This window comes from Pseudomonas sp. GL_103 (assembly GCF_057835175.1).
This window is the reverse complement of the sequence record NZ_CM174420.1, coordinates 6043921-6099076: the sequence shown is the minus strand read 5'-3', so window position 1 is coordinate 6099076 and position 55156 is coordinate 6043921. Positions and strand designations below refer to the sequence as shown.

Here is a 55156-nt window from a genome sequence, read left to right as displayed (position 1 = left end):
TGTACTGGGCGCGAATGCCGCAGTTCTGGATCAGGTGCGCGATTTTGCGCGTGATCACGCTGGTCTTGCCGGAGCCTGCACCGGCGAGCACCAATAGAGGGCCGCCGACGTAGTTCACGGCTTCTTGCTGCCGGGGATTGAGTCGGGACATAGGTAAATTCAGGAGTCAGTCACGAAATGGGCCGGCATTTTAACAGGCTCAGCGAATTGTGCTGCTCTGTCCGACTTGTGACGCAGCACGCTATCTGTAATTGCCGGTTTTGTTACTTTCACGCAGGATGCGCAACGAATTTGCGGCTAATGTTCGTAATTCCAGTTACAAAGGGCTCGTTTTGCCAACTGATGTCATTGTCATTGGTCATCGGAACGGCATAATGCCCGTCGCCTACATCTTTGCAGAGTCTAGGGAGCTAGCTTGTCTACGCCTGTCGAACCCTTGCGTTTGCTGCTACTGGCCGAAGAGCCAGCGTGGGCAGCGTTGTTGCGCGAGTGTCTGGCTCCTATGGGGAGCTCGGCCGTGCTCATCAGCGCGCCGAGTTGGGAGTCGGTCAGCAGCCTGTTCGATGACAACCGCAGCGCGGTGTTATTGACCATCCCGCAACTTCAACCGGCGCCGGGCCGTTGCAGCCTGCCGACGGTGTTGTTGCTCGACCACGAGCCGCTGACCCCGCCCGACGGCGTGAGTGACTGGCTGGTGCGCGATCTGCTCGATCCCGGCATGTTGCGCCGTTGCCTGCGCCATGTGCGCGAACGTGGCGTCCTGGAAAACACCCTGCAACGCCTGGCCGAGCAAGATCCGCTGACCGGCATCGCCAACCGCCAGGGTTTCCAGACCCTGTTGACGGCGCGCCTGGCGGAAAACGACGGTCGCGGCCTGGCCCTCGGTCATCTCGACCTCGACAACTTTCGTTATGCCAATGACGCCCTCGGCCATCAGGCCGGTGATCGCCTGATCCTGCAAGTGGTGGCGCGGCTCAAGAGTCAGCTTGAGGCCGGCGATCAACTGGCGCGCCTGGGCAGTGATGAATTCGCGCTGCTGATCGATACCCGTCGCGCTCCCCAGCGTGCCGAGTGGATGGCCGAGCGCATCAGCGAAGCGCTGGCCGAACCTTATTGGGTCGATGGCGAAAGCCTGCTGATCGGCTCCAGCCTGGGCATCGCCTACGCCCGGGCCCAGACCGGTGCGGATCCGCTGATGTGGCACGCGCACATCGCCATGCAGCAGGCCAAAAGCACCCAGGGCTGCACCTTTCACATTTTCAACGAACGCATCAATCGCAATGCCCGCAGCATCGCTGACCTCGAAACCGAGCTGCGCCGGGCACTGCGTCGCGATGAGCTGGAGCTGCATTACCAGCCACGCCTGAACCTCGAAGACGGGCAAATCGTCGGCCTCGAAGCGTTGGTGCGCTGGCGGCATGCCGAGCGCGGCTTGCTGCCACCTAGCGAATTCGTGCCGCTGGCCGAGCAAAGCGGTCTGATTGTGCCGCTGGGCTACTGGGTGATTTCCCGGGCCTTGCGCGACATGCAGGCGTTGCTTGAACTCGGATTGCCGCCGTTGCACATGGCGATCAACCTGTCGTTCCGGCAGTTCCAGGACAGCCAGTTGCTGTCGACCCTCAGTCGCCTGATTGCCGAGCGCGGTGTCGAGGCGCAGTGGCTGGAGTTCGAGCTGACCGAGACCGCCGTGATGCGCCGCAGCGATCTGGTCAAGCAGACCATGGATGCCCTCGGGCGCCTCGGTGTGCGCTTCTCCCTCGACGACTTCGGCACCGGGTTTTCATCGTTCGTACACCTCAACAGCCTGCCGATCACCTTGCTGAAGATCGACAAGAGCTTTGTCGGCGGCATGGAACAACGCGAGGAAAACCGCAAACTGGTCCACGCGATGATCAACCTGGCGCACAACCTCAACCTCGAGGTGGTTGCAGAAGGCGTGGAAACGCCGGAGCAACTGGATCTGCTGCGCGGGTTTGAATGCGATCAGGTGCAGGGGTATTTGATCAGCAAGCCATTGCCGCTGGCCGAGTTGGTGGAATATCTGACGTTTGATTCCGGCGGGCAGAGCATCGTCGAGGCCATTTAAAAGATCGCAGCCTGCGGCAGCTCCTACAGGGGAGTGTGTTAACCCTGTAGGAGCTGCCGCAGGCTGCGATCTTTTGATCCTAATCCGGCTGAACCACCTGAAAACTGCCTTGTGCCGAAGGCTCGCGCCGAATCATCCGCTTCATCTTCCACTCAAACCCCAGCGTCAGGCTCACCGCCGCACACGCCAGCCCCAGCGCCAGGCCCCACCAGACACCCGTTGGCCCCCAGTCCAGGTGGAACGCCATCCACCACGCCGCCGGTGCGCCAATCAGCCAATAGCAACCCAGGCCGACGAGGAAAGTGGTCTTGGCATCCTTGAGTCCGCGAATGCAGCCCATGGCAATGGTTTGCACGCCGTCGAACAGCTCGAACCATGCCGCCACCGCCAACAGGCTCACGGCCAGGTTGATGACATCGCGAAACGCCGGGTCGTTGTGATCGAGAAACAAACCGACCAGCTGGTTTGGCAGTAGCCAGAAGACCATGGCGAAACACAGCATCGCCGCCGCCCCGAACGCGATGCCGACCCGCCCGGCCAGTCGCGCATCCAGCAGTTGCCCGGCGCCGTAGTGCTGGCCGATGCGCATGGTGATCGCATAAGAAATCCCCGCCGGGACCATGAACGCCACCGAGACGATTTGCAGGGCGATCTGATGCGCCCCCAGCTGTGTGCTGCCCATGGTGCCCATGCACAGCGCGGCGAAGGCAAACAGCCCGACTTCCACCGCGTAGGTGCCGCCAATCGGCAGGCCCAGGCGCCACAGTTCCTTCAGGTACTGGCGGTTCAGCCGCGACAGGCCCTGGCGCAGCGGATAGGCCTCATAAGCCGGATGCCGACGAATGTGCCACGCCAGCGCAAGTGCCATCAGGTTGGCGACAATCGCCGTGACCAGCCCTATGCCCGTCAGCCCCAGTTTCGGCAGGCCGAACATACCGGTGATCAACGCATAGTTGAGCAAGAAGTTGGCGACCGTGCCGCCCACACTGATGACCATTACCGGTGTTGCGCGGCCGATGGCACTGGTGAACCCCCGCAGGGCCATGAAGCTCAGGTAACCGGGCAGGGCGAACGGCAGGAAGATCAAAAACTGCCCGGCTGCGTTGACGTTGGTTTCGGTCTGGCCGAACAGCAGCAGCACCGGTTTGAGGTTCCATAGCAGCAAGCCGGCGACCAGCGCCATCAGCCACGCCAGCCACAACCCGGCCTGGGTCAGTCGAGTGGCCCCGACAATATCGCCGGCTCCCTGACGGATCGCCACCAGAGTGCCTACCGCCGCAATCACGCCGATGCAGAAAATCGACACGAACGAATAGGTCGCTGCGCCGAGCCCGCCACCGGCCAGCGCCTCGGGACTCAGGCGCGCCATCATCAGGGTGTCGGTGAGGACCATCAGCATGTGCGCCAACTGCGAGGCAATCAGCGGCCCCGCCAGCCGCAGGATGGCCCAGAGTTCAGTACGTGCTGGATGCTGCATGGTCATCACGCTCGATTATTAAGGGAATCAGGAAAGCACCGATTCTCGGCGCTCTGCGCGGTTTGCACAAAGGGATAAAAAGGATGGATGGCATGATTCAAACTCATGCTGGAGAGTTTCTGCTAGGGTAGGCGAACCCCGCACCAGGAGCTTTCCCAATGTCCCGTCGTCTTCCTCCCTTGTATGCCCTGCGCGCATTCGAAGCGGCGGCGCGGCACAGCTCGTTTACCCGTGCGGCCGAAGAACTGTCGATTACCCAAAGTGCGGTCAGCCGACATATTCGTACGCTCGAAGAGCATTTTGCCTGCCGCTTGTTTCACCGCAGTGGCCGCAACCTGCAACTGACCGAGTCGGCCCGTTTGCTGTTGCCGGGCATTCGCGAAGGCTTCACCGCCCTGGAGCGGGCCTGCAATACCTTGCGCGCCGAAGACGACATCCTGCGCATGAAAGCCCCGTCGACCCTGACCATGCGCTGGTTGCTGGCGCGCCTCAGTCGCTTCCGTCATCTGCAACCGGGTAACGAAGTGCAATTGACCAGTGCGTGGATGGACATCGATTCGGTGGACTTCAACGACGAGCCGTTCGACTGTGCGGTGCTGCTGGGTAACGGACATTTCCCCCCGGACTGGGAGGCGAGTTACCTGTTCCCCGAGGAATTGATCCCGGTGGGCGCCCCCAACCTGCTGAACGATCAGCCTTGGGATGTCGAGCGCCTGACCCACACCGAATTGCTGCACCCCACGCCCGACCGCCGCGACTGGCGCAACTGGCTGGAGCGCATGGGGCTGGCCGATCAGGTGTCGCTCAAGGGCGGACAGGTGTTCGATACCCTGGAGCTGGGCATGATCGCCGCCGCGCGGGGCTATGGCGTGTCCATGGGCGATCTGCTGATGGTGGCGGAAGATGTCGCCCAGGGACGTTTGAGTTTGCCTTGGCCAACCGCCGTCGCCAGTGGCGAGTGTTATTACCTGGTATGGCCGAAAACCCGGCCCGGCGGCGAACGCATGCGCCGGCTCAGCGACTTTCTGCAAAACGAAGTCCGGGCCATGGAGTTGCCGGATGTGGTGCATCTGAGCTGAAACGATGAAACCGCCGCAATGGCGGCTTCAGGCAATCTCCCGGTATTCCACCGCGGACTTGCGGCATGAGGTTGACCGGTTTCGTTGAGTCGCTGCCGAAGTCGCCATCGCGAGCAGACTCGTGATGGCATCGACTCAATTTCCGTTTGTCCCACATCTGCGGATCAATTGTCGTTCCTGGCATTTGCCACCGATGTCTCGACTTTTATGCTTGCTGAAACGTTTCATCAGGTCTATAAAAATGGCACAACTCCAAGAAAGGCTATTGCCATGACCCCACTCAAACTCTTCGTTGCCCTCAGCGCACTGTCCGCTGCCTCCCAAGCCCTGGCATGGGATTACGTCCTGCTCGACACCGACAAAGCCGCCCAGAACTGGCAAATCACCAGCCAGCAACTCGGCGTAAAAATCGACAAACCTTTCAGCGTGGCCCTGCGCACCTTGCACGGCGGTCGGCAGGAAGGCGTCAGCATCGTCGACATCGATAACGGCACGATGAAACTTTCGGTAGTTCCAACTCGCGGCATGAACGTCCTGCAGGCCTCGGTCGGTAACGTGCGCATGGGTTGGGATTCGCCAGTCAAGGAAGTGGTCAATCCGTCCTTCATCGAGCTCAACGGCCGTGGTGGCCTGGGCTGGCTGGAAGGCTTCAATGAACTGGTCACCCGCTGCGGCTACGAATGGGTCGGCCATCCCGGCATCGACAACGGCGAGCTGCTGACCCTGCACGGTCGCGCTGCCAATATCCCGGCCAACAAAGTCACCCTGCACATCGATGAAAAACCGCCGTATGCCATCAGCCTGCGCGGCGAGCTGAAAGAGCAGGCTTTCAAGAAAGTCGACTTCTCGGTCGCGACCGAACTGGTCACCGAGCCCGGCAGCGTAGCGTTCGCCCTCAACGACACCCTGACCAACAACGGCGACTATCCGAAGGAATACCAGGCGCTGTATCACAGCAACTTCAGCACCCCATTCCTGGAGCAGGGCGCCCGCTTCGCCGCGCCGGTGAAACAGGTGTCGCCGTTCAACGATAAAGCCAAAAGCGATTTGCCGGACTGGCAAACCTATCGCGGACCGACCAAGGACTACGACGAAACGGTTTACAACGTAGTGCCGTACGCCGATGCCAAGGGCGATACATTGACCGTCCTGCATAACAAGGCCGGCAGCCTGGGCGTCTCGGTCGGTTTCAACACTCAAACACTGCCCGTGTTCTCCCTGTGGAAAAACACCGATACCCAAGGCCAGGGCTACGTCACGGGGCTGGAGCCGGGAACGAGTTTTTCCTACAACCGACGGTATCAGCGGCCACTGAAGCTGGTGCCGACGATTGGGCCGAAGGAACACAAGCAGTTCCGCATCAGCTACAGCTTGCTGGCGGATAAGGCGGCTGTGGATAAGGCGTTGAAGCAGGTGAACGAGATTCAGGGTGGGCGGGAGACTGAGGTGCGGCAGACACCGTTGGTTGATCTGACCAAGGGGTGATGCCGACTAAAGCGTTGTCGGTCGGTATTGCAGCGCCTCGGCCAAATGATCACGGGTGATGCCATCGGCTCGCTCAAGGTCCGCCAAGGTGCGAGCCACCTTGAGCAGTCGATGGGCTGCACGTAGCGACAAGGTCAGTCGCTCACAGGCCGTTTCCAGCCAGGTTTCGTCAACTGTGGATAACTTGCAGTGCCTGCGCAGGCCCGGTAAATCGAGGAATGCATTGGCACAGCCCTGGCGTTTTTGTTGGCGTTCTCTTGCATTGGCAACCAGCTCGGCGGCGGTGGCTGTATCGTCGCCGGGTTTTAACGCGGGATTCAACGCCGTGGCTTCCCGAGCAACCGTCAGGTGCAGGTCGATGCGATCCAGCAGCGGCCCAGACAGTTTGTTGCGATAGCGCTGCACCATGTCCGGCGTACAGGAGCAACGACCGCTAGGTTCGCCAAGATATCCACAGGGGCAGGGATTCATCGCGGCGACCAGTTGAAAGCGCGCCGGGAAGCGTACGCGGTCCTTGGCGCGGGAAATCACGATGTGGCCGGATTCCAGTGGCTCTCTCAACACCTCCAATACCTTGCGATCAAATTCTGGCAGCTCATCGAGGAACAGCACGCCATGGTGGGCCAGGGTGATTTCGCCGGGTTGCGGTTTCGAGCCGCCACCGACCAGTGCAGGACCCGACGCCGAGTGATGGGGCTGGCGAAACGGTCGCTGTGGCCAGTGGCTCAGCGGCACACAGCTGGCGACGGACTGAATCGCCGCGACCTCCAGTGCTTCGCTTTCGGCCAGGGGTGGTAGCAGCCCTGGTAATCGGCTAGCCAGCAGTGTCTTGCCCGTACCCGGTGGCCCGCTGAACAGCAGGTTATGCGCACCCGCTGCCGCAATCAGCAGCGCGCGTTTGGCCGCCATTTGCCCCTGAACTTCATTCAAGTCGGGATAGGGTTTGCTGGCGTAGAGCAAACCGTTGGAAACGTAAGGCTCGATGGGGGTGTGTCCATTGAAATGTGCCACTGCCTGCAGCAAATGGTCCACTGCGATGACCTTCAGCCCTGACGCCAGACAGGCCTCTTCGGCATTCGCCTGCGGCACCATCAACCAGCGCCCGGCCTTGCGCGCCGCCAATGCCGCCGGCAGCACCCCACGGACGGGCCGCACTGCACCGGAAAGCGCCAGCTCCCCCAGGCACTCCACGTCATCCAGTGTCAGCGTCGGCACCTGCACGCTGGCCGAGAGAATCCCCAAGGCAATCGCCAGATCGAATCGCCCGCCATCCTTGGGCAAATCCGCCGGCGCCAGATTCAGCGTGATCCGTCGCGCCGGAAATTGCAGCCCCGAATTGATGATCGCACTGCGCACCCGGTCCTTGCTTTCCTTCACCGCCGCCTCTGGCAGCCCGACCATGGTCAGCGATGGCAAACCATTGGCCAAGTGGACTTCGACGGTGACGGCCGGCGCCTCCACGCCAACCTGGGCGCGGCTGTGGACGATGGAGAGGGACATGGTCGTTCCTTGAGCTGACGTTGGACCGCTTCCTGCGGTTGTGTGAAGGGTAGTCGGGCAGCGAAGTATTGGCGGTGCAGAGTGGGTAAGGAATGTTCGCAGGATGTTGCGAGAGTGCGACGGGCAACGTATTTGCCTCTGTGGTGAGGGAGCAAGCTCCCTAGCCAAAGCTATTGCAATGCACGAGTGGATTAAAAAATTGTCGATTAGTTGGAACGATTTATTTGGAAGATGTCGTGTTTTCAAATAAGCTGCTGCCCGTCAGCACATTACTTACGAAACTTTCGATATCAAGCTTGTTTTTGCCTTCTGCAGTATGCGTGAAATAGTTGAAATCCAAATCAATCCACCCCTGCAGTTTTGTTTCGTAGTTGTCGGGATACTGTGCTTGCTCCACTAAGGGAAGTCCCTTGTAATGATCAAGGATGCTTTGGAAGGCGTTCACTAGCTTTCCAGTGGTGTTGTATTCATATTCTGCTTCGGCAACGACTTTTTGTTGCCATGCAAATTCTTGTTTGGCCGATTCTTCCAGTGCAGCTCGTCTTTCGTTGACGGTAAAGGTGCCGCTTTCATCGTAAGTAATCAGAGCCAGCTGATCCAAGGGCATCCCGGAAAACGGATTATTGCCTGCCCCTCTCGTATATTGGGTTGCACTTTTGGCTCGTGCTAATAACTCGGGGTTGTCTGTGTCAGGGACTTCAGTATCGTGTTTTGATTTATTCGTGGTGTAGTGAGGGCTTGCCAGTTCGTTGAATGTATTTCTGGCCATCGAGGCCAGTTCTGTTCTGGTCAGCCATATATCGCGAGCCTGGGCGCGTATAGAGGCCTCGCTTAATTGGCTCGCTAACATGGACACCGTATTGCTGCCAATTGCGCCAGCGGAATCTCGGAAGGTGCTTTGGCTGATGCCTCTGTCGTCATTGAAAATAGATATCACTTTTCTTGTTCCAGTCAGGGCTTGACCGGTATTACTTACAGGGCTGCTTATTGAATTGATCATAATTTTAGCTCCTGATGTTTTATGAGTAGGAAATGATATTTTTCTTTACTGTTGGTAAGGTCTGCCGAGCGTCCTTGTGTCTCGAGGCATGCTTTACCTCATGGTGATTTCTACTGACCAAGCATAGGTGGACGGATTTGTTCTAGTTGTTCTGATGGTACAGGTAGCACCGCCGTCAGGAGTGGCCGTGTTATTCCATTTGGGGATTTTGGTTGCGCCCGGGCCGGGAGTAGTCACAAATGTTGATAAATAAACACATTTTTTACTGCCGATCTGGTAGCGCAAGTTGGCATGCGTGTAACCAGGACTTGCATTATTTTGTATAAGGTATGTATTTGAGCTGTTTGAAATAACGGAGGCTTGAGGAGTAGGGGAGGCGTTTGTTTTAGTAATGAACTCGTTATTGGTTATTGGCATGTACGTAGCAGTCTGGCTTCCAAGATTTTTAAATGTGACCGTTACAGGTGGTCCCGCGACAACTGGGCCTGTATAAAGTGCAGTAAATGTGAAAGCGGCAATCAGAGTCTTATAGGTTTTCATGGGTATTGCTCCTTGTGTTGTTATGAACATTCCTTTGGGTGTATCGCACGCGTCATAATCCATTATTCAAGCTGGACTGAATTTTTTCCGAGCGAGTGGAACGCTCGCGCTTTGAGAAGTGAGCTTAGAAAGGGTGGCTTTGAGGCGCAATCAGACCGCGGACGAGAACGTTGTAGGGCATTGCCGGGATTACTGCGGGCGGAAAGATCGCAGGCTCGGCAATTCCTACAGGTAAATCTGAAGGTCGTTCCGACTTTATCGCGAGCAGGCTCGCTCCCACTTAGATCTTCGATCTCCACCGGGTAATCGCCTGGAAGCGTTGGAGGGCGGTCGAAAAGGGCAGTGCAGCATCCGTATCAACGCTCAATGGCGAATTTGCTTCATTTGGGGTCCTAACGGACCAGAGAATGTCGAAATCGTCGATTATCACTGAGGTGAGTAATGACTAAGAATGGTTTGCGCCCGGTTCATTCTGGCGAGATCCTCAAAGAGGAATACCTGGAGCCTCTGAGCCTTACGGCTGCAGCGTTGGCCAGAGAGTTGAACGTGTCGACACCTACGGTGAACGATATTGTGCTCCGGCGTCGGGGTGTCAGCGCTGATATGGCTCTTAGGTTATCTATCTGTCTGGACACGCCCCCGGAATTCTGGCTGAACCTGCAATCGACTTACGATTTGCGTAAAGCCGAGATTGAACGAGGGGCTGCGATTCGGGATCAGGTCGAGCGGCTTGGGCACCGCGCCTGATTGTTGTCTTGGATTTATTGAACCCCACGCCGAAAGCGTGGGGTTTTCTATTCAGAATGCGTGAAGCATCTTCGCGGCTCTTTTCCACCAAGGCGCATTGATAGCAGGCCTGGGGGTAACCTGATCAGGCAATAGCTGCGGCACATCCTGCAACCGAATCCACGGCTGGTTGTTCCAGTGCAGCAGGCTCAACGATATTTCCGGCCAGTTGAGCAGGCTCAGTTGCGGGCTTGAGATCGAGCCTTGGGGCAGGTCCTACAGATGAAGCGCAAGGTCGTTCCGACCTTCAATCGCGAGCAGGCTCGCACACAGGGGGCTGCATTTCACATCAGAATTTATTCGGTCGGCGGATTCAGCTTCGCTTCCAGCTCCGCCACCTTCGCCTCAAGGCTCTCCAGCCGCGCCCGGGTGCGCGCCAACACAACCATCTGGCTATCGAATTCTTCCCGGCTCACCAGATCCAGTTTGCTGAAGCCGCTCTGCAGCAACATTTTGAACTGGCTTTCGATTTCAGCTTTCGGCAGAGGCGTGTCGCCGCTGAAGAGGCGAGAGGCGGTGCCGGTGAGGGCGTCGAGGAAGTCTTTTGGCGCGAGCATGGGCAATGTCCTGGAAACAATGACGGGCAGTGTATCACGCAGTGTCTATAGTCATTTGCGCGGGCAAGGGATGCACGCTTTTCGCGCATGGGGACGGGCGGTGTCGCACCGTTGTTGTGCGTATCGCGTCGGGTGTTGTTGCGAAGTAGCAGTCATCTGCGGGTAAAGGCTTGAAAACAGTAGTTTTTGTGGAGATGGCAAGCTTTCTGCTTAGACCCTGATGACCCATGCACTGATGCAGTCCCTTTGACGAACGCAGTGCGCCAAGCGAAGCGGGGGAGTGTTTCGTGAGGGGCGTCGGACGGGCAGGTCAGGGCCGACGATGCGTTACAAAGCCAGGCACTGCGCTTAGACTTGAGACGGGTTTGTTTTCCTGGGGCAAGTCCACCAATTCGGGAGAGAGTTTTCATGAAGCTAGTCACTGCCATCATCAAGCCGTTCAAGCTGGACGACGTACGCGAGTCGCTGTCCGAGATCGGCGTGCAGGGCATTACCGTCACTGAAGTCAAAGGCTTTGGTCGGCAGAAGGGTCACACCGAGCTGTATCGCGGCGCGGAATACGTGGTCGATTTCCTGCCCAAGGTGAAGATCGACGTCGCCATCGACGACAAGGATCTGGACCGGGTAATCGAGGCCATCACCAAGGCTGCCAACACCGGCAAGATCGGTGACGGCAAGATCTTCGTGGTCAATCTGGAACAGGCGATTCGCATCCGTACCGGCGAAACCGATACCGACGCAATCTAAGCCGCCACAAACCCAACGCCCCAGGAGAAAACAATATGACTCTGCGTAAATTCGCAGGGCTAGGAGCCCTGTTGTCCATCGTAATGCCCAGCCTTGCTCTGGCGGCAGACGAAGTGGCGGCCCCAGTCCTCAACTCCGGCGACACCGCCTGGATGATGACCTCGACAGCCTTGGTGCTGTTCATGACCATTCCCGGCCTTGCGCTGTTCTACGGCGGCATGGTTCGGTCGAAAAACATTCTTTCCGTGATGATGCAGTGCTTCGCCATTACCGGTCTGATCAGCGTCCTGTGGGTCATTTATGGCTACAGCATCGCGTTCGACACCACGGGCATGGAGCAGGGCGTCGTCAACTTCAACTCGTTCTTCGGCGGCATGGGCAAGGCATTCCTCGCCGGCATCACGCCAGCCAGCCTGACCGGCCCTGCGGCGCTGTTCCCTGAGGCGGTGTTCGTCACCTTCCAGATGACCTTCGCGATCATCACTCCGGCGCTGATCGTCGGTGCATTCGCCGAGCGGATGAAGTTCTCCGCGATGCTGGTGTTCATGGGCATCTGGTTCACCCTGGTGTATGCGCCGATCGCGCACATGGTCTGGTCCGGCAACGGTGGCCTGATGTGGGACTGGGGCGTGCTCGATTTCGCCGGTGGCACCGTGGTGCACATCAACGCCGGTGTGGCTGGTCTGGTTGCCTGCCTGGTGTTGGGCAAGCGCAAGGGCTTCCCGACCACGCCGATGGCACCGCACAACCTCGGTTACACCCTGATGGGCGCGGCCATGCTGTGGGTCGGCTGGTTCGGTTTCAACGCCGGTTCCGCCGCTGCGGCCAACGGCACCGCCGGCATGGCGATGCTGGTGACTCAAATCGCTACCGCCGCTGCTGCACTGGGCTGGATGTTTGCCGAGTGGCTCACCCACGGCAAGCCTAGCGCGCTGGGCATCGCTTCGGGCGTGGTTGCCGGTCTGGTGGCAATCACCCCGGCTGCCGGCACCGTTGGCCCGATGGGCGCGTTGGTAATCGGTCTGGCGGCTGGCGTGGTGTGCTTCTTCTGCGCTACCACCCTCAAGCGCAAGCTCGGCTATGACGATTCCCTGGACGCCTTCGGCGTGCACGGTATCGGCGGTATCCTCGGCGCAATCCTGACCGGCGTGTTCGCTGCTCCGTCCATGGGTGGCTTCGGCACCGTGACCGACATCGCCGCACAAGTGTGGATTCAGTGCAAAGGCGTGGGCTTCACGGTGATCTACACCGCGATCGCTACATACATCATCCTCAAGGTGCTGGATGCGGTCATGGGCCTGCGTATCAACGAAGAAGAAGAAGCGGTCGGCATCGATCTGGCGCTTCACAACGAACGCGGCTACAACTTGTAAGCAAGCGCGTAAAAAACTGCCCGGCTTGCCGGGCATTTTTTTGTCTGGAATTTGTCATTGAAGGCTGAGCTGAAAGGTTTTTTCCTACAGGTTTTACGATGTTTACGTCGGGTGTTTTTGTGCAGCCAAAGGCTTACAGGATTGAAGGAATATTAGGGCCTTTGTTTTTTCCCAGAGCGCGCTAGAATGCGCCCCGAACGTGCGGAGAACTGTATGTGGCAACAGACTCTGATTACCTTGCGGGCAAGGCCCCGGGGCTTTCACCTGGTAACGGACGAGTTACTCGCCGGCTTGCCTGAACTCAAGGCGTGTCGGGTCGGTCTGTTGCATTTGTGGCTGCAGCATACCTCGGCATCGTTGACCATCAACGAGAACGCCGATCCGGCGGTACGTCGCGACTTCGAACGATTTTTCAATCGTCTGATCCCACAAGGAACAGACGGCTATGAGCATAACGACGAAGGCCTGGACGACCTCCCGGCGCACTTCAAGGCCAGCGTGCTTGGCTGTCAGCTCAGTTTGCCGATTTCGGCAGGCCGGTTGGCGTTGGGGACCTGGCAAGGCGTTTATCTGGGCGAGCACCGTGATCATGGCGGTGCCCGTAAAGTCCTCGCCACCGTGCACGGTGAAGAGGCATAGCCGCTGGTCAGCAGCGGCTGTTGATTTTTTTCCGGCAGCCTTCGACAGAGGGCAAAGCTGGGCTATAACTAATCTGCTTTTCGCAAGTCATGAGGTAGAACATGAGCGACGATGATCTGGAAAACGACGACCTCGAAGTAGGCGACGACGACGAAACCGAAGAAGGTCTGGAAGCAGCGGCGGAAGACGTCGCTGAAGACGACGGCGGTGATGCGCCGGTTCCGGCCGCCAAAGGCAAGGCCAAGGCAGCGGTATCGGTCGATGAGCTGCCGAGTGTCGAAGCCAAGAACAAGGAACGCGATGCTCTCGCGCGGGCCATGGAGGAGTTTTTGGCCAAGGGTGGCAAGGTGCAGGAAGTGGAGGCCAATGTGGTCGCCGATCCGCCCAAGAAGCCGGACAACAAGTACGGCAGCCGGCCTATCTGAGCCTGCTACCCGCTTGCTGAAAAAGCCCGCCGTCGCTGCGGGCTTTTTCATGCCTGAAACAAAAAAATGAAACCTGTGGTGATCCCACAGGTTTTTTCGTCAGGCCGACACCGAGTTCCACCGCGCCAGCAACGCCGGCAAATCGGTCAGGCTGCGAATCTCCGCATCGGGCAGGCGGTCGGCTTCCCATACCTTGCCCGCCGGGTTGAACCAGATCGCCCGCATTCCCGCCTGCTGCGCACCGGCAATGTCATCGCCCGGATGATCGCCAATGTGCACCGCCGTTTCAGCGGTCGCGCCACCGCGTTGCAAGGCCTCCTGGAACAATCGCGCGTCGGGTTTGGCGATGCCGATGTCTTCGGCGCACAGCGCAAACTTGAAATAATCCGCCAGGCCCAACCGACGCACATCGGCGTTGCCATTGGTGACCACGCCGAGGGCGTAATGATTGGCGAGGATTTCCAGGGTCGGTTCGACCTCCGGAAACACTTCGATCTGATGCCGGGCATGCAGGAATACTTCAAAGCTCTTGTCCGCCAGGTCCGAGGCTTCTGCATGGGTGTAGCCGGACTCTTCCAGTGCATGGAACAGCACCCGTCGACGCAGAGCGCTGATACGGTGCTTGAGGCCAGGCTCGTTGCTCAATACGCGCTCACGAATGCTCCACAAATGCTCCACCGGCACCGCCCCAAGATTGGGTGCGTGCTCGGTCAGCCATTCACGCAAAACGGCTTCGGCGCTGACGATGACAGGGGCGGTGTCCCACAAGGTGTCGTCGAGGTCGAAGGTGATCAACTGAATGCTCATGAATCGTCGCCCTTAATGCGTTTGGCCCTTGGGTGGGCGCTGTCGTAGACCGTGGCCAGGTGCTGGAAGTCCAGGTGGGTGTAGATCTGCGTGGTCTTGATGTCCGAGTGGCCGAGCAGTTCCTGCACCGCGCGCAGGTCCTGGGAGGATTCCAGCAAATGGCTGGCGAAGGAGTGCCGCAACATGTGCGGATGCAGGTTCTGCCCCAGTTCGCGTTCGCCGGCAGCCTTGACCCGCACCTGGATCGCCCGGGGGCCGAGACGGCGGCCTTGCTGGCTGACAAACACCGCATCGTCCGCCGGGTTGGCCATGGCCCGCAGTGGTAGCCACTGCTCCAGTGCTTCGCGAGCCTTTTGGCCCACCGGCAACAGTCGGGTCTTGCTGCCCTTGCCGAGCACCTGGACCATGCCGTCAGCCAGGTCGAGCTGATCGAGATTGAGCCCCGTCAGCTCCGACAGCCGCAAGCCGGAGGAATAGAACAGCTCGAGAATCGCCTGGTCCCGACGTGCCAGAAAGTCATCCTCCACACCACCTTCCAGCAGTTGCAGGGCGCGGTCGGTGTCGAGGGTTTTCGGCAGGCGGCGTTCGCCTTTGGGCGGCGCGAGGCCATTGGCCGGATCGTGGTCGCACAGGCCTTCGCGGTTCAGGTAGTGATAGAGCCCGCGAACGGCCGACAGCAATCGCGCCAGGCTGCGGGACGATTGACCTTGGGCATGCAGGCGGGCAATCAGGCTGCGCAGGCGCTGGATGTCCAGCGCCGTCCAGCTGCCGATGTTCTGTTTGACGCACCAGCCCAGCACTTTATCGAGGTCGCGGCGGTAGGCCGACAGCGTGTGCGGCGACACCTGCCGCTCACTGCGCAGGTGTTCGCAGTAAGCGTCCAGTTGTCGTTCCATGTTCAGCGTACCGAGCGCAGGGAGTTGTTGACCCGTGGCAGCACGCGACCCATGACTTCAGCGATGTAGCTCAGGAACAAGGTGCCCACCGAGCTTTTGTAGTGCTGCGGATCACGGCTGGCGATGGCCAGGATGCCGTGGATGCCCTGGTGGCTGATGGCGACGACCGCGGTGGAGCCGATCTGCTTGCGCTGTTCTTCGCCGAACAGGAAGTCCAGTTCATGCTCGCGCAGGCTGCCGCTGACACTTTTGTCTTCCGAGAGCAAGCCGCCGATGGCCACTTGAGCTTCGGCGTGAGTAACCCAGCGGCCCACCGGCATGGCGTTGTCGCCGAGCAGGATGAGGCTGACGAAGGGCACCTGGAATTCCTGGCGCAGGCTGTCTTCGACGCACATCACCACGTCTTCCAGGCTGGCAGCATCCATCAACGCGAGGATCAGGCGACGGGTCTTCTCGAACAGGCGGTCGTTGTCCCGGGCCACGTCCATCAAATGCGACAGGCGATGACGCAGTTCAATGTTGCGATCGCGCAGGATCGTCATCTGACGCTCCACCAGCGACACGGTATCGCCGCGTCGATGGGGAATGCGCAGGGACGGGAGCAGTTCTTCGTGCTCGACGAAGAAGTCCGGATGAGCCTCCAGGTACGCGGCTACAGCCGCCGCCTCCAGGCTTTCGGTCGGTGATTCGTCAGCTTGTCGTGCGGGTACCTGAGGCTTGTCGGTCATGGATTTCGCTCACTCAAAGACGCACTTGTCCTTCATATACGCGCACTGCCGGGCCGGTCATCATCACCGGTTGGCCAGGGCCTGCCCATTCGATGGACAAGCGCCCGCCAGGCAGGTCGATCAGTAGTGGCGAATCCATCCACCCCTGGCTGATCGCGGCCACTGCGGCGGCACAGGCGCCGGTTCCGCAAGCCTGGGTTTCCCCGGCTCCACGTTCCCAGACGCGCAACTGCGCGCGGCTCCGGTCGATGACCTGGAGAAAACCGACATTGACCCGCGCCGGGAAGCGCGGGTGGTGTTCGATTTTCGGCCCCAGTTCATGCACCGGTGCATTGTTGATATCGCTGACCCGCAGCACGGCATGGGGGTTGCCCATGGACACTGCGGCCAGATCGACCGGGGTGCCGTCGACGTCGACCTGATAACTCTTGGCCTGCTCCGGCGCCTGGAACGGAATATCCGCCGGCACCAGACGCGGGGCGCCCATGTTCACGCCGATCTGGCCGTCGCTACGAACGTCCAGCTCGATGATGCCGCTTTTGGTCTCGACGCGAATCAGCCGCTTTGCGGTCAGGCGCTTGTCGAGCACGAAGCGGGCGAAACAGCGCGCACCGTTGCCGCACTGTTCCACTTCGGAACCGTCGGAGTTGAAGATCCGATAGCGGAAATCCACGTCCGGATTGCTCGGCGCTTCAACGATCAGCAACTGGTCGAAACCGATGCCGGTGTGCCGGTCGCCCCATTGCTTGGCGTGCTTGGGCAGGATATGCGCGTGCTGGCTGACCAGGTCGAGGACCATGAAATCATTGCCCAGGCCGTGCATCTTGGTAAAACGCAGCAGCATGGTTTTACTCCGGCAGCAGGCTTTCGCCAGCAAACAACTCGGCTACCGTTTCACGGCGACGCACTTCAAATGCCTGATCACCGTCCACCAACACTTCTGCGGTACGGCCGCGGGTGTTGTAGTTGGAACTCATGACAAACCCGTAGGCACCGGCCGAATGCACGGCCAGCAGGTCGCCTTCTTCCAGCGCCAGCTGACGATCCTTGGCCAGGAAGTCGCCGGTCTCGCAGATCGGGCCGACGATGTCGTAGGCGCGGGCAGCGGAGGTGCGCGGGCGCACGGCCGTGACGTCCATCCAGGCCTGATACAGCGCCGGGCGGATCAGGTCGTTCATGGCCGCGTCGACGATGGCGAAGTCTTTGTGCTCGGTGTGCTTGAGGTATTCGACCTGGGTCAGCAATACACCGGCGTTGGCGACGATGAAGCGGCCCGGCTCGAACACCAGCGCCAGGTCACGACCGTCGAGGCGTTCACGCACGGCCTTGATGTAGTCGGCAGCCAGTGGCGGCTCCTCGTCCTTGTATCGCACGCCCAGGCCACCACCGAGATCGATGTGGCGCAGGTAGATGCCGCAATCGCCGAGGCGATCGACCAGGCCCAGCAGGCGGTCGAGGGCGTCGATGAACGGCGGCAGGGTGGTCAGTTGCGAGCCGATGTGGCAATCGACGCCGACCACTTCCAGGTTCGGCAGTTGCGCGGCACGCACGTACACGTCTTCGGCGTCGGCGATGGCGATGCCGAACTTGTTCTCTTTGAGACCGGTGGAAATGTACGGGTGGGTGCCGGCATCGACGTCCGGGTTCACACGCAGCGAAATCGGCGCGCGAACGCCCAGTTCGGCGGCGACCACTTGCAGGCGTTCCAGCTCGTCGGTGGATTCGACGTTGAAGCAGTGCACGCCGACTTCCAGGGCGCGACGCATGTCGTCACGGGTTTTGCCAACGCCGGAGAACACGATCTTGTCGGCGCTGCCGCCAGCGGCCAGTACACGTTCCAGTTCGCCACGGGAGACGATGTCGAAACCGGCGCCCAGGCGCGCCAGGACATTCAGTACACCCAGGTTGGAGTTGGCCTTTACAGCAAAGCACACCAGGTGCGGCATGCCGGCCAGTGCATCGGCGTAAGCCAGGTATTGGGCTTCGATGTGTGCGCGCGAGTAAACGTAGGTCGGTGTACCAAAGCGCTCGGCGATGGCAGACAGGGCAACACCTTCCGCGAACAGTTCACCGTCACGGTAGTTAAAAGCGTCCATGAGGTTCCCTTATTATTGGTAGACGTCGTGCTTGTGTGCTTTGGAAGCAGGCTGCTGCTGCGACGACTTGGCTTGCTCGACAGGGTCCTGGTCTGCATCGGGCAGGTACAGCGGGCCTTTTTGACCGCAGGCCGACACAAGGCAGGCAACCGCGAGGAGCGCAGCAAGGGAAGAGATCAGGCGCTTCATGGCGAAATCCTTGAAAATGCATTAATTGCGCCGGAGTATACCGGCCACCCGGCAGCTTGCCTATGCAACGGACCGCCCGTCCGGCGGGGCTTGGGCCGCGGCCGGTTGGTATCATGCAATCCCACAGGTCGTTATTCTTTGCAATCGACGGGGCTCGGTCGTATCTTGCGGCGCTTGAGCCTGATCAGACACTTTTTGAGGTTGCCGTAATGAGTTTGTCCGAAGCGCGTTTCCATGACCTTGTCGATGCCACCCAGCAAACCCTGGAGGACATCTTTGACGAGAGCGACCTGGATATCGACCTCGAAAGCTCGGCCGGTGTGCTGACCGTCAAGTTCGAGAGCGGCAGCCAGTTGATCTTCAGTCGCCAGGAGCCGCTGCGTCAGCTGTGGCTGGCGGCGGTGTCCGGTGGTTTCCACTTCGACTATGACGAAGAAAGCGAGCGCTGGATGTGCGACAAGAGCGAAGAGCAGTTGGGTGAAATGCTTGTGCGTATCGTCCAGCAGCAGGCCGGTGTCGAGCTCGATTTCGAAGGCCTGTGAGATCGTGACCCAGCCTGCACCTGTCCGTGCGCCCAAGCCGCTCTATAGCAACGTCAGCCCGGCGGTGCCATCGCCGTGCAGCGGTGTGTGCCGGCTGGACGAGCAGAAAGTCTGCCTGGGTTGCTTCCGTCACGTCGAAGACATCCGCGAATGGCGTTCGGCCGATGACGAACGTCGGCGGGTGATTTGTGAGCAGGCTTCGAATCGCAAGGCCGGCGCTCTGTAGGAGCTGCCGAAGGCTGCGATCTTTTGGCAGCTCTGAAGATTGCCGAAGAACAAGATCAAAAGATCGCAGCCTACGGCAGCTCCTACGCCGCCGGGTGGCGGCTTGTATATTTTTTGAGCTGTGATAGTGTCCGGATATGCCTCAACCCATCGAGGCTTGTGAAAACCCCGCCTTTTCTGGCGGGGTTTTGCTTTTTTCGTGCAGAAGAAAGGAGTCTGCCCTGATCATGACCGCACCTTCCATCACCCTTACCCGTCTGGACGTCCAGCGTCTGGAGCGTCTGATCGACAGCCTGGATGACACGCTGCCGGGCGTTATCGCGTTGCAAACCGAACTGGATCGCGCCGATACCCTGGTCGGCCACGATGAAGTGCCGGCGGATGTCGTGACCATGAATTCCCGTGTGCATTGCCGCGAAGAAGGCAGTGGCAAGGACTACCACCTGACCCTGGTGTACCCCAAGGATGCGAACGCCGACGAAGGCAAGGTCTCGATCCTGGCGCCGGTGGGCAGCGCGCTGCTCGGCCTGAAGGTTGGCCAGCATATCGATTGGCCGGCTCCGGGCGGCAAGACCCTGAAGCTGACGCTGCTGGAAGTCGAATCGCAGCCGGCCAATGGCGGCGCGTTCCCAGAGTGACATCTCTCAGGCCTGATCGAGCGCCTCGTTCAATGCCAGCTCCAGGTCAGCTTTGTAGCGCAGGTACAGATGGGTGGAACTCTGCCCTTCACCGAGCAGGCCTGACAGGTCGAGATCGGTGATGTAGCAGCGGTAGCGTTCGGTTTCCCGGCGCTGCCCGACGATTTCCCGGGCGACCACGCGGAACAACTGGTCGCCATGTTCCAGCTCGGAAAACTCCCGTTGATTGCAATACAACGTCACCTGCACCTGACTCGGTGCGGCTTTGCCGACGATCGCCTGCACGTCGTAGAACGGTTTGTTCACTGGCGTCTGCGGTACGGGTCGGGCTTCGATGCGGCGCGCCCGGCCAGGGCCTGACGGCAGCAACTGGCAATACAGGGTGTCGAGGCTCAAGGGGTGGGTCGCGTCCATCGGCAGCAGGGCATCGCGACGGTACTGGATCGATTGCAGGAAACGCTGCAGCGGCACCAGCAGGCTTTGCTCATCGTGCCAGGGCAGGCGTTGCTGCCACAGGGCGTTGAACTCATCGAGCACGTACAGATCAGCCTGATCTTCGTTGACCCGGTAGAACACTTGAATGCAGTCCGGCTGGCCCGTTGGCAGGAACAGCGCGAGGTCGTGGTCTTCCAGTGCCTTCGGATCGAGGTGCAACGGGCTGTAGCTCGCCATTTCCTTGCCCAGGTAATCGATCAGTGCCGGCAGAGTGGCCAGCGCGATGTGCTGGACCTGGCCCGGCACCAACTCCAGCACGTGGTAGTGCTGCTGGACCTGGATCAGGTAGCGATGATTGAGTCGGCTCAGCAGCAGGTTCTGCGCGGTATCGAGGATTTCCTCGACCCGTTGGGCAATGAACTGCGCGCGGTTATGGCAGAAGCAACGCACCCTCAGCTTCGGCTGTTGTGGCCCGGCCGGCAGGTTGTTGAGGTAGTCGCGGATGCAGTCGAGCAGGGAGTGGGGGCCGTCGTAGCGACCGACCAGCACCTCATTCCAGCTGTTTAGCGTGACCTGGTCCAGGGTTAGCACCAGATTTTCCCTGACACCGGCGTAGCTCAGGGAGTCGGTGCGTTCGGTGGTCATGAGGATGTTCAGGTCGCGATGGTGCTTGAGCGGATCGATGCCGACATTCACCAAAATCAGCACTTCACTCGGCACGCTGGCGCGCAGCAGAGGTTCCTCGGCGACGGTGGGCAAGGGCAGGGCGATGGTCTGTTGCAGGCTGCCGAGCAGGTTGAACAGTTCGAATTCGCTCAAGTCGCTGGTGCCGGGGTGCAAGGCCAGGCGGGTACTGCTGTCGATCACGCCATTGCGGTGGCACCAGGTCAGTAGTTCGAGCAAGTGACGGCTGCGTTTGATCGGCGCGAAATGCTCCCACTCCAGTGCCGTCAGGCTGCCGTTGTACAAGCCCCACTGGCTTTGCCCCGGTTCCTTCTTGTTCGGTGCGTGCACCAGCGTCAGGGTGTCTTCAGCCAGGTCCGGGGCGATGCCGGGGTTGATGAATTCGACTTTGCCGGCCTTGCGCTCGAAAGCGGCGTACAGGCGACGGCCGAGAACGCTCAGGTCGCGCTTGTTGATGCGGCTGACCGTTTGTTCGTGACGGGCAAACTGGGTGAGGAAGCGGTAGCTGTAGTTCAGCTCGTTGACCAGTGCCCGCCGCTCGGAACTGACCTGGCGGACTTTCCACTGGCTGCGGCTGTCGAGCAGGGCCAGTTGGCGCTGGTCCCAGTGCCATTCGTGGGCCAGGCGTTCGAGCAAAGAGCGCTGCCAGCTCTGGGTGCGGCTGTTGCCGGTGAGTTTGCGATTGACCTTCAGGTACAGCGCGCGACGCACCAGTTCCAGCCGTTCCGGTTCGTTGCGGGCAATAAGGTATTCCTCGATGCGCCGGTACACCACGACGTACGGATCCAGTTCGTCGAGGTCGAGGCGGTTGGCGAACACCGCTTGCTTGAAGCGCAGGCTCAGGCAATGGACCCTGGGGTGCTCACTGGCGTAAACCTCGGTCAGCAGCAGCTTGAGTACCGACTTGTAAGGCGACTCGATGCCCTTGAACAACTGCCAGAGCCCGGCACCGATAAATTCGCCGGGAGGGATGTAGGCCAGGTTGCCGAGGTCGAGGGTTTCATCGGCACGAATGAAGCGTTTGGAGATCAAGGCATGGGTGTAGCGGTCGTAGCTCGACTCTTCGTAGACCGGCACCAGCCACCAGATCGGTGTGCGCCCGGCGAGCCAGATCGCGGTGCGGTAAAACTCGTCCAGCAACAGGTAGTGCTGGGTGGTACCGCAATCCTCTGAGCTCAGCTGGGTATCGCGCTCGCCACGGACGAAACGGCTCGGGTCGATCAGGAAAAAATGCGCTTCTGCGCCCTGGCTGGCGGCCCAGGTTTCCAGCAACTGGCATTTTTTGCGCAGCTCGGCGAGTTCGTTCTCGGTCAGGTCCGGCCCATGGCAGACCCACACATCCATGTCGCTCTGGTCGGCCTGCGCCAGGGTGCCGAGGCTGCCCATCAGGAACAGTCCGTGAATCGGCCTTGGCGGGTTGCTGCCGTGGCGCGGTTTGTAGGAAAACGAGCGGGTCAGGCGCTGGGCTTCAGCAAGGACATTGGCATCCGGTTCGAAATTCGACAGCCCGGCCGGCGTACTGCCGGAAACGTAGCCGGGCAACAGCGGATGGTTAACGTGGAAAAACAGCGGCAGCAAGGTCAGGACCCCTTGCTGGCGGGTCGACAACCCTTCCATGGCACGAGCCATGCGTCCTTCGTTGAGTTTCAGAAAGCGTGCGCGCAGCTGGCTGAGAACCTTGCGGTCGATTCCCTCGTCCAGATCAGGGCGGATTTCATGGGTGCGCGTCATGTCAGCTCAAACCGGCTCGCAGGGCTCGGACGTGGGGCTCTTCGGATGAGGGGCAGTTTAGCGCCTTGAGGCGAGGACTTTTAAGCTGATTTTGTTTTTCTGGCGTCAGATTTCTAACGGATGGAGACAGAAATCAGGGGAATGTGCCCGCGGAAATCCCTGGATCGGGGTCTCCGTGGGCGATGCGGCAGAATTCAGGCTGTTACTTCGGCGTTAAGAATGGTCAGCACGGTTTGCACATTTTGCGCGGCGTCACGACCCAGGCTTGTCAGGTAACCGCCATCAGGCTGGTCGGTCAGTTCTTTTTCAAAGAGGCGTTTGGCGGCGGCAATGTGTTTCGGGGCAGCGGTCTGATGAATTTTCAGACCTTCCTGGGAACTGTCCAGGTTGAAGAGTGCGAGGACTTCCAGTTCGGCAACCAACTCAGGGGTAAGCGACATAAGGACTCCAGACTTTCTAGGAATTGGACGACAGCGCCCCTAAGGTGAGCCCACTTGCGCGGCATGTCCAGTGCTCGCGACAGGGTTTTTTGCCTTGGGTAGCCTTCCCCCGGTGGATGGTGGGGCAGCGGGGTGTTTCCAGTGTAGTCAGGTGCCGGGAGACGGCAGGCGGGATTGGCAACAAAATGTGTGGGAGCGGCATTTTGTGGCGAGGGAGCTTGCTCCTTCGCCACAGGAATCGGTGTCGATGCTTACTGCTTTTCCGGCGGCAACTCGGGCAATGCGCGCAGGGCAGCTTCGTACCATTCAGTGTTGAACGCGCGGTCTTCTTCGAGAATCGCGTCGATTTCTACCGCCAAAACGTGAGCCATCAGGTTAAGAATTTCTTCGCGCTCGTAACCCACCAGCGTCAGCTTGTTGAACGTCGCTTTGGCAGCCGGCGGGTTGTCGCTTTCGATCTGGTTTTCGATGGCCTGGATCAGGGTACTTTCGGCGAACTCTTCTTCGTCGTTGTCGATATCGGTTGGCTCGCTCATGGCAGGCTCCTCAGGGAAAGGCGGCCAGTTTACCCGCATTCAGCGGCGTGATGCTGCTGGCAAGAATCCCGGCAGCGTTCTATAAACAGGCACTGCCCACCCCGCATGGCCTGGAGGCTTTGTGATGATCAAGCTTTATGGATTCTCCGTCAGTAACTACTACAACATGGTCAAACTGGCGCTGCTGGAAAAAGGCCTGCCCTTCGAAGAAGTACCGTTTTACGCGGGCACCAGCCCCGAGGCACTGGCCATCAGCCCTCGCGGAAAGGTCCCGGTGCTGCAGGTAGAGCAGGGCTTCATCAATGAAACCAGCGTGATCCTCGAATACATCGAGCAAAGCCAGAAAGGCACGCCGCTGCTGCCGAGCGATCCGTTCGAGCGCGCGCAGGTGCTGGCACTGGCCAGGGAAATCGAGCTGTACATCGAATTGCCAGGCCGGGCCTGCTATCCCGAAGCCTTTTTCGGCATGACCCAGCCGGAAGCGATCAAGGAAAAAACCAAAGCCGAATTGTTGCTGGGGATGGCGGCGCTGGGCCGGCACGGCAAATTCAGCCCTTACGTGGCTGGCGACAGCTTGAGCGTGGCGGATTTGTATTTCCTGTTCAGCGTGCCGCTGGCGTGTGGGGTCGCCAAGAAGTTGTTTGACATCGATCTGTTGGCCGAGATGCCGAAGGCCAAGGCGCTGCTGGAGTTTTTGGGGGGTAATCCGAATGTGCAGCGTGTGGCGGCGGACCGGGAGGCCGCGATGCCGGCGTTCATGGCGATGATTGCTGCCAAGAAGTAGTTCTGTGGGGTTTTGAAGACAGTCATCGCGAGCAGGCTCGCTCCCACTGGATTGGATGTGCGAACACTATCCAGTGTGGGAGCGAGCCTGCTCGCGAAGCTTTTGGCGATTTAGCGGCTGGCGAGCAACGCCTGGCCGCGAGCCACGGCAGCCTTCACCTGCGCCGGCGCGGTGCCGCCGATGTGGTTACGGGCATTGACCGAGCCTTCCAGGGTCAGCACGGCGAACACGTCCTGGTCGATCTGGTCGCTGAACTTGCGCAGTTCTTCCAGGCTCATTTCCGCCAGGTCCTTGCCGCTGTCCACGCCGTACTTCACGGCATGGCCAACGATTTCGTGGCAATCACGGAATGGCAGGCCGCGACGCACCAGGTAGTCGGCCAGGTCGGTGGCAGTGGAGAAACCGCGCAGGGCTGCTTCGCGCATCATCGCGTGCTTGGGTTTGATCGCCGGCACCATGTCGGCAAAGGCCCGCAGCGAGTCGCGCAGGGTGTCGGCGGCGTCGAACAGCGGTTCCTTGTCTTCCTGGTTGTCCTTGTTGTAGGCCAGGGGCTGGCCTTTCATCAGGGTCAGCAGGCCCATCAGCGCGCCGAATACGCGACCGGTCTTGCCACGCACGAGCTCCGGCACGTCCGGGTTTTTCTTTTGCGGCATGATCGAGCTGCCGGTGCAGAAACGGTCGGGCAGATCGATGAACTGGAACTGCGCGCTGGTCCACAGCACCAGCTCTTCGGAGAAACGCGACAGGTGCATCATCGCGATACTGGCCGCCGAGCAGAATTCGATGGCGAAATCACGATCGGAGACGTTGTCCAGCGAATTGCCGCCAACCGCGTCGAAACCCAGGAGTTGGGCGGTGTATTCGCGATCGATTGGGTAGGTGGTGCCGGCCAACGCCGCGCTGCCCAGCGGCATGCGGTTAGTGCGCTTGCGGCAGTCGACCAGGCGTTCGTAGTCGCGGCTGAGCATTTCGAACCAGGCCAGCATGTGGTGTCCGAACGTCACCGGCTGTGCGGTCTGCAGGTGGGTGAACCCCGGCATGATGCTGGCGGCTTCGCGCTCGGCCTGCTCCAGCAGGCCTTTTTGCAGACGGGTGATTTCGGCCAGGATCAGGTCGATCTCGTCACGCAGCCACAGACGGATGTCGGTGGCGACCTGATCGTTACGGCTGCGGCCGGTGTGCAGTTTTTTACCGGTCACACCGATGCGGTCGGTCAGGCGTGCCTCGATGTTCATGTGGACGTCTTCGAGGTCGATGCGCCAGTCGAACTGACCGGCCTCGATTTCACCCTGAATGGTGTTCAGGCCATCGATGATGCTGTCGCGCTCGGCATCGGTCAGCACGCCGACCTTGGCCAGCATGGTGGCGTGGGCGATCGAGCCCATGATGTCGTGGCGATACAGGCGCTGGTCGAAGGTGACGGAGGCGGTGAAGCGGGCGACGAAGGCGTCGACGGGTTCACTGAAGCGGCCGCCCCAGGACTGATTGGTCTTGTCAGTGCTCATGAATTCGCTCGTATCGGCTTGAAGTAAGAAGGCGTGGAACGCTGGCGCGGATAATAACAGGGTTGCCAATCCTGTCGCTGACACTGGTCGATACGTTTTTTTGGGGGAGAAAGCCTGGGCCCGGGCAAGACCCGCGCATTTTTGCCGAACGATATTTTCCAATTGAGCTATATCGTCCCGGCAACCGTCTACAGTTGGACAGTAGGATCAGCGCACTTCTCGGTGCAGCCGCTGACTATAAAAAGAGTGGGGTGTTCATATTGCGTATCAGCAAACCCTGTGGCGATGCGTCGCCAACGCGGGCCTGGGCCGCCAATCGCCCGGCAGATGAAAATTTAGCCGCCGGACCAACGGCACTTTTTGACGCTCGCGCTAGTCTTAGCGTGGATCGCGGTGACGGATGTCACTTCACCTGTCTACGCTATCCTTGTGCGAGACTCACGCAGGAATCCAGCGCAATATGAATGTCCTGATCGTTGATGACGAACCCTTGGCCCGCGAGCGCCTGAGCCGAATGGTTGGCGAACTCGAGGGATACAGTGTCCTGGAGCCTAGTGCCACGAATGGCGAAGAGGCGTTGGCACTGATCGACAGCCACAAGCCGGATATCGTGCTGCTTGATATCCGCATGCCCGGCCTCGATGGGCTGCAAGTGGCTGCGCGGTTGTGTGAACGCGAAACTCCGCCCGCCGTGGTGTTCTGCGCCGGGCCCGATGAATTTGCCGTGGAAGCCTTACAGGCCAGCGCCGTAGGCTATCTGGTGAAACCTGTGAGAACTGAACAATTACATGACGCATTAAAGAGAGCCGAGCGCCCCAATCGTGCCCAGCTCGCCGCCCTGACCCGCCCTGCTGCCGAAAGCGGCAACGGCCCGCGCAGCCATATCAGCGCCCGAACCCGTAAAGGGATCGAGCTGATTCCGCTGGATCAGGTGGTGTATTTCATTGCCGACCATAAATACGTGACCTTGCGCCACGAAAGCGGCGAAGTGCTGCTCGATGAGCCGCTCAAGGCTCTCGAAGATGAATTCGGTGACCGTTTCGTGCGTATCCATCGCAATGCACTGGTCGCCCGCGAGCGTATCGAGCGATTGCAACGCACACCCCTGGGGCATTTTCAGTTGTTCCTCAAAGGTCTCAACGGTGATGCGCTGATCGTCAGCCGTCGTCATGTGGCTGGGGTGCGCAAAATGATGCAACAGCTTTAAACAGCTGTTCGCAGGCCAATTTTACACCCGATTGCCGGACGTCCGGGGCCAGGGAGGCCGAGTAGTATCTGATACAAGTCAAAGTGGATTTGACTGAGCTGTTATTATCCGTCGTATCTATTCAGTACGGATTGATCCATGTCCTCTCGCCAGATCCGCATCGCCACCCGCAAAAGCGCTCTCGCCCTGTGGCAGGCCGAATACGTCAAAGCTCGTCTTGAGGCGGCTCATCCGGGCCTGCTGGTGACCCTCGTTCCCATGGTCAGCCGTGGTGACAAGCTGCTTGACTCACCGCTGTCGAAAATCGGCGGCAAGGGCCTGTTCGTCAAGGAACTCGAAACCGCGCTGCTGGAAAATGAAGCCGACATCGCCGTGCACTCCATGAAGGACGTGCCGATGGACTTCCCCGAAGGCCTCGGTCTGTTCTGCATCTGCGAGCGGGAAGACCCGCGCGATGCCTTCGTTTCCAACACTTACACCAGCCTGGATGAGTTGCCTCAGGGCAGCATCGTCGGCACCTCCAGCCTGCGCCGCCAGGCTCAATTGCTGACCCGTCGCCCGGACCTGCAAATCCGCTTCCTGCGCGGCAACGTCAACACCCGCCTGGCCAAGCTCGATGCCGGCGAATACGACGCCATCATCCTCGCCGCTGCCGGCCTGATCCGCCTGGGATTCGAAGACCGCATCACCTCGGCCATCAGCGTTGACGACAGCCTTCCGGCCGGTGGCCAGGGCGCGGTGGGTATCGAATGCCGCAGCGCCGACAGTGAAATCCATGCGTTGCTGACCCCCCTGCATCACCAGGACACCGCCACCCGCGTGACCGCCGAACGAGCCCTCAACAAGCACCTCAATGGCGGCTGCCAGGTGCCGATTGCCTGCTACGCCGTGCTGGAAGGTGAGCAGGTCTGGTTGCGCGGATTGGTGGGCGATCCAGCCGGTGGCCTGCTGCTCAGCGCACAAGCCCGCGCCCCTCGCGGCGATGCCGAGGCGCTGGGTGTGCGAGTCGCCGAAGACCTGCTCAGCCAGGGGGCCGATGCCATCCTCAAAGCGGTCTATGGCGAGGCTGGTCACGAGTGATCGGCTGGCGCTTGCTGCTGACGCGTCCCGCCGAAGAAGCGGAGGCGCTGAGCAGCCTTTTGGCCGAGCAGGGGATATTCAGTAACAGTCTGCCGCTTTTGGACATCATGCCCATTGCGGCCACTGACACAATGCGCCAGGTGATTCAGGCGCTGGATCAGTTCTGCGCCGTCATCGTGGTCAGCAAGCCGGCCGCCCGGATCGGCGTCGAACTGCTCGAGCGATATTGGTTGTCACCGCCTGGTGTGAAGTGGTTCAGCGTCGGCGCGGCGACTGCGCAGATCCTCGAAGATCACGGGCTGGACGTGAGCTTCCCGGCAGAAGGCGATGACAGTGAAGCCTTGCTCGAACTTTCCCGATTGCGCGAGGCTATCGCACAACCCGATGCGCGAGTGCTGATCTTGCGCGGGGAGGGCGGTCGCGAGTTGCTGGCTGAGCGTTTGCGTGAGCTTGGTGCTAGTGTCGAGTATCTGGAGTTGTACCGCCGAGGATTGCCGATTTACCCGCCGACACTGCTACCGCAACGGATCCAGGCGGAACGCCTGAACGGGCTGGTGGTCAGCAGTGGACAAGGTTTTGAGCACCTGCATCAACTGGCCGGCGATGTCTGGCCGCAGTTGGCGCGGTTGCCGTTGTTTGTACCGAGCCCCAGGGTTGCCGAAATGGCGCGTGCCGCCGGGGCCAAAACAGTTGTGGATTGTCGCGGCGCCAGTGCCGCGGCCTTGCTGACGGCGTTACGGGAGCACCCCGTACCCGTTTTCTGATGCAAAGGATGGATACGTGAGCGAAACAGCCTTGCCTAAAGATGACTCGCGACCGGTGCTTGATGCACCTGTTGATGCACCTGTTGATGCTCCTGTTGATGAAATGCCGCCGCCGCCACCTGCTGCCGAGCAGCGTCGAGGCAATGGTCTGGCGATCATCGCGCTGCTGTTGGGTGCGGCCGGTGTAGCGGTGGGCGGTTGGGGTGTCTGGCAGGTGCGACACCTGCAGGCCAATAATCAGCAGCAACTGAGTCAGGTGCAGGCGCTGAATGACCAAGCGCAAAGTCTCAAGCTCAATGAGGAGCGCCTCAGTGCACGCCTGGCGCAATTGCCTCCCGCCGATGAACTGGAAGCGCGCAGCCGTCTGGTGATTCAGCTGCAAGGTGATCAGCAGCGTTTGAACCAACGGCTGGAAACCGTACTCGGCGCCAGTCGCAAGGACTGGCGTCTGGCTGAGGCCGAGCACCTGCTGCGTCTGGCCAGCCTGCGACTGTCCGCCTTGCAGGACATCAGCAGTGCCCAGGCATTGGTCCAGGGTGCCGACGAGATACTGCGTGAGCAGAATGACCCGGGCTCCTTTGCCGCTCGCGAGCAGGTGGCCAAGACCCTGATCGCCTTGCGCAGCACCGAACAACCGGATCGCACCGGGCTGTTCCTGCGTCTGGGCGCGTTGCGCGATCAAGTGGCCAGCCTCACCGAGCTGGCGCCGGAGTACAAGGACCGTGGCGATTCATTGCTGGGCCTGACTGCCGATGGCGATGGTGCCAGTCGCTGGGCGCAATGGTGGGATCAGATTTCGCGCTACATCCGCATCGATTTCAATGCCGACAAAAACGTTCGCCCATTGCTGGCCGGCCAGAGCCTGAGTCAGGTACGCCTGGCCCTGAGCCTGGCGCTGGAGCAAGCGCAGTGGGCCGCACTCAATGGCCAGGCGGCGGTTTACTCCCAGGTGCTGGACGAGGCGCGGGACATCCTCAAGGGCAACTTCAACCCGGACAACGCACAAAGCAAAGTCATGCTTGAGCAGGTCGCCGAGTTGAGCAAGCAACCTGTCACCGTCGTCACGCCGGACATGACCGGCACCCTGAGTGCGGTGCAGGGGTATCTGGAACGGCGCAACGTCAACGCCGAGGATTCGGTCAAGCCACTGACCAGGCCTGCCGCGAACGCCGCGCCGGAGGCCACGCCATGAGACGCCTCTATGTGATCGTGTTCCTCGTGATCGCCGCTGCCGCTGCCCTGGGGCTGGCGATTGCCGAACACTCCGGCTATGTGCTGATTGCCTACAAGACGTTCCGCTATGAGTCGAGCCTGTGGGCTACCTTGGCGCTGGTGGCTGTGCTCTGGCTGGTGATCTGGGGCATCAAGTCGCTGGTCGAACTGGTGATGGCTTCCAGTGGCGTGGTCAATCCGTGGTCACGGCGTAACCGTAGCCGTCGGGTGCAGGTGGCGATCGAGCACGGTCAGCTGGACCTGGCCGAAGGTCGCTGGGCCAGTGCGCAACGGCACTTGCATCGGGCCGCCGAAGCCGAGCGCCAGCCGCTGCTTTACTACCTCGGCGCTGCCCGTGCCGCGAACGAACTAGGCAATTACGAAGAAAGCGACAACTTGCTGGAGCGCGCCCTGGAGCGTCAGCCTCAGGCCGAGTTGGCGATCGCCTTGAGCCACGCCCAGTTACAGACCGATCGCGGTGATACCGAAGGCGCCCTCGCCACCCTGCAAGCCATGCGTGAACGCCATCCTCATAACGCACAGACCCTGCGCCAGTTGCAGCGCCTGCTTGCGCAGCGTGGTGACTGGTCGGCAGTGATTCGCCTGCTGCCGGAGCTGCGCAAGGACAAAATCCTGCCGGCGGCCGAACTCGCCGAGCTGGAGCGTCGGGCCTGGGGGGCGAACCTGTCCCTGGCGGCGCAACGGGAAGAAGACGGAACGGTGGGGAAGCAATCGCTGGAACGTGCTTGGCAACAACTGACTTCGGCACAGCGTCAGGAGCCGCAACTGGTGCTCGCGTATGCCGAACAACTGCGGCAATTGGGGGCTCAGGTCGAGGCCGAAGAAGTGCTGCGCACTGCGCTCAAACGCAGCTACGACAGTCATCTGGCACGGCTCTACGGACTGGTTCGCGGCAATGATCCGGCCCGCCAGCTGCAGGCCGCCGAAGGCTGGCTCAAGGACCATCCGGCTGATCCGGGCCTGCTGCTGACACTGGGTCGTCTATGCCTGCAAAACAGTTTATGGGGCAAGGCCCGGGACTATCTGGAAAGCAGCCTGCGTGTACAACGCAATCCGGAAGCCTGTGCCGAGCTGGCACGCTTGCTGGCGCAAATGGGCGATGCCGAGCGCAGCAACCAGCTGTTTCAGGAAGGCCTGGGGTTGTTGGATGAGCGCTTGCTCGCGGCCCCTCTGCCAGTGCCAGTCCGCGCTTGAGCCATTCGCTGGCGCCGGGCTCCGGCGCCTGAGCGATGACCTGCGACGAGGGAGCAATCGCCCTCGCCGCAGTGCGATGACGGGTTGAAATTCAGTCGCAAAATTTCGTCGCAGGCAAAGTCCTACAGAGGACTACATTTTATCCTCTCGCCTGCGTCGGGATTTCCCTACTCCTGCGCTGAAGTCTCTGTGGGCACTTGCCTTGAAAGGCTGTCGCGCTTTCCTCTACCGTAATGGTCTGTCACTACTTTTACGGAAAAGCCATGTCTTTGGCCTGCTCACGCTCCTTGTTTTTCATGGCTTTCATTGCGGGTGCCCTGGCGATGGGCGTTTCCTACTACCTGGAATATGCAGTCGGCCTGCGGCCTTGTGGCTTGTGTCTTGTGCAACGGTTTTGCCTGGCGCTCCTTACCGGTGTCTGCCTGATGGCTTCGGTCCATGGCCCTGGTCGCATCGGTAACGTTCTGTATTGGCTGCTCAGTCTTTGTTGCAGCCTGGCCGGCACTGTCACGGCGTGGCGACAAGTCCTGCTGCAAACCCTTCCGGCGGAACAGGTAGCAGCGTGCTCGACGCATCTGGCGGACCTGTTGGCCAATTCGCCGTGGCTATCGGTCGTACAGCAAATGTTCAAGGGCGCTGCCGATTGCGTGGAAATCTCTTGGACGCTGTTCGATCTGAGTCTCACCGAGTGGAGCTTGCTGTTCTTCGTCGCGACGATGATTCTGGCCGTTTACCAGTCGTTGCGACTGGTCTGGACCAGCTATCAGCGACCACTCGGCGGCGAGTCGTCGCACCGGGCCTTTGCGGGCGATTAAACACTTGTATGAACATTATCGCCTGCGTACCTTGAAGCCAGTGTCGTGCGGGCATAATCTGGCCCGCACGTGTCATTGGAATTATGTTGCTCGATGACGCTCTGCCTGACCGCCCACCGACGTTACAAGAGGCGAGCGGGCATAGAGCAGCTGACCCACAAGGGAAGAGAGATCACCATGCTCGAAAGTTGTCAGAATGCTCAGGAACGCTGGGGCGGAGTGCACCTGCTGATCGATCGCTGGTTGCAGGAACGACACGAACTGATCGGGGCCTATGACGCTCTCGGCGCAAAGCCTGAGGCGCTGGGCGAGAACCGCAAGCCCTTGCAGGAATTCTGCGGCGTGCTGGTCGATTATGTATCGGCCGGGCACTTCGAGATCTACGAGCAGCTGACGGGGGAGGCCAAGGCCTTCAACGACCAGCGTGGCCTGGAGCTCGCCGAGACGATCTACCCGCGTATCGACGTCATCACTGAAAAGCTGCTCGCCTTCAATGACCTGTGTGACGCAGGAAAGTGTGTCGCCGAAGAGTTCAAGACACTCGGCGGACTGTTGCATGAGCGCTTTGAGCTGGAAGACTGCCTGATCGAAGTGCTGCACACCGCCCACAAGGAAGCCGACCCGGTTCAGGCCTGAACCACTTCCCCGCAAGATCCTGAAACGGCGTGCCAAGGCACGCCGTTTTTCGTTTGCGTCGTCAGCTGGTGGCGCCGCGTAATTCGACTTCGAACACCAGTGGAGTGAACGGAGCAATCACGTCACCGGCACCGTCGGCACCATAGGCTTGAGCCGATGGAATCACCAGTCGCCATTTCGCCCCGACCGGCATGTTTTGCAGCGCGCTGCGCCATCCGGCGATCACGCTGTCGAGACTGAACCATTGTGGCTGACTGTTCTGATCGAACACCGTACCGTCAGGCAAGCGACCGATGTACAGCACCTGCACCTTGCCGTTCGGTCCGGCCTTGGCGCCAGTGCCTGGCGTCAACTCGGTCAGCAACACGCCATCAGCCAGTTCGCGCACGCCGGGTCTGGCTTTTTCCGTGGCGAGAAAACGCTGTTCTTTTTCCAGTGCCATTTCGCTTTGCGGCTCGTCTGACTGCATGGCGATCCGGGCCTCATGCTCGGCCAATATCTGTTGGATCTTCTCGTCCTTCAGCGCCAGCGGTTTGCCCTGATAGGCCTGCTGCAATCCTTCGACCAGTGCCTGGAGCTGCAAGTCGGGAACCTCCTGGCGCAAGCGTTCGCCAAGGCTTGCACCCAGGCTGTAAGCGAGATCGTGGGCTTCATTTTCCTGCGTTGTTTCGCCGGCCTGGGCCGCCGAAAAAAACACCCACAGCGATAAAAAAAGGTAGCGCGACATGAGCTCTCTCCGACCTGAATTGCGGGCGATTATGCCAGCGAGAATGCGCGCAACGGTGAACTGCTTTTGCGCCGGGGCAGAAGTTTTTCAATCCTTTGCAACACAGCGCTTTCGATAGTGTCAACATGCCCTAGCGGCGGTTGCAGCAGAGGTCTAGTATGAGCCGCACTCACTTCAGCCAGGAGGTAAACCATGTCGGCCACCAAGAAGCCAGTAAACACTCCGTTGCACTTGCTCCAACAACTCTCGAGCAGCCTGCTCGAGCATCTGGAAACCGCTTGTTCCGAAGCCTTGGCTGATGCTGAAAAGTTGCTCGCCAAACTGGAAAAGCAGCGCGGAAAAGCGCAAGAAAAACTGCACAAGTCCCGCACCAAATTGCAGGATGCTGCGGCGGCCGGAAAAGCCAAGGCGCAAGCCAAGGCCAAGGGCGCAGTGGCCGATCTTGAGGAGCTGCTCGATGCCCTCAAGGATCGTCAATCGGAAACCCGCGGCTACATTCTGCAACTCAAGCGCGATGCTCAGGAAAGCCTGAAACTGGCCCAAGGCGTCGGTCGTGTACAAGAGGCTGTCGGCAAGGTGTTGTCCTTGCGTGCGGCCAAGCCTGCTGCGGCACCTGCGAAGAAAGCCGCTGCCAAACCGGCTGCTGCAAAAACACCGGCCAAGCCTGCTGCTGCCAAGCCTGCTGCCGCCAAACCAGCCGCTGCCAAACCAGTCGCTAAAACTGCCGCAGCCAAACCTGCAGCCAAACCGGCTGCGAGAAAACCGGCTGCTGCCAGCGCTGCAAAACCTGCGGCTAAAACCACGGCTGCCAAACCAGCCGCCGCACGACCTGCCGCTGCAAGAACCGCTGCTGCCAAACCAGCCGTGGCTAAAACCGCCGCCGCTAAACCGGCTGCAAAACCAGCGGCAAAACCGGCCGCTAAACCAGCTGCCCGCACTGCTGCGGCGAAACCTGCTGCCAAGCCGGCTGCAAAACCCGTCGCTGCAAAACCAGCAGCCAAACCAGCGGCAAAACCTGCTGTAAAAGCGGCAGCCAAGCCTGCTGCTAAACCAGCTGCAGCGAAACCAGCCGTTGCCGCCAAGCCAGCTGCTGCCAAACCAGTTGCCGCCAAACCGGCTGCTGCAAAACCCGCTGCAAAACCAGCGGCCAAACCTGCAGTGAAAAAGCCGGTTGCAGCCAAGCCAGCCACTGCACCGGTTGCCAAGCCAGCCGCTCCGGCTTCGCCAGCAGCACCTGCTTCGGCAGTAACTTCCTCGACAGCCGCGCCAGCGTCAACGCCTGCCGCAACTTCGAGTGTTGTAACCACCCCGGCCAGCGCTTCCTAAGTGCCGGTTACCGCGACGCGCAGCTGATGCAGCGCGTCGCGGTGCAGGTGGGCGGCCTCAGCCGTCGCACCTTCCAGCCAGGCCGACAGATCGGTCTCGGCATTTTGCGGCCAACTCTGCGCCGCTCTCTCCAGCCGCAACAACAGATGCCGTTCGGCTTCCAGCTCCAGTGCCTTCACTTGTTCACGCAAGGTATGCAAGTCGGCGTCTTGCGTGGCCGCGGCTTTCCACTGTGTGCGCAAGGCGCGTAACGGTCGCACGACATCGGTGTCCCAGGCGACGGCCACGCTGCGTAGTTGCTGCAAGCGCTGCTCATCGCAGGCCACGCCTCGTTGTCCCAGCCACGCACTGCACAGCAACAGGCACACATTGACCCCCGCCGACTGCAATTGCAGGCAAGCCTGCTCAACGCCCGGGCGGGCGTAAGTGGTCAGGGAAAAGCTCCACAGGTCAGAGGACATAGTGCTACTCGCGCCAGTTGCGAGCGAAGCTGGTAGACTCCGCCGCCATTATGATTCGACTTCAGAACCTGACTTTACAGCGTGGCCCGCAACGTCTGCTAGAAGACGCCGAGCTGACGCTGCACGCCGGCCAGAAAGCCGGCCTCATCGGTGCCAACGGCGCCGGCAAATCGAGCCTGTTCGCCTTGCTTCGGGGTGAGCTGCACCCGGACTCGGGTGATTGCTTCCTGCCGGCCGACTGGCGTATCGCCCACATGCGCCAGGAGGTCGACACCCTCGAGCGCCTGGCGGTCGACTACGTGCTCGATGGCGACTTGCGCCTGCGCCAGGTGCAACGCGACCTGGCGACAGCCGAAGCGGCCCATGACGGTGCCGCTCAGGCCCGCCTGCACTCCGAGCTCGACAGCGCCGACGGTTACACCGCCGACGCCCGGGCGCGCAAGTTGCTGGCCGGGCTTGGGTTCACCAACGAGCAGATGGATCGTCAGGTCGGGGATTTCTCCGGCGGCTGGCGGATGCGTCTGAACCTGGCGCAGGCCTTGATGTGCCCATCGGACTTGCTGCTGCTCGACGAACCGACCAACCACCTCGACCTCGACGCCATCATCTGGCTCGAAGAGTGGCTCAAAAATTATCCCGGCACCTTGATGCTGATTTCCCACGACCGGGATTTCCTCGATGCCGTGGTCGACCATGTGGCCCACGTCGATCAGCGCAAGATCACCCTGTATCGCGGTGGCTACAGTGCCTTCGAGCGCGCCCGTGCCGAACGCCTGGCCCAGCAACAGCAGGCGTACGAAAAGCAGCAGGTGCAACGTGCGCACATGGAAAGCTACATCGCCCGCTTCAAGGCCCAGGCCACCAAGGCCCGTCAGGCCCAGAGCCGGATCAAGGCACTGGAGCGGATGGAAGAGCTGACCGCTGCCCACGTCGATTCACCGTTCGACTTTGTCTTCCGTGAATCGCAGAAGATTTCCAGCCCGCTGATCGACCTGTCCGATGCCCGCCTGGGTTACGGCGACAAAACCGTGCTGGAGAAGGTCAAGCTGCAACTGACCCCGGGTGCGCGAATCGGTCTGCTGGGCCCGAACGGCGCCGGTAAATCGACCCTGATCAAGAACCTTGCCGGTGAGCTCTCGCCATTGGCCGGCCGCTTGACCCGTGGCGAGAACACCGTGGTCGGTTACTTCGCCCAGCATCAACTCGATTCTCTGGACTCCAAGGCCAGCCCGTTGCTGCACTTGCAGCGCCTGGCACCGACCGAGCGTGAGCAGACATTGCGCGACTTCCTTGGCGGTTTCGACTTCCGTGGCGCGCGAATCGACGAGCCGGTACTGAATTTCTCCGGTGGCGAGAAGGCACGCCTGGCGTTGGCCTTGATCGCCTGGGAACGACCGAACCTGTTGCTGCTCGACGAACCGACCAACCACCTGGACCTGGAAATGCGCCTGGCGCTGACCATGGCCCTGCAGGAATTCAGTGGTGCGGTATTGGTGGTCTCTCACGATCGTCACTTGCTCAAAAGCACCACCGACAATTTCTATCTGGTGGCGGACGGCAAGGTCGAGGAATTCGACGGCGACCTGGAGGACTACACCCGCTGGCTGGTGGAGTATCGCCAGCGCAACGCCCCGGTCAGCAACATGCCGGTCAACCCGGACAAGACCGACAAGAAAGCCCAGCGTCAGGCCGCTGCTGCGTTGCGTCAGCAACTGGCGCCGCACAAGCGCGAAGCTGACAAGCTCGAAGCTGAACTCGGCAAGCTGCACGAAAAGCTGGCGAAGATCGATGCCAGCCTCGGCGACAGCGACATCTACGAGCCGGCGCGCAAGAACGAATTGCGTGATCTGCTGGCCGAACAGGCCAAGCTGAAGGTGCGTGAGGCGGAGCTGGAAGAAGTGTGGATGGAAGCCCTGGAGTTGCTGGAAAGCATGCAGGCGGAGTTGGAGGAACTGTCCTGATGGACGCCTTCAAGCTGCCGTTGCCGGCGGTGTGGGCCGAGCCGATCTGGCTTGGCGTGCAAATCCTGCTGATCCTGCTCGCCGGCTACTTCACCCAGCGCTTCGTCGCCAAAGGCCTGACCCGCCTCGGTGAGCGTTACCCGTTCCCGCCGCAGCTGATGATGCCGCTGCGGGGCGGTTTGCGCTGGCTGATCATGGGCAGCGCGCTGATCTTCGTCCTGGAGCGACTCGGTGTATCGGCCACGGTGCTCTGGACCGCGTTGTCCGGTTTCGTCGCGGTCGCGGCGGTGGCGTTTTTCGCCATGTGGAGCGTGCTGTCGAACCTGCTGTGCGCGATCCTGATCTTCACCGTCGGCCCGTTTCGCATAGGTGATGTGGTCGAGTTGGTGGACACCACCGACAAGCCCGGTGTCAAAGGCCGGGTGGTGGCGATCAATCTTCTTTACACCACGCTGGTCGAGGCCGAAGAACTCGGCACTGGCAGCGCCATGGTGCAGGTGCCCAACAGTTTGTTCTTCCAGCGTTCGGTACGGCGCTGGCGCGGGACGGATGTGTTTCCTTCCAGCGGGTTTGAGAAGTAAGCCTGCTTAGGATCAAGAGCCTAAAGATCGCAGCCTTCGGCAGCTCCTACTTTTTGGAATGCGTTTCCCTGTAGGAGCTGCCGAAGGCTGCGATCTTTGTTTTTAGCCATCAGCAGTCCCTTTTCCTGCAAAAAATCGGTAGTCATCGGCCCAAAGCCGCATTAGCTTAGACGTCTGTCACGAGTCTGAGTCGAGGTGTGCAATGGAGCTTCAAACATGGCTGGCGTTTTTTGCCGCCTGCTGGGTGATCAGCCTGTCCCCCGGTGCCGGCGCCATTGCGTCGATGTCCAGCGGCCTGCAATACGGTTTCTGGCGCGGCTACTGGAACGCCCTGGGCCTGCAACTGGGCCTGGCTTTGCAGATCGCCATCGTCGGTGCCGGTGTCGGCGCCATTCTCACGGCTTCGGCCACGGCCTTCTACGCCATCAAGTGGTTTGGCGTGGCGTATCTGGTTTACCTCGCGATCAAGCAATGGCGCGCACTGCCCAGCGATATGAGCGATGACGCGGCGCTGCGCCAGATCGGCAAGCCGATGGCCCTGGTGTTCCGTGGTTTTCTGGTGAACATCAGCAACCCCAAGGCGTTGGTGTTCATGCTGGCGGTGCTGCCGCAGTTCATCGACCCCCATGCTCCGCTGCTGATTCAGTATCTGGTGATTGGCGTGACCATGGTCTGCGTCGACCTGATCGTCATGGCCGGCTACACCGGTCTGGCGTCCAAAGTGCTGCGTCTGTTGCGCACACCGAAACAGCAAAAACGCATGAACCGGACCTTTGCCGGGCTGTTCATCGGGGCGGCGGCGTTCATGGCGACGTTGCGCAGAGCTGCTGTGTAAAACGGCGACTTACAAAAAAGGCGACCCTGGAGGTCGCCTTTTTCGTTTGGGGAAGCAATTCCAGAAACCAATGCAATTACGAAGAGGTATCAACAAAGCTTGAGCGAAACCCGTCTGGCGTTAACAATATGTAACTTCGTATTTCCAACTGAGATTCATTCATGATTGCCCCCTCCCGTTTCCTGGCCTGGCTGTTGCTGCCGCTGTTGGCTGCGTGCAGTTTTCAGCTACTGGCCGCTCCCGCCGAAGGTGCACCGCAGGCGCTGCACTTGCTCGATTACATCGGCGCGGATTACCCGGACACGGTGCAGGCGGGCAGCATCACGGACCAGGCCGGATTTCGCGCGCAGCAAGACTCGGTCAAGACGCTGGAAAGTCTGATTGCAGCCATGCCGGCCAAGCCGGAAAAAGCCGCGCTGGAGCAAAGCCTGACTGCGCTGGGAAATTCCATCGGCGCCCGTCATGAAGGGACAGAGGTCTCTCGCCAGGCCCGGCAACTGGGTGCGAAGCTGGCCGTGGCCTATGAAGTCAGCCAGGCCCCGGTGATTACACCGGACCCGGCGCGTGGCGCGCCGCTGTACGCTCAGCAATGCTCGGTCTGCCATGGCGATACAGGGGCCGGCGACGGCCCGGCAGGTGTCGGCATGACGCCTCCGCCCTCCAATCTGCGTGACACCACACGACTGGATCGACTGAGCCTCTACGCGATCTACAGCGCCTTGGGCCTGGGGGTCGAGGGGACTGACATGCCGGCCTTTGCCGATCAACTGGATGATCGTCAGCGTTGGGACCTGGCCACCTATATCGCCAGCTTCAGTGTCGACCCGGCGACGGCCAAGGCTGAAAAGACCTACAACATCGCCGACCTCGCTCGTCAGACCCCGGCCGAAGTACAGGCCGTCGAAGGCCCGCAAGCCGCCGCGACCTTCCGTGCCCAGCGGGCGCAACCGCCGCAGGTCAAGCGTGGCCCGGCGCAACTGCTCGACTACACCGCGGCCACTCTGGACAAGAGCATCGCGGCGTATCGTGCCGGTGAGCATGATCAGGCTTATGACTTATCGGTAGCAGCGTATCTGGAAGGCTTCGAGCTGGTTGAGAGCTCGCTGGATAACATTGACGCCAACGTGCGTAAAGACACTGAAAAATCCCTGATGGCCTACCGTCAGTCGTTGCAGGACGGCTTGCCGGTGAGCGAGGTCGAGCAGCGCCTGGACGTGGCCAAGGACAAGTTGAAGGCATCGGCCGGCCTGTTGGGCAACGAGGGTTTGAGCTGGTCGCTGAGTTACATTTCCGGCCTGCTGATTCTGCTGCGCGAAGGTCTGGAAGCGATTCTGGTGCTGGCGGCGATCCTTGCTTTCCTGCGGAACACGGGTCAGCAGACGGCGGTGCGCAGCGTTAACGTCGGCTGGGGCCTGGCGTTTGTGGCGGGGCTGGGCACCTGGGCGCTGGCAGCCTATGTGATTGATGTCAGCGGTTCGCAGCGCGAGTTGCTGGAAGGTGCGACGGCGTTGTTTGCCAGCGTCATGGTGCTGTGGCTGGGCGTGTGGATGCATGACCGTCGTCACGCCGCGGCCTGGCAGGATTACATCAAGTCCAGCCTGGTGGGCGGTGGCGGGCGTTTCGGTTTTGCGACCCTGGCATTCTTCTCGGTGTATCGCGAATTGTTCGAAGTGATTCTGTTCTACGAAACCCTGTGGTTGCAGGCAGGCCCCACGGGGCACAACGCGGTGCTGGCCGGTGGGGCCACGGCGGTGGTGCTGCTGATCGGCCTGGCCTGGGTGATTTTGCGCGGTTCGGCGAAGCTGCCGCTGGCGCTGTTCTTCAGCATCAACGCCGGTCTTTTGTGCGCCTTGTCGGTGGTGTTTGCCGGGCATGGCGTGAAAGCGCTGCAGGAAGCCGGGATCTTCGGCACGCGGCCGGTGCCGTTCTTTGACTTTGAATGGCTGGGGATCCATGCCGATGCGTATTCGTTGAGCGCCCAGGCTGTGGCGATCATTGCGATTGTCGTGTTGTACGGTCGTAGTCGGGTGGTTGAGAGGCAGCGGGTGCAGGTTACTTAAACGGCATTCGCTTCGCTCACTTTCGCGGGCAAGCCACGCTCCCACAGGTTTAGCGTTAACCTGTGGGAGTGGGCTTGCCCGCGATGCTTTTCAACAGAGGAAAATTCAATGCGTGTGTGGATCGATGCCGATGCTTGTCCGCGGGCAGCCAAGGATCTGGTGGTGAAGTTCGCCCTCAAGCGCCAGTACGAAGTGGTGCTGGTGGCCGGGCAGCCGCAGACCAAACCGGGGCTGGCACTGGTCAAGCTGATCGTGGTGCCGAGCGGCCCGGATGCGGCCGATGACTACCTGGTGGAACACGCGGTACCCGGTGAGCTGGTGATCTGCAGCGATGTGCCGCTGGCCGATCGTCTGGTGAAGAAGGGCGTGGCAGCGCTCGACCCACGGGGCAAGGAGTTCGATGCGCAGAACATGGGCGAGCGGCTGGCGGTTCGCAATCTGTTCACTGATTTGCGCGAACAGGGACAAATGGGTGGTGGACCGGCGCCGTTTGGCGACCGTGAGAAGCAGGCGTTCGCCAATGCGCTGGACCGGATTTTGACCAGGTTATCCCGCAACGCCTGAAAAGATCGCAGCCTGCGGCAGCTCCTACAAGGGGGCGGTGTACAGCTGTAGGAGCTGCCGCAGGCTGCGATCTTTTGATCTTGTTTTACGCATCGTTTTCGTGGGTCAGTTCCAGTACCCGGTCCACCAGCTTGTTGATCCCCGACGCCGCCTCACTGATCGATTGCGCCAGCATGTAAGCCGGTGTGCTCACCAGTTTGCGTGCCTTGTCCTCGACGATGTCACTGACCGCGCAATCGGTATGGGTCGCGCCCATCTTGTTCATCGCGGCAGCCGTGTCGGTGTCGTTGCCAATGGTGCAGGTCACGCCAGGGCCGTAGATCTTTGCCGCCAGGGCAGGGGAGATGCACATCAACCCCACTGGTTTGCCGGCCTCGGCAAAGGCTTCGGTCAGCGCCAGGACATCCGGTTGAACGGTGCAGGCGGCGCCTTCGGTGGCGAAGCTGGACAGATTCTTGGCCGAGCCGAAGCCGCCGGGCACGATCAGCGCATCGAACTCATCGACGTTCGCGTCACGGATATCCTTGATGTTGCCTCGGGCAATCCGCGCCGATTCCACCAGCACGTTGCGCGATTCGGGCATTTCTTCGCCGGTCAGGTGGTTGATCACATGCAGCTGTGCAATGTTCGGTGCGAAACACTGCACCTGGGCCCCGCGCTGGTCCAGACGCAGCAGGGTGATGACGCTCTCGTGGAGCTCGGCGCCGTCGTACACGCCACAACCGGAAAGGATCACTGCAACTTTTTTGCTCATGGGCTTTTCTCCAGATTCATGGCGTTAAATGTCCACTAATTTGTCCCGCGTTGCCATAGGGTTAATTCACGGCTGCACATAGCATCTGTCCTCAAGATTCCGATCAGGGCGCGTCATGGACTTCATTCTGTATGCGGTGCCGTTTTTCTTTGTGCTGATCGCCGTCGAGCTGTTGGCCGACCGTTGGCGCGGGGTAAGCAATTATCGGGTGGCGGACGCGATCAACAGCATCAGCACCGGCGTGCTGTCGACCACCACGGGTCTGTTGACCAAGGGTGTGGGGCTGGTGACCTATGGGTTTGCCCTCACGCACCTGACGCTGTTCGAACTGTCGGCCGACAGTGTCTGGACCTGGGTGTTTGCCTTTGTCTTCTACGATTTCTGCTACTACTGGCTGCATCGCATGGGCCACGAACGCAACATCCTCTGGGCCGCCCATTCGGTGCATCACCAGAGCGAGGACTACAACCTGTCCACTGCGTTGCGCCAGACCAGTACCGGATTTTTGTTGAGCTGGATCTTCTATCTGCCGATGGCGGTGGCTGGCGTGCCGCTGCTGGTGTTCGTCAGCGTCGCGGCGCTGAACCTGCTGTACCAGTTCTGGGTGCACACCCGGCACATTCCCAAGCTTGGCTGGTTCGAATGGTTCTTTGTCACGCCGTCCAATCATCGGGCCCACCATGCACAGAACGCTCTCTACATGGATCGCAACTACGGCGGCGTGTTCATTATTTGGGACCGTCTGTTCGGTTCGTTCCAGGAAGAGGACGACAACGAGCCAGTGATCTTCGGCGTGACCACGCCACTGGCGAGCTGGAACCCCGTGTGGGCGAACGTGCAGTTCTACGCGCAGCTGTGGGCAGACGCGCGGCGTACCGAAAGCACCTGGGACAAGCTGCGGATCTGGTTCATGCGCACCGGCTGGCGCCCGGCGGACGTGGCGGCCAAATACCCGATGAACAAGCCGGACCTGAGCCAGTTTCGCAAATTCGAGGTGGCGCTGGACGGGCGTCAGCAGCTCTACGTCTTCTTGCAGTTCTGCGTCTATATTGCGCTGGGCAGTTACTTGATGAATCTTGCTTCGAAGCTGCCAGTCGCCGCCCTGGTGTCGGGCTGGGGAGCGGTGGCGTTCGGTCTGTTTGTGCTGGGCGTGGCCCTGGAGAATCGCCCGTGGGCGTTGAAGCTGGAGCTGGTGCGGCTGGCGTCGAATCTGCCATTGGCATGGCTGGCCCCGATGGTGGGGCTGTGGCCGGTCAGCGCGGTAGGCTGGGTCGGCCTGCTTAGTTACAGCCTGTTGAGTGGCGTCGGTCTCTACTGTTGCAGGAACCGCATCACTCGGCTGGCGTCGTAGGACCTTCGGTGTTGGTCCGCGCAGCTTTCACGGCTTGTTCGTCGGCGTAGACCTGCTTGGCCAGGCGGGCATTCTTGAAGCGCCGACGCAGCCACAGCACGAAGCCCAGGACCAGCAGCGCACCGAGTACCCAGAGTTCATACTTCTTCACACTGCCGAGCATGCCTTCGAGCACTGCGCCGAAATGGTAAGCGGCCGCCGCCAGGGCTGTGGCCCAGATCGCTGCGCCAATGCCGTTGAGCAGCAGGTAACGACCCGGCGGATAGCCCGACAACCCGATGGCCACTGGCATGACTGTGCGCAAACCGTAGACGAAGCGGAAGCTCAATACCCAGATGTCCGGATGCTTGCGAATGTGTTCCAGTGCCCGGTCACCCATCATCTGCCAGCGGGGTTTGCGCGCCAGCAGTTTGCGGCCGTGCTTGCGTCCCAGGAAATACCACAGTTGGTCGCCGGCATAGCTGCCGAAGAAAGCCACGACCACCACCAGGTTGATGTCCATGTATCCACGGAACGCGAGGAAGCCCGCGAGTACCAGAATGGTTTCGCCTTCGAAGAACGTGCCTAGAAAAAGGGCAAAGTAGCCGAAGTCATGCAGGAATTGTTGGAGCATTGTCTGGGTGCTGGCGAAATGAACGCGCAGCCTAACCCTTCGGACACATTCAGGAAAGTGTCCAAATGTGTCTCGACGTGAACATTTCCTACAACGACAATGGAATGCGGCTACCTGTCGCAGCGCGCACATAACTGTAATACGTTCGTCATAATGGCCGCTTATAACTGTCACGCTCGCCCGTAAGCGCGGGCTCAGGAGTCTGCCGTGAGCTTTACCCCCGCCAATCGTTTGTTCCCCGCAACCCGCCTGCGCCGCAATCGTCGTGACGACTTCTCGCGTCGCCTGGTCCGTGAAAACGTCCTGACCGTCGATGACCTGATCCTGCCGGTGTTCGTTCTGGACGGTGAAAACCGTCGCGAAGCGGTGGCTTCAATGCCGGGTGTCGAACGCCTGACCATCGACCTGTTGCTGGAAGAAGCGGCCAAGTGGGTCGAGTTGGGGATTCCGGCGCTGGCGCTGTTCCCGGTGACACCCGCGGAACTCAAGTCGCTGGACGCCGCCGAAGCATGGAACCCCGAAGGCATCGCCCAGCGCGCGACCCGTGCGTTGCGTGCGCGATTCCCTGAGCTGGGCGTGATCACCGACGTTGCCCTGGACCCGTTCACCACCCACGGCCAGGACGGCATTCTTGATGAAGAAGGCTACGTGCAGAACGACATCACCGTCGACGCACTGGTCAGGCAAGCCCTGTCCCACGCCGAAGCCGGCGCTCAGGTCGTGGCTCCATCGGACATGATGGACGGTCGCATCCAGGCGATCCGCGAAGCCCTCGAAGTGGCCGGTCACGTCAACGTGCGGATCATGGCCTACTCGGCCAAGTACGCCAGTGCCTATTACGGTCCGTTCCGCGATGCGGTCGGTTCGGCGCTGAACCTGGGCAAGGCCAACAAGGCCTCCTATCAGATGGACCCGGCCAACAGCAACGAAGCCCTGCACGAAGTGGCGGCGGACTTGTCAGAAGGTGCAGACATGGTCATGGTCAAGCCAGGCATGCCGTACTTGGACATCCTGTGCCGGGTAAAAGAAGAATTCAAAGTGCCGACGTTTGTTTATCAAGTCAGCGGCGAATACGCCATGCACATGGCGGCGATCCAGAATGGCTGGTTGAGCGAAGGGGTTATCCTCGAGTCCCTGACCGCTTTCAAACGTGCAGGGGCTGATGGCATCCTGACGTACTTTGCCGTTCGTGCCGCTCAATTGTTACGAGAGCAAAAATAGCCCTCCCAGGAACATTCGATGAATACCGAAGTACTCACTGAAGTTGCCGTAAAAGACGCTCAACCTGTGGTGGAGCAAGTCGACGAGACCCCGCCGGAGCTCGAGCCAGCTCCGCCCGCGGCGGTCGTCGAAACCGCCGTGACAGCGACAGCGCCAGCGCTGGCCATTCCCGGCCTGGATGACAGCAGCCTGTACATCCACCGCGAGCTCTCGCAACTGCAGTTCAACATCCGCGTGCTGGAGCAGGCGCTGGACGAGTCCTATCCATTGCTGGAGCGGCTGAAGTTTCTGTTGATCTTCTCCAGCAACCTGGACGAGTTCTTCGAAATTCGGGTCGCCGGCCTCAAGAAGCAGATCACCTTCGCCCGTGAACAGGCCGGCGCCGATGGTCTGCAACCGCATCAGGCGCTGGCGCGCATCAGCGAATTGGTCCACGGTCACGTCGATCGCCAGTACGCGATCCTCAACGACATTCTGTTGCCGGAACTGGAAAAACATCAGGTCCGCTTCATCCGTCGCCGCAACTGGACGACCAAGCTCAAGACCTGGGTCCGCCGCTATTTCCGTGACGAGATCGCACCGATCATCACCCCGATCGGTCTCGACCCGACACACCCGTTCCCGTTGCTGGTAAACAAGAGCCTGAACTTCATCGTCGAGCTCGAAGGCATCGACGCCTTCGGTCGCGATTCCGGTCTGGCGATCATCCCGGCGCCACGCTTGCTGCCGCGCATCATCAAGGTGCCGGAAGAAGTCGGTGGCGCTGGCGACAACTATGTGTTCCTGTCGTCGATGATCCACGCCCACGCCGATGACCTGTTCCAGGGCATGAAGGTCAAGGGCTGCTACCAGTTCCGCCTGACCCGTAACGCCGACCTGGCGCTGGACTCCGAAGACGTCGAAGACCTGGCCCGCGCCTTGCGCGGCGAACTGTTCTCCCGTCGCTATGGCGATGCAGTGCGTCTGGAAGTGGCCGACACGTGCCCGAAACACCTGTCCGACTACCTGCTCAAGCAGTTCAACCTGAGCGAGTCGGAGTTGTATCAGGTCAACGGTCCGGTGAACCTGACGCGGCTGTTCAGCATCACCGGCCTGGACAGCCAGCGCGAGCTGCAATACCTGCCGTTCACCCCGCAGATTCCGAAACTGCTGCAGAACAGCGAGAACATTTTCAGCGTGATCAGCAAGCAGGACATCCTGCTGCTGCACCCGTTCGAGTCGTTCACCCCGGTGGTCGACCTGCTGCGCCAGGCTGCCAAGGATCCCCACGTGCTGGCGGTGCGCCAGACCCTGTACCGTTCCGGTGCCAACTCGGAAATCGTCGATGCGCTGGTGGATGCGGCGCGTAACGGCAAAGAGGTCACGGCGGTGATCGAATTGCGTGCGCGCTTCGACGAAGAGTCCAACCTGCAACTGGCCAGCCGTCTGCAAGCGGCCGGTGCTGTAGTGATCTACGGCGTGGTCGGCTTCAAGACTCACGCCAAGATGATGCTGATTTTGCGGCGCGAAGCGGGTGAAATCGTGCGTTACGCGCACCTCGGTACGGGTAACTACCACGCCGGCAACGCCCGCCTGTACACCGACTACAGCCTGCTGACCTCCGACGACGCCTTGTGCGAAGACGTCGGCAAACTGTTCAGCCAGTTGATCGGCATGGGTAAGACGTTGCGCATGAAGAAACTGCTGCACGCGCCGTTCACCCTGAAAAAGGGCATGCTCGACATGATTGCCCGCGAAACCCAGTTCGCCCTCGACGGCAAACCGGCGCACATCATCGCCAAGTTCAACTCGCTGACCGATCCGAAGATCATCCGCGCGCTGTACAAGGCCAGCCAGTCGGGCGTGCGTATCGATCTGGTAGTGCGTGGCATGTGCTGCCTGCGGCCGGGCATCGCCGGGGTTTCCCACAACATCCACGTGCGCTCGATCATCGGTCGCTTCCTCGAGCACACCCGGGTCTTCTATTTCCTCAACGGTGGCGACGAGCAGATGTTCCTGTCCAGTGCCGACTGGATGGAACGCAACCTCGACAAGCGCGTCGAGACTTGCTTCCCGGTGGAAGGCAAGAAGCTGATCATGCGGGTCAAGAAAGAGCTGGAGTTGTATCTGACCGATAACACCCACAGCTGGAGCCTGCAGTCGGACGGTCGTTATATCCGTAATACGCCGACCGGCAACCAGAACCCGCGCAGCGCCCAGGCGACATTGCTGGAGCGTTTGGGCAGCCCGATCCTGGCGGTTCGTTAACACAGGGGATAGCGGCACAAAAAAGGCCTTCCGAAGAAGGCCTTTTTCAATTTCAGCGAGCGGTCAACACGATGTCGACCCGGGTCAGCCATTGCGCTTCGATTTCGAAGTCGGCCTGGGTCAGCTGGTTTTCGTCCAGCCAGTTTTCCGGGAACACCACTTCCAGGCTGTTGCCATTGGCATTGAGCTCCACCTGGGGCATTTGCTGGGTGCCACGGATGTGGTGGAACAGGATCGCAAAGCGCAGCAGCGCGCACAGGCGAATCAGCTTGATGCCGTCGTCGCCGAAATCGGCGAACCTGTCCTTGGGAATGTTGCGGCGGTGACCGCGTACAAGCAGCGCGAGCATCAACTGGTCTTCGCGGGAGAACCCGGCGAGGTCCGAGTGCTCGATCAGGTAGGCGCCGTGCTTGTGGTACTGGTAGTGAGCGATGTCCAGGCCCACCTCATGGACCTTGGCCGCCCAGCCGAGCAGTTCGCGCCAGACGCCGTCTTCCAGATCCCAATCCTCGGCCACCTGATCGAATGCATGCAGCGCCTTGCGCTCGACCCGTACCGCCTGTTCCTGGTCGACGTGGTAGCGCTCCATCAGCGAAGTGAGGGTGCGTTCGCGCACGTCTTCGTGATGATGGCGGCCCAACAGGTCATAGAGCACGCCTTCGCGCAGGGCGCCTTCGCAGTGATCCATGCGTTGCAGTTCCAGGGAGTCGAAGATTGCTTCGAGGATCGCCAGGCCCGCCGGGAAAATCGCCCGGCGATCCGGCTTGATACCTTCGAAGTCGATTTTCTCGACGTCGCCCATCTTGATCAGTTTGCGCTTGAGCCAGGCCAGGCCTTCGGCGTTGACCTCGCCGGTGCCGTGGCCGCCAGCCTTCAGCGCCAGGCCGATGGCGCGGATGGTGCCCGAGGAGCCGATGGCTTCATCCCAGGTCAGGCGGTGCAGGGCGTGCTCAATGCTCATGATCTCCAGCCGCGCCGCGGTGTACGCTTGGGCGTAACGGGCCGGGGTGATCTTGCCGTCCTTGAAATAGCGCTGGGTATAGCTGACGCAACCCATCTGCAGGCTTTCGCGCAGCAGCGGTTCGAAGCGCTGGCCAATGATGAACTCGGTACTGCCGCCGCCGATGTCCGCCACCAGGCGCTTGCCTGGGGTGTCGGCGAGGGTGTGGGACACGCCGAGGTAGATCAGGCGCGCTTCTTCACGGCCGGAAATGACTTCCACCGGGTGGCCGAGGATTTCTTCGGCGCGATGGATGAATTCGGCACGGTTGCGGGCTTCACGCAAGGCGTTGGTGCCGACGATGCGAACGGCGCCGGTGGGCATACCGCTGATCAGTTGGGCGAAGCGCTTGAGGCAATCGAGCCCGCGTTGCATCGATTCTTCGCTGAGATGGCGCTCTTCGTCGATGCCGGCGGCCAGCTGAACCTTCTCCCCGAGACGTTCGAGAATACGGATCTCGCCGTTCTGGGCCTTGGCCACGACCATGTGAAAGCTGTTGGAGCCCAGGTCGATTGCGGCGATCAGGGACAGATTCTTGGCTTGGGATTGCGGCATGGTCAGGGTCTCGGTCGATAACCTCGACATCGTGCCACGATCAAAGGCTGGCGCCAACGCACACGATTTAATGCATTGATCCGACTCAGTGCTTGAGTCTTCCGTAGGAGCTGCCGAAGGCTGCGATCTTTTGACCTTTGACGGGCCTGAATCTGCCGAAAATCAAGATCAAAAGATCGCAGCCTTCGGTAGCTCCTACCAGGGTTCAGGCCGTTGCTTCCACGGTTCCGATGAAATTCGCCAGCTCCGCCGTCTGCGGGTTGGCGAACAGTACTTTCGGATCCCCAACCTCATGCACCTTGCCCTGGTGCATGAACACCAACTTATCCCCAACCTCCCGGGCGAAGCGCATTTCGTGGGTGACCATGATCAGCGTCATGCCTTCCCTGGCCAGTTGCCGGACCACGCTCAGCACTTCGTTGACCAGTTCCGGGTCCAGCGCCGAGGTGATTTCGTCGCAAAGTAAAACTTTCGGCGACATTGCCAGTGCCCGGGCAATCGCCACCCGCTGTTGCTGCCCGCCGGACAGCCGATCAGGAAAGGCATCGAACTTTTCCCCCAGCCCGACCCGTTCCAGCATCTGCCGTGCCAGTTCGGCGGCCTTGGCTTTTGGCACTTTCTGCACCACTTGCGGCGCGAGCATGACGTTCTCGCCGACGGTCAGGTGCGGGAACAGGTTGAATTGCTGGAACACCATGCCGACTTTCTGCCGCAGGCTGCGCAGATCGGCGCGGGCGGCGTCGAGGTACTCGCCATCGACTTCGATCACGCCGTCGTTGATCGACTCCAGGCCGTTGAGGGTGCGCAGCAAAGTGGATTTGCCCGAGCCACTGCGGCCGATGATCGCCACCACCTGGCCTTCCTCGATGCTCAGGTCGATGCCTTTGAGCACATGGTGATCGCCATAGTATTTATGCAGGGCGGAAATTCTAAGCAGAGGCATGCAGTCTCCTTTCCAGGTAGCGCGCACTGAGCGACAAGGGGTAGCAGAGCAGGAAATAGCCGAGGGCGACGAGGCCGTAGACCATGAAGGGTTCGAAGGTGGCGTTGGCGAGCATGCCGCCGGTCTTGGTCAGCTCGGTGAAGCCGATGATCGAGGTCACGGCAGTGCCTTTGACCACTTGCACCGAAAACCCCACCGTCGGCGCCACGGCGATGCGCAGGGCCTGGGGCAGGATCACATAGCGCAATTGTTCCAGCGGGTTCAGCGCCAGGCTCGATGAGGCTTCCCATTGGCCGTTTGGAATCGAATCGACGCAACCGCGCCAGATCTCCGCCAGATAAGCGCTGGTGAACAACGTCAGTGCAATCGCCGCCGCCATCCACGGCGAAATCTCTATCCCGGCCAATGCCACGCCGAAAAACACCAGGAACAGCTGCATCAACAGCGGTGTGCCCTGGAACAGTTCGATGTAAGTTCGGGCGAAACTGCACGGCAGGGATTTGTCCGAGATGCGCATGACCATGATCAGCAAGCCGATCAGCCCGCCGCCAATGAACGCCACCAGCGACAGCGCCAGCGTCCATTGCAGACCCATGAGCAGGTTGCGCACGATGTCCCAGAAGGTGAAGTCGCTCATCGGCTGCTCCTTGCAATGAAGCGGTGTCCGATCCAGTTCAGCAACTGGCGGATCAGCAGCGCCATGCACAGGTACAGCAGTGTGGTCAGGGCGTAGGTTTCAAAAGCGCGGAAGTTGCGCGACTGAATGAAGTTGGCGGCGAAACTCAGTTCTTCGGTGGCGATCTGCGAGCAGACTGCCGAACCGAGCATGACGATAATGATCTGACTGCTCAGTGCCGGCCAGACTTTGCCCAGTGCCGGGAACAGAACAACATGGCGGAACGCTTCGAAGCGCGTCATCGCCAGTGCCGCCGCGGCTTCCAGCTGACCCCGGGGGATCGCCTGGATGCCGGCGCGGATGATCTCGGTGGAATAGGCGCCGAGGTTGATGACCATCGCCAGCACCGCCGCCTGCCATTCGGAAATCTGCACGCCCAAGGACGGCAAGCCGAAGAAGATGAAAAACAACTGCACCAGGAATGGCGTGTTGCGGATCAACTCGACGTAGACCGCGAAAATCCCCGCGAAAGGCCGGATGTTCCACGCCCGCACCAGCGCCCCGACGATGCCCAGCCCCACGCCGAGCACAGCGCCGATGGCGGTCAGCTCAAGGGTGAACAGCGCACCGCGCAGCAACAGGTCGGTGTTGTTCACCACCGGCAGGAAATCGAACTGATAAGCCATAAAAAGTCTCCAGCGCGCCGTATCAGAGATCGGCCGGCAGCGGCTCTTTCAGCCAGGTCAGGGCGTTCTTTTCCAGCGCGCCGTCGCTCTTGGCGGTCACGAGGATCTGGTTGACCTTGTCCAGCAGCGCCGGCTCGTTCTTGTTGACGCCGACGTAGACCGGCGAATCCTTGAGCTTCACTTTCAGCGCCGGCACGCGTTTCGGGCTCTTCTCGCTGATCGCAACCATCACCACGTTGCCGCTGGCGATCAGGTCGACTTGCCCGGCCAGGTACGCGGCAATGGTCGAGTTGTTGTCTTCGAAACGCTTGATGGTCACGCCTTCGGGGGCGACCTTGGTCAGCTCGATGTCTTCGATGGCGCCACGGGTGACGCTGATGGTCTTGTCCTTGAGATCGTCCAGGCCTTTGATGTCGGCGTCTGGCGGACCGAACACGGCGAGGTAGAACGGCGCGTAGGCGCGGGAGAAGTCGATGACCTTTTCGCGCTCCGGGTTCTTGCCGAGGCTGGAGATCACCAGGTCGACCTTGCCGGTGGTGAGGAAGGGGATGCGGTTGGTGCTGTTGACCGGGGTCAGTTCGAGTTTGACCTTGAGCTGGTCGGCCAGCAGTTTCGCGGTGTCGATGTCGAGGCCGCGGGGTTTCATGTCCGGGCCGACCGAGCCGAAGGGTGGGAAGTCCTGGGGCACGGCGACCTTGAGGACGCCGCGCTTGACCACATCCTCCAGACCGTCGGCGTGGGCGGGTGCCTGGCTCAGCATCAGGCTGGCAAACAGGGCTGCGAGGAGGGCGCTGTAACGCTGGGTCATGGCAAATCTCCGGATCGGCAAGAAGTGATTTCTGCGGATCGACAGAGCATGGGCCATGCCAACATGGGGTTTTGAGGGCGCCAGGGCACGGTTTTGCTGGCATCGCACGGTCTTACTGGTCTGAACAGTCAGGTTGCGTTTCGCACCCCGATGGCGCAGCCGTGAAAATCACCGAACCCCCATGGGGCACGACTTGCCGGGCGTCGCGAATAGCTTTACAACTGAGCGCACATTGGCCTGGTTCGTCTGGAAAACCATGAACTCGATCTCCCGCGCCGTACCTGAAGTGGCGCTGCAAGCCATCCGCAAACTGATTACCGAACAGGGCTTCGGGCCGGGGGATGCCTTGCCCTCGCAACGGGACCTGGCGGTGCAATTGGGGGTCAGTCGGGCATCGTTGCGCGAGGCGTTGTCATCGCTGAGTGCGCTGGGGGTCATCAGCATCCAGCCGGGCAAAGGCGTGTTCGTGCAATCGCCGGTGGAGTTGCCGCGGGGCGATGCGGCACCGGGCTGGCCGTTCGCGGCGCAGGCTTCGCCGTTGGACATCTTTCAGTTGCGCTATGCGCTGGAAGGTTTTGCGGCAGGGTTGGCGGCCGTAACCTTGAGCACCGACGAACTCGATGCGCTGGAAGACAATGTCGCCGCCATGCGCAACGAGCTGAAGTCCGGCGACTTCGAAGCCGCGGCCCGCCTGGATTTCGAATTCCACCGCCGCATCCTGCTGGCCAGCGGCAATCAGGCGATGCTGAGCATCCTGACCGCCAGCGCCGACATCTTCCTGGAGAGCCAGAAGCTACCGTTCATCCGGGTCGAGCGGGCCATGGAAACCTGGCAGGAACACCGCAAAATCCTTCGTGCGCTGGCCCGCCGAGCATCTGGCGCTGCGCAAAAGGCCATGCAAGAGCACGTACGCAATGCCGCGTTGCGCACCGGAATCGCGTTCATCGCTCCCGCCACTTCATGACCTGAGCTATACCCAAACTCATGAATCACCATAGCGAGACTCAATCATCTGCACCTTCCTGAACGAGGGAAGGACCGCTATGATGGGCCACGTTTTTTTGCTTACAACCTGGAGAATTCCATGAGCAGCGATCTTATCAAACACGTTAGCGACGCTAGCTTCGAGGCCGACGTACTCAAGGCCGAAGGCGCTGTACTGGTCGACTACTGGGCTGAATGGTGCGGCCCTTGCAAAATGATCGCTCCGGTTCTGGACGAAATTGCCGAGACTTACAAAGGCAAGCTGACCGTTGCCAAACTGAACATCGACGAGAACCAGGAAACCCCGGCCAAGCACGGCGTGCGCGGTATCCCGACCCTGATGCTGTTCAAGAACGGCAACGTTGAAGCGACCAAGGTCGGCGCACTGTCGAAGTCGCAACTGGCTGCCTTCCTCGACGCCAACATCTAAGCGTCGCTGCAAAGTGTCCTGAAAAAGCCCCGCAAATAGCGGGGCTTTTTGCGTATTCAGGGCTAGACGCTCCTAAACTCAGGTGGTACATTCGGCCCCGCACTGGTTTCTCCATTGCCCCCTGCTAGCCGTCGCCGACGCACTCCTTTTCGAATAAGTACGCGATCCTGTCGCCTTCTCTGCGGCGCGGCCTCATTAAGCCAAAAGCTTAATTTCCCCCCTCCATAAATGATTACGTCATTCCTATATGAATCTGACTGAACTCAAGCAAAAGCCGATTACCGAACTGCTCGAATTGGCCGAACAGATGGGCATAGAAAATATGGCCCGTTCGCGCAAGCAGGACGTGATTTTCTCCCTGCTCAAGAAGCACGCGAAAAGCGGTGAGGAAATCTCCGGTGATGGCGTGCTGGAGATTCTCCAGGACGGCTTCGGCTTCCTGCGCTCCGCTGACGCTTCCTATCTCGCCGGTCCAGACGATATCTACGTCTCGCCGAGCCAGATCCGTCGTTTCAACTTGCGCACCGGTGACACCATCGTTGGCAAGATCCGCCCTCCTAAGGAAGGCGAGCGTTATTTCGCGCTGCTCAAGGTCGACACGATCAACTACGACCGTCCGGAAAACGCGAAAAACAAGATTCTCTTCGAGAACCTGACCCCGCTGTTCCCGACCGTGCGCATGAAGATGGAAGCCGGTAACGGTTCCACCGAAGACTTGACCGGTCGTGTCATCGACCTGTGCGCCCCGATCGGTAAAGGCCAGCGCGGTCTGATCGTTGCACCGCCGAAAGCCGGCAAGACGATCATGCTGCAGAACATTGCCGCCAACATCGCGCGTAACAACCCTGAAGTTCACCTGATCGTGCTGCTGATCGACGAGCGTCCGGAAGAAGTAACCGAAATGCAGCGCACCGTGCGCGGCGAAGTGGTTGCCTCGACGTTCGACGAGCCGCCAACCCGCCACGTGCAGGTTGCCGAAATGGTAATCGAGAAGGCCAAGCGCCTGGTCGAGCACAAGAAAGACGTTGTGATCCTGCTCGACTCCATCACTCGTCTGGCTCGCGCCTACAACACCGTGATCCCGAGCTCCGGCAAGGTACTGACCGGTGGTGTCGATGCTCACGCCCTGGAGAAACCGAAGCGTTTCTTCGGCGCCGCGCGGAACATCGAAGAAGGCGGCTCGCTGACCATCATCGCCACCGCGCTGGTTGAAACCGGCTCGAAGATGGACGAAGTGATCTACGAGGAATTCAAAGGCACCGGCAACATGGAGCTGCCTCTGGATCGCCGTATCGCTGAAAAGCGCGTCTTCCCGGCCATCAACATCAACCGTTCCGGCACCCGCCGCGAAGAGTTGCTGACTGCCGACGACGAGTTGCAGCGCATGTGGATCCTGCGCAAGCTGCTGCACCCGATGGATGAAGTGGCTGCCATCGAGTTCCTGGTCGACAAGCTGAAGACGACCAAGACCAACGATGAGTTCTTCCTGTCGATGAAACGCAAGTAAGTCGAACAGGCACAAAAAGCCGGGGAAACCCGGCTTTTTGCTATCCGATTTTTGATAAGGCGGCAGT

Annotated in this window: 56 protein-coding genes and 3 pseudogenes (1 of these 59 cut by a window edge); 33 read left to right on the top strand and 26 right to left on the bottom strand. The window is 60.4% G+C overall.

The features are described 5' to 3' along the window. Positions 1–151: the 5' portion of a DNA helicase Rep gene (gene rep, locus AC3IP0_RS27620; RefSeq protein WP_046038986.1), read on the bottom strand. Its footprint begins 1859 nt before the window's first position; 151 of the gene's 2010 nt are visible here — the first part of the coding sequence; it begins with the start codon at positions 149–151; its stop codon lies off the left edge, out of view. Between the two features lie 264 nt (positions 152–415). On the opposite strand from rep, the gene AC3IP0_RS27615 reads away from it, so the two are divergent. Continuing rightward, positions 416–2086, top strand: a complete 1671-nt coding sequence (locus AC3IP0_RS27615) for a putative bifunctional diguanylate cyclase/phosphodiesterase (protein WP_489317671.1) — start codon at positions 416–418, stop codon at positions 2084–2086. Positions 2087–2165: 79 nt separating this feature from the next. On the opposite strand, the gene AC3IP0_RS27610 is transcribed toward AC3IP0_RS27615, so the two are convergent. Further along, positions 2166–3563, bottom strand: coding sequence for a NorM family multidrug efflux MATE transporter (locus AC3IP0_RS27610; RefSeq protein WP_489317670.1), 1398 nt, complete (start codon positions 3561–3563; stop codon positions 2166–2168). A 158-nt stretch (positions 3564–3721) separates the two neighbouring features. On the opposite strand from AC3IP0_RS27610, the gene AC3IP0_RS27605 reads away from it, so the two are divergent. Together AC3IP0_RS27605 and AC3IP0_RS27600 are read left to right on the top strand one after the other, a co-directional pair. After that, the gene (locus AC3IP0_RS27605) at positions 3722–4642 is read left to right on the top strand and encodes a LysR substrate-binding domain-containing protein (RefSeq protein ID WP_489326338.1); all 921 of its coding nucleotides are present in this window, start codon (positions 3722–3724) and stop codon (positions 4640–4642) included. A 270-nt stretch (positions 4643–4912) separates the two neighbouring features. Beyond that, positions 4913–6127 (top strand): aldose 1-epimerase family protein, encoded by a 1215-nt coding sequence (locus tag AC3IP0_RS27600; protein ID WP_489317668.1) that lies wholly within the window; start codon positions 4913–4915, stop codon positions 6125–6127. A 6-nt stretch (positions 6128–6133) separates the two neighbouring features. Here the strand turns inward: AC3IP0_RS27600 and AC3IP0_RS27595 are convergent, their stop codons facing one another. From AC3IP0_RS27595 to AC3IP0_RS27585, 3 genes are all read right to left on the bottom strand, one after another. Beyond that, entirely contained in the window at positions 6134–7627 is a 1494-nt protein-coding gene (locus AC3IP0_RS27595; protein ID WP_489317667.1) for a YifB family Mg chelatase-like AAA ATPase, read from the bottom strand. 220 nt (positions 7628–7847) lie between these two features. Continuing rightward, entirely contained in the window at positions 7848–8627 is a 780-nt protein-coding gene (locus AC3IP0_RS27590; RefSeq protein ID WP_489326337.1) for a hypothetical protein, read from the bottom strand. A 93-nt stretch (positions 8628–8720) separates the two neighbouring features. Beyond that, a complete protein-coding gene (locus tag AC3IP0_RS27585) occupies positions 8721–9167 on the bottom strand; it encodes a hypothetical protein (protein ID WP_489326336.1) in 447 nt (148 codons plus the stop codon). A 280-nt stretch (positions 9168–9447) separates the two neighbouring features. Here AC3IP0_RS27585 and AC3IP0_RS27580 point away from each other — a divergent pair. Both AC3IP0_RS27580 and AC3IP0_RS27575 read left to right on the top strand, forming a co-directional pair. Next, a pseudogene (locus AC3IP0_RS27580) lies at positions 9448–9600 on the top strand (type II toxin-antitoxin system RelE/ParE family toxin); the annotation flags it as partial. A gap of 8 nt (positions 9601–9608) precedes the next feature. Continuing rightward, entirely contained in the window at positions 9609–9914 is a 306-nt protein-coding gene (locus AC3IP0_RS27575) for a HigA family addiction module antitoxin (protein ID WP_489326334.1), read from the top strand. Positions 9915–9965: 51 nt separating this feature from the next. Here the strand turns inward: AC3IP0_RS27575 and AC3IP0_RS27570 are convergent. Beyond that, a pseudogene (locus tag AC3IP0_RS27570) lies at positions 9966–10154 on the bottom strand (BRO-N domain-containing protein); the annotation flags it as partial. 95 nt (positions 10155–10249) lie between these two features. Continuing rightward, a complete protein-coding gene (locus AC3IP0_RS27565) occupies positions 10250–10510 on the bottom strand; it encodes an accessory factor UbiK family protein (RefSeq protein ID WP_046038993.1) in 261 nt (86 codons plus the stop codon). Positions 10511–10918: 408 nt separating this feature from the next. Between AC3IP0_RS27565 and glnK the strand changes: the two genes are divergently transcribed. The 4 genes from glnK (at position 10919) to sutA (ending at position 13694) form a co-directional block, all read left to right on the top strand. Then, entirely contained in the window at positions 10919–11257 is a 339-nt protein-coding gene (gene glnK / locus AC3IP0_RS27560) for a P-II family nitrogen regulator (RefSeq protein WP_002555808.1), read from the top strand. Between the two features lie 35 nt (positions 11258–11292). Beyond that, positions 11293–12630 (top strand): ammonium transporter, encoded by a 1338-nt coding sequence (locus tag AC3IP0_RS27555; RefSeq protein ID WP_150724914.1) that lies wholly within the window; start codon positions 11293–11295, stop codon positions 12628–12630. A gap of 213 nt (positions 12631–12843) precedes the next feature. Further along, positions 12844–13269, top strand: a complete 426-nt coding sequence (locus tag AC3IP0_RS27550) for a secondary thiamine-phosphate synthase enzyme YjbQ (RefSeq protein ID WP_008015517.1) — start codon at positions 12844–12846, stop codon at positions 13267–13269. Between the two features lie 101 nt (positions 13270–13370). Next, complete coding sequence (gene sutA, locus AC3IP0_RS27545; RefSeq protein ID WP_046038997.1) at positions 13371–13694, top strand: transcriptional regulator SutA; 324 nt, start codon at positions 13371–13373, stop codon at positions 13692–13694. 99 nt (positions 13695–13793) lie between these two features. Here the strand turns inward: sutA and AC3IP0_RS27540 are convergent, their stop codons facing one another. Genes AC3IP0_RS27540 through lptM form a run of 6 tightly spaced genes read right to left on the bottom strand, consistent with a single transcriptional unit; the run spans position 13794 to position 18410 of the window. Then, positions 13794–14501 carry an HAD family hydrolase gene (locus AC3IP0_RS27540; RefSeq protein WP_489317664.1) on the bottom strand — a complete coding sequence of 236 codons (708 nt, stop codon included), beginning with the start codon at positions 14499–14501 and terminating at the stop codon, positions 13794–13796. Further along, positions 14498–15397 carry a tyrosine recombinase XerC gene (gene xerC / locus AC3IP0_RS27535; RefSeq protein WP_489317663.1) on the bottom strand — a complete coding sequence of 300 codons (900 nt, stop codon included), beginning with the start codon at positions 15395–15397 and terminating at the stop codon, positions 14498–14500. Before xerC ends, AC3IP0_RS27540 begins: the two co-directional genes overlap by 4 nt. A 2-nt stretch (positions 15398–15399) precedes the next feature. Further along, positions 15400–16125 (bottom strand): DUF484 family protein, encoded by a 726-nt coding sequence (locus AC3IP0_RS27530; protein ID WP_489317662.1) that lies wholly within the window; start codon positions 16123–16125, stop codon positions 15400–15402. Between the two features lie 13 nt (positions 16126–16138). Then, positions 16139–16969 carry a diaminopimelate epimerase gene (gene dapF, locus AC3IP0_RS27525; RefSeq protein WP_489326332.1) on the bottom strand — a complete coding sequence of 277 codons (831 nt, stop codon included), beginning with the start codon at positions 16967–16969 and terminating at the stop codon, positions 16139–16141. Positions 16970–16973: 4 nt separating this feature from the next. Further along, positions 16974–18221: a diaminopimelate decarboxylase gene (gene lysA, locus AC3IP0_RS27520; protein WP_223455380.1), complete on the bottom strand. Its 1248-nt coding sequence runs from the start codon at positions 18219–18221 to the stop codon at positions 16974–16976. Between the two features lie 12 nt (positions 18222–18233). Then, a complete protein-coding gene (gene lptM, locus AC3IP0_RS27515; protein ID WP_150716244.1) occupies positions 18234–18410 on the bottom strand; it encodes an LPS translocon maturation chaperone LptM in 177 nt (58 codons plus the stop codon). 209 nt (positions 18411–18619) lie between these two features. Between lptM and cyaY the strand changes: the two genes are divergently transcribed. From cyaY to rnk, 3 genes are all read left to right on the top strand, one after another. Continuing rightward, positions 18620–18952, top strand: a complete 333-nt coding sequence (gene cyaY / locus AC3IP0_RS27510; protein ID WP_489317660.1) for an iron donor protein CyaY — start codon at positions 18620–18622, stop codon at positions 18950–18952. A 4-nt stretch (positions 18953–18956) separates the two neighbouring features. Continuing rightward, positions 18957–19178 (top strand): DUF1289 domain-containing protein, encoded by a 222-nt coding sequence (locus AC3IP0_RS27505; protein WP_489317659.1) that lies wholly within the window; start codon positions 18957–18959, stop codon positions 19176–19178. Between the two features lie 226 nt (positions 19179–19404). Continuing rightward, positions 19405–19815: a nucleoside diphosphate kinase regulator gene (gene rnk, locus AC3IP0_RS27500; protein ID WP_008050852.1), complete on the top strand. Its 411-nt coding sequence runs from the start codon at positions 19405–19407 to the stop codon at positions 19813–19815. Between the two features lie 6 nt (positions 19816–19821). Here the strand turns inward: rnk and AC3IP0_RS27495 are convergent, their stop codons facing one another. The 3 genes from AC3IP0_RS27495 to AC3IP0_RS27485 form a co-directional block, all read right to left on the bottom strand. Then, a complete protein-coding gene (locus tag AC3IP0_RS27495; protein ID WP_489317658.1) occupies positions 19822–22665 on the bottom strand; it encodes a class I adenylate cyclase in 2844 nt (947 codons plus the stop codon). Positions 22666–22859: 194 nt separating this feature from the next. Then, positions 22860–23105 carry a TIGR02647 family protein gene (locus AC3IP0_RS27490; RefSeq protein ID WP_057712785.1) on the bottom strand — a complete coding sequence of 82 codons (246 nt, stop codon included), beginning with the start codon at positions 23103–23105 and terminating at the stop codon, positions 22860–22862. A gap of 251 nt (positions 23106–23356) precedes the next feature. Next, positions 23357–23641 carry a hypothetical protein gene (locus AC3IP0_RS27485; RefSeq protein ID WP_046039010.1) on the bottom strand — a complete coding sequence of 95 codons (285 nt, stop codon included), beginning with the start codon at positions 23639–23641 and terminating at the stop codon, positions 23357–23359. A 124-nt stretch (positions 23642–23765) separates the two neighbouring features. Here AC3IP0_RS27485 and AC3IP0_RS27480 point away from each other — a divergent pair, with 124 nt between their 5' ends. Next, positions 23766–24425 (top strand): glutathione S-transferase family protein, encoded by a 660-nt coding sequence (locus tag AC3IP0_RS27480; RefSeq protein ID WP_489317657.1) that lies wholly within the window; start codon positions 23766–23768, stop codon positions 24423–24425. A gap of 110 nt (positions 24426–24535) precedes the next feature. Here the strand turns inward: AC3IP0_RS27480 and argH are convergent, their stop codons facing one another. After that, positions 24536–25930: an argininosuccinate lyase gene (gene argH, locus AC3IP0_RS27475; RefSeq protein WP_008001478.1), complete on the bottom strand. Its 1395-nt coding sequence runs from the start codon at positions 25928–25930 to the stop codon at positions 24536–24538. Between the two features lie 347 nt (positions 25931–26277). Here argH and AC3IP0_RS27470 point away from each other — a divergent pair. The 8 genes and pseudogenes from AC3IP0_RS27470 to rsd form a co-directional block, all read left to right on the top strand. Continuing rightward, positions 26278–26394, top strand: a pseudogene (locus AC3IP0_RS27470) (sensor histidine kinase); the annotation flags it as partial. Beyond that, positions 26391–27137, top strand: coding sequence for a LytR/AlgR family response regulator transcription factor (locus AC3IP0_RS27465; protein WP_008048635.1), 747 nt, complete (start codon positions 26391–26393; stop codon positions 27135–27137). The pseudogene AC3IP0_RS27470 and the gene AC3IP0_RS27465, both read left to right, overlap by 4 nt. A 138-nt stretch (positions 27138–27275) precedes the next feature. Continuing rightward, a complete protein-coding gene (gene hemC / locus AC3IP0_RS27460; protein WP_489317656.1) occupies positions 27276–28217 on the top strand; it encodes a hydroxymethylbilane synthase in 942 nt (313 codons plus the stop codon). After that, positions 28214–28981 (top strand): uroporphyrinogen-III synthase, encoded by a 768-nt coding sequence (locus AC3IP0_RS27455; RefSeq protein ID WP_489317655.1) that lies wholly within the window; start codon positions 28214–28216, stop codon positions 28979–28981. Before hemC ends, AC3IP0_RS27455 begins: the two co-directional genes overlap by 4 nt. Positions 28982–28997: 16 nt before the next feature. Then, on the top strand, positions 28998–30173 hold the full coding sequence (locus AC3IP0_RS27450) for a uroporphyrinogen-III C-methyltransferase (RefSeq protein WP_489317654.1): 1176 nt from the start codon (positions 28998–29000) through the stop codon (positions 30171–30173). After that, on the top strand, positions 30170–31408 hold the full coding sequence (locus AC3IP0_RS27445; protein WP_489317653.1) for a heme biosynthesis protein HemY: 1239 nt from the start codon (positions 30170–30172) through the stop codon (positions 31406–31408). The genes AC3IP0_RS27450 and AC3IP0_RS27445 overlap by 4 nt, the downstream gene beginning before the upstream one ends. A gap of 263 nt (positions 31409–31671) precedes the next feature. After that, positions 31672–32223, top strand: a complete 552-nt coding sequence (locus AC3IP0_RS27440; protein WP_489317652.1) for a disulfide bond formation protein B — start codon at positions 31672–31674, stop codon at positions 32221–32223. A gap of 177 nt (positions 32224–32400) precedes the next feature. Next, on the top strand, positions 32401–32859 hold the full coding sequence (rsd, locus tag AC3IP0_RS27435) for a sigma D regulator (protein ID WP_489317651.1): 459 nt from the start codon (positions 32401–32403) through the stop codon (positions 32857–32859). 61 nt (positions 32860–32920) lie between these two features. Here the strand turns inward: rsd and AC3IP0_RS27430 are convergent, their stop codons facing one another. Beyond that, a complete protein-coding gene (locus AC3IP0_RS27430; RefSeq protein ID WP_489317650.1) occupies positions 32921–33586 on the bottom strand; it encodes an FKBP-type peptidyl-prolyl cis-trans isomerase in 666 nt (221 codons plus the stop codon). Positions 33587–33778: 192 nt separating this feature from the next. On the opposite strand from AC3IP0_RS27430, the gene AC3IP0_RS27425 reads away from it, so the two are divergent. Further along, complete coding sequence (locus AC3IP0_RS27425; protein WP_489317649.1) at positions 33779–34912, top strand: AlgP family protein; 1134 nt, start codon at positions 33779–33781, stop codon at positions 34910–34912. Here the strand turns inward: AC3IP0_RS27425 and AC3IP0_RS27420 are convergent. Further along, positions 34909–35373, bottom strand: coding sequence for a TIGR02444 family protein (locus tag AC3IP0_RS27420; protein WP_489326330.1), 465 nt, complete (start codon positions 35371–35373; stop codon positions 34909–34911). The genes AC3IP0_RS27425 and AC3IP0_RS27420 overlap by 4 nt on opposite strands. Before the next feature lie 50 nt (positions 35374–35423). Here AC3IP0_RS27420 and AC3IP0_RS27415 point away from each other — a divergent pair, with 50 nt between their 5' ends. The 5 genes from AC3IP0_RS27415 (at position 35424) to AC3IP0_RS27395 (ending at position 41374) form a co-directional block, all read left to right on the top strand. After that, the gene (locus AC3IP0_RS27415; protein ID WP_489317647.1) at positions 35424–37334 is read left to right on the top strand and encodes an ATP-binding cassette domain-containing protein; all 1911 of its coding nucleotides are present in this window, start codon (positions 35424–35426) and stop codon (positions 37332–37334) included. Then, the gene (locus AC3IP0_RS27410) at positions 37334–37915 is read left to right on the top strand and encodes a mechanosensitive ion channel domain-containing protein (RefSeq protein WP_489317646.1); all 582 of its coding nucleotides are present in this window, start codon (positions 37334–37336) and stop codon (positions 37913–37915) included. The genes AC3IP0_RS27415 and AC3IP0_RS27410 overlap by 1 nt, the downstream gene beginning before the upstream one ends. Before the next feature lie 202 nt (positions 37916–38117). Beyond that, positions 38118–38750, top strand: coding sequence for a homoserine/homoserine lactone efflux protein (rhtB, locus tag AC3IP0_RS27405; protein ID WP_008048656.1), 633 nt, complete (start codon positions 38118–38120; stop codon positions 38748–38750). Positions 38751–38911: 161 nt separating this feature from the next. Next, positions 38912–40810 carry an FTR1 family protein gene (locus AC3IP0_RS27400; RefSeq protein WP_489317645.1) on the top strand — a complete coding sequence of 633 codons (1899 nt, stop codon included), beginning with the start codon at positions 38912–38914 and terminating at the stop codon, positions 40808–40810. 108 nt (positions 40811–40918) lie between these two features. Next, complete coding sequence (locus AC3IP0_RS27395) at positions 40919–41374, top strand: YaiI/YqxD family protein (RefSeq protein WP_489317644.1); 456 nt, start codon at positions 40919–40921, stop codon at positions 41372–41374. Positions 41375–41459: 85 nt separating this feature from the next. On the opposite strand, the gene elbB is transcribed toward AC3IP0_RS27395, so the two are convergent. Continuing rightward, the gene (gene elbB, locus AC3IP0_RS27390) at positions 41460–42128 is read right to left on the bottom strand and encodes an isoprenoid biosynthesis glyoxalase ElbB (protein ID WP_489317643.1); all 669 of its coding nucleotides are present in this window, start codon (positions 42126–42128) and stop codon (positions 41460–41462) included. A gap of 115 nt (positions 42129–42243) precedes the next feature. Here elbB and AC3IP0_RS27385 point away from each other — a divergent pair, with 115 nt between their 5' ends. Beyond that, positions 42244–43479: a sterol desaturase family protein gene (locus AC3IP0_RS27385; RefSeq protein WP_489317642.1), complete on the top strand. Its 1236-nt coding sequence runs from the start codon at positions 42244–42246 to the stop codon at positions 43477–43479. Here AC3IP0_RS27385 and AC3IP0_RS27380 read toward each other — a convergent pair. Then, positions 43460–44092: a DedA family protein gene (locus AC3IP0_RS27380; RefSeq protein WP_489317641.1), complete on the bottom strand. Its 633-nt coding sequence runs from the start codon at positions 44090–44092 to the stop codon at positions 43460–43462. The two genes, AC3IP0_RS27385 and AC3IP0_RS27380, sit on opposite strands and share 20 nt — an antisense overlap. Positions 44093–44299: 207 nt before the next feature. Here AC3IP0_RS27380 and hemB point away from each other — a divergent pair, with 207 nt between their 5' ends. Then, a complete protein-coding gene (gene hemB, locus AC3IP0_RS27375) occupies positions 44300–45313 on the top strand; it encodes a porphobilinogen synthase (RefSeq protein WP_046039035.1) in 1014 nt (337 codons plus the stop codon). A gap of 18 nt (positions 45314–45331) precedes the next feature. Further along, complete coding sequence (gene ppk1 / locus AC3IP0_RS27370; protein WP_489326328.1) at positions 45332–47560, top strand: polyphosphate kinase 1; 2229 nt, start codon at positions 45332–45334, stop codon at positions 47558–47560. 52 nt (positions 47561–47612) lie between these two features. Here the strand turns inward: ppk1 and ppx are convergent, their stop codons facing one another. The 5 genes from ppx to AC3IP0_RS27345 form a co-directional block, all read right to left on the bottom strand. Then, positions 47613–49115, bottom strand: coding sequence for an exopolyphosphatase (gene ppx, locus AC3IP0_RS27365; RefSeq protein ID WP_489319830.1), 1503 nt, complete (start codon positions 49113–49115; stop codon positions 47613–47615). Positions 49116–49320: 205 nt separating this feature from the next. Beyond that, positions 49321–50058, bottom strand: coding sequence for an amino acid ABC transporter ATP-binding protein (locus AC3IP0_RS27360; protein ID WP_431758916.1), 738 nt, complete (start codon positions 50056–50058; stop codon positions 49321–49323). Further along, positions 50045–50695, bottom strand: a complete 651-nt coding sequence (locus AC3IP0_RS27355; protein ID WP_489326326.1) for an amino acid ABC transporter permease — start codon at positions 50693–50695, stop codon at positions 50045–50047. The genes AC3IP0_RS27360 and AC3IP0_RS27355 overlap by 14 nt, the downstream gene beginning before the upstream one ends. After that, a complete protein-coding gene (locus AC3IP0_RS27350) occupies positions 50692–51360 on the bottom strand; it encodes an amino acid ABC transporter permease (protein WP_489326324.1) in 669 nt (222 codons plus the stop codon). Before AC3IP0_RS27350 ends, AC3IP0_RS27355 begins: the two co-directional genes overlap by 4 nt. Positions 51361–51382: 22 nt before the next feature. Continuing rightward, complete coding sequence (locus AC3IP0_RS27345) at positions 51383–52168, bottom strand: transporter substrate-binding domain-containing protein (RefSeq protein ID WP_489317637.1); 786 nt, start codon at positions 52166–52168, stop codon at positions 51383–51385. Positions 52169–52424: 256 nt separating this feature from the next. Between AC3IP0_RS27345 and AC3IP0_RS27340 the strand changes: the two genes are divergently transcribed. The 3 genes from AC3IP0_RS27340 (at position 52425) to rho (ending at position 55089) form a co-directional block, all read left to right on the top strand. Next, positions 52425–53132, top strand: coding sequence for a FadR/GntR family transcriptional regulator (locus tag AC3IP0_RS27340; RefSeq protein WP_154909838.1), 708 nt, complete (start codon positions 52425–52427; stop codon positions 53130–53132). 120 nt (positions 53133–53252) lie between these two features. Beyond that, positions 53253–53582, top strand: coding sequence for a thioredoxin TrxA (gene trxA, locus AC3IP0_RS27335; RefSeq protein ID WP_003206727.1), 330 nt, complete (start codon positions 53253–53255; stop codon positions 53580–53582). A gap of 247 nt (positions 53583–53829) precedes the next feature. After that, positions 53830–55089, top strand: coding sequence for a transcription termination factor Rho (rho, locus tag AC3IP0_RS27330; RefSeq protein WP_046039047.1), 1260 nt, complete (start codon positions 53830–53832; stop codon positions 55087–55089). Positions 55090–55156 lie beyond the last annotated feature (67 nt).

Excerpts from the sequence above, each read along its gene's own strand:
- AC3IP0_RS27610 (WP_489317670.1), bottom strand. The coding sequence starts at position 3,563 with ATGCAGCATCCAGCACGTACTGAACTCTGGGCCATCCTGCGGCTGGCG.
- AC3IP0_RS27605 (WP_489326338.1), top strand. The coding sequence starts at position 3,722 with ATGTCCCGTCGTCTTCCTCCCTTGTATGCCCTGCGCGCATTCGAAGCG.
- AC3IP0_RS27600 (WP_489317668.1), top strand. The coding sequence starts at position 4,913 with ATGACCCCACTCAAACTCTTCGTTGCCCTCAGCGCACTGTCCGCTGCC.
- AC3IP0_RS27595 (WP_489317667.1), bottom strand. The coding sequence starts at position 7,627 with ATGTCCCTCTCCATCGTCCACAGCCGCGCCCAGGTTGGCGTGGAGGCG.
- AC3IP0_RS27590 (WP_489326337.1), bottom strand. The coding sequence starts at position 8,627 with ATGATCAATTCAATAAGCAGCCCTGTAAGTAATACCGGTCAAGCCCTG.
- AC3IP0_RS27585 (WP_489326336.1), bottom strand. The coding sequence starts at position 9,167 with ATGAAAACCTATAAGACTCTGATTGCCGCTTTCACATTTACTGCACTT.
- AC3IP0_RS27575 (WP_489326334.1), top strand. The coding sequence starts at position 9,609 with ATGACTAAGAATGGTTTGCGCCCGGTTCATTCTGGCGAGATCCTCAAA.
- AC3IP0_RS27565 (WP_046038993.1), bottom strand. The coding sequence starts at position 10,510 with ATGCTCGCGCCAAAAGACTTCCTCGACGCCCTCACCGGCACCGCCTCT.
- glnK (WP_002555808.1), top strand. The coding sequence starts at position 10,919 with ATGAAGCTAGTCACTGCCATCATCAAGCCGTTCAAGCTGGACGACGTA.
- AC3IP0_RS27555 (WP_150724914.1), top strand. The coding sequence starts at position 11,293 with ATGACTCTGCGTAAATTCGCAGGGCTAGGAGCCCTGTTGTCCATCGTA.
- AC3IP0_RS27550 (WP_008015517.1), top strand. The coding sequence starts at position 12,844 with ATGTGGCAACAGACTCTGATTACCTTGCGGGCAAGGCCCCGGGGCTTT.
- sutA (WP_046038997.1), top strand. The coding sequence starts at position 13,371 with ATGAGCGACGATGATCTGGAAAACGACGACCTCGAAGTAGGCGACGAC.
- AC3IP0_RS27540 (WP_489317664.1), bottom strand. The coding sequence starts at position 14,501 with ATGAGCATTCAGTTGATCACCTTCGACCTCGACGACACCTTGTGGGAC.
- xerC (WP_489317663.1), bottom strand. The coding sequence starts at position 15,397 with ATGGAACGACAACTGGACGCTTACTGCGAACACCTGCGCAGTGAGCGG.
- AC3IP0_RS27530 (WP_489317662.1), bottom strand. The coding sequence starts at position 16,125 with ATGACCGACAAGCCTCAGGTACCCGCACGACAAGCTGACGAATCACCG.
- dapF (WP_489326332.1), bottom strand. The coding sequence starts at position 16,969 with ATGCTGCTGCGTTTTACCAAGATGCACGGCCTGGGCAATGATTTCATG.
- lysA (WP_223455380.1), bottom strand. The coding sequence starts at position 18,221 with ATGGACGCTTTTAACTACCGTGACGGTGAACTGTTCGCGGAAGGTGTT.
- lptM (WP_150716244.1), bottom strand. The coding sequence starts at position 18,410 with ATGAAGCGCCTGATCTCTTCCCTTGCTGCGCTCCTCGCGGTTGCCTGC.
- cyaY (WP_489317660.1), top strand. The coding sequence starts at position 18,620 with ATGAGTTTGTCCGAAGCGCGTTTCCATGACCTTGTCGATGCCACCCAG.
- rnk (WP_008050852.1), top strand. The coding sequence starts at position 19,405 with ATGACCGCACCTTCCATCACCCTTACCCGTCTGGACGTCCAGCGTCTG.
- AC3IP0_RS27495 (WP_489317658.1), bottom strand. The coding sequence starts at position 22,665 with ATGACGCGCACCCATGAAATCCGCCCTGATCTGGACGAGGGAATCGAC.
- AC3IP0_RS27490 (WP_057712785.1), bottom strand. The coding sequence starts at position 23,105 with ATGTCGCTTACCCCTGAGTTGGTTGCCGAACTGGAAGTCCTCGCACTC.
- AC3IP0_RS27485 (WP_046039010.1), bottom strand. The coding sequence starts at position 23,641 with ATGAGCGAGCCAACCGATATCGACAACGACGAAGAAGAGTTCGCCGAA.
- AC3IP0_RS27480 (WP_489317657.1), top strand. The coding sequence starts at position 23,766 with ATGATCAAGCTTTATGGATTCTCCGTCAGTAACTACTACAACATGGTC.
- argH (WP_008001478.1), bottom strand. The coding sequence starts at position 25,930 with ATGAGCACTGACAAGACCAATCAGTCCTGGGGCGGCCGCTTCAGTGAA.
- AC3IP0_RS27465 (WP_008048635.1), top strand. The coding sequence starts at position 26,391 with ATGAATGTCCTGATCGTTGATGACGAACCCTTGGCCCGCGAGCGCCTG.
- hemC (WP_489317656.1), top strand. The coding sequence starts at position 27,276 with ATGTCCTCTCGCCAGATCCGCATCGCCACCCGCAAAAGCGCTCTCGCC.
- AC3IP0_RS27445 (WP_489317653.1), top strand. The coding sequence starts at position 30,170 with ATGAGACGCCTCTATGTGATCGTGTTCCTCGTGATCGCCGCTGCCGCT.
- AC3IP0_RS27440 (WP_489317652.1), top strand. The coding sequence starts at position 31,672 with ATGTCTTTGGCCTGCTCACGCTCCTTGTTTTTCATGGCTTTCATTGCG.
- rsd (WP_489317651.1), top strand. The coding sequence starts at position 32,401 with ATGCTCGAAAGTTGTCAGAATGCTCAGGAACGCTGGGGCGGAGTGCAC.
- AC3IP0_RS27430 (WP_489317650.1), bottom strand. The coding sequence starts at position 33,586 with ATGTCGCGCTACCTTTTTTTATCGCTGTGGGTGTTTTTTTCGGCGGCC.
- AC3IP0_RS27425 (WP_489317649.1), top strand. The coding sequence starts at position 33,779 with ATGTCGGCCACCAAGAAGCCAGTAAACACTCCGTTGCACTTGCTCCAA.
- AC3IP0_RS27420 (WP_489326330.1), bottom strand. The coding sequence starts at position 35,373 with ATGTCCTCTGACCTGTGGAGCTTTTCCCTGACCACTTACGCCCGCCCG.
- AC3IP0_RS27415 (WP_489317647.1), top strand. The coding sequence starts at position 35,424 with ATGATTCGACTTCAGAACCTGACTTTACAGCGTGGCCCGCAACGTCTG.
- AC3IP0_RS27410 (WP_489317646.1), top strand. The coding sequence starts at position 37,334 with ATGGACGCCTTCAAGCTGCCGTTGCCGGCGGTGTGGGCCGAGCCGATC.
- rhtB (WP_008048656.1), top strand. The coding sequence starts at position 38,118 with ATGGAGCTTCAAACATGGCTGGCGTTTTTTGCCGCCTGCTGGGTGATC.
- AC3IP0_RS27400 (WP_489317645.1), top strand. The coding sequence starts at position 38,912 with ATGATTGCCCCCTCCCGTTTCCTGGCCTGGCTGTTGCTGCCGCTGTTG.
- AC3IP0_RS27395 (WP_489317644.1), top strand. The coding sequence starts at position 40,919 with ATGCGTGTGTGGATCGATGCCGATGCTTGTCCGCGGGCAGCCAAGGAT.
- elbB (WP_489317643.1), bottom strand. The coding sequence starts at position 42,128 with ATGAGCAAAAAAGTTGCAGTGATCCTTTCCGGTTGTGGCGTGTACGAC.
- AC3IP0_RS27385 (WP_489317642.1), top strand. The coding sequence starts at position 42,244 with ATGGACTTCATTCTGTATGCGGTGCCGTTTTTCTTTGTGCTGATCGCC.
- AC3IP0_RS27380 (WP_489317641.1), bottom strand. The coding sequence starts at position 44,092 with ATGCTCCAACAATTCCTGCATGACTTCGGCTACTTTGCCCTTTTTCTA.
- ppk1 (WP_489326328.1), top strand. The coding sequence starts at position 45,332 with ATGAATACCGAAGTACTCACTGAAGTTGCCGTAAAAGACGCTCAACCT.
- ppx (WP_489319830.1), bottom strand. The coding sequence starts at position 49,115 with ATGCCGCAATCCCAAGCCAAGAATCTGTCCCTGATCGCCGCAATCGAC.
- AC3IP0_RS27360 (WP_431758916.1), bottom strand. The coding sequence starts at position 50,058 with ATGCCTCTGCTTAGAATTTCCGCCCTGCATAAATACTATGGCGATCAC.
- AC3IP0_RS27355 (WP_489326326.1), bottom strand. The coding sequence starts at position 50,695 with ATGAGCGACTTCACCTTCTGGGACATCGTGCGCAACCTGCTCATGGGT.
- AC3IP0_RS27350 (WP_489326324.1), bottom strand. The coding sequence starts at position 51,360 with ATGGCTTATCAGTTCGATTTCCTGCCGGTGGTGAACAACACCGACCTG.
- AC3IP0_RS27345 (WP_489317637.1), bottom strand. The coding sequence starts at position 52,168 with ATGACCCAGCGTTACAGCGCCCTCCTCGCAGCCCTGTTTGCCAGCCTG.
- AC3IP0_RS27340 (WP_154909838.1), top strand. The coding sequence starts at position 52,425 with ATGAACTCGATCTCCCGCGCCGTACCTGAAGTGGCGCTGCAAGCCATC.
- trxA (WP_003206727.1), top strand. The coding sequence starts at position 53,253 with ATGAGCAGCGATCTTATCAAACACGTTAGCGACGCTAGCTTCGAGGCC.
- rho (WP_046039047.1), top strand. The coding sequence starts at position 53,830 with ATGAATCTGACTGAACTCAAGCAAAAGCCGATTACCGAACTGCTCGAA.